This window comes from Kitasatospora purpeofusca (assembly GCF_036010405.1).
Classification (GTDB): domain Bacteria; phylum Actinomycetota; class Actinomycetes; order Streptomycetales; family Streptomycetaceae; genus Kitasatospora; species Kitasatospora purpeofusca.
Genome location: NZ_CP108561.1, coordinates 8015480 through 8072064, shown reverse-complemented (window position 1 = coordinate 8072064; position 56585 = coordinate 8015480). Strand labels below are relative to the sequence as shown.

Sequence of the window (56585 nt, the reverse complement as noted above, 5' to 3'; positions counted from 1 at the left end):
GACTGCCCGGGCCGCGCCGGTGGGTGGCGGCCTCGGTGGGCCCGTACGGGGCGGTGCTGGCGGACGGCTCGGAGTACCGGGGCCGGTACGGGCTGACGTCGGCCGAGCTGGAGGCGTTCCACCGGCCCCGGCTGGAGGTGCTGGCGGCGGCCGGTCCCGACGTGCTGGCGCTGGAGACGGTGCCGGACGTCGACGAGGCAAGGGTGCTGCTGCGGGCGGTGCGCGGGCTGGGGGTGCCGGTCTGGCTGTCGTTCGCCGCGACGGGCGGGCGGACCCGCGCCGGGCAGCCGCTGGCGGAGGCGTTCGCGCTGACGGCCGGGGTGGACGAGGTGGTGGCGGTGGGGGTGAACTGCTGCGCGCCGGAGGAGGCGGACCGGGCGGTGGCGCTCGCGGCGCGGGTGTCGGGGAAGCCGGTGGTGGTGTACCCGAACAGCGGCGAGGGCTGGGACGCGGCGGCCGGGGCGTGGTGCGGGGAGCCGACCTTCAGGGCGGCCGGGGTTCTGCGGGCCGACGGCCTGGCGAGGGTGGCGGGCTGGCTGGCGGACGGGGCGCGGCTGGTGGGCGGCTGCTGCCGGGTCGGCCCGGCCGGGATCCGGGCGGTGGCCGCCGGGGTGGCCGCCGCGACCGGGGAGCGGGACACCGGGGAGTACGGTGCGGACGAACACGGCGCGGACGAGCAGGTCGCGGGTGGGGAGAGCGGCCGCCGGTAGCCGACCGGGGCCGGACGGGCGGCGGTGCGCGGGCGCACGACCGGGCCGGCCGACGCAGGTTACCGAGGGGGAAGGTGCACGGAACGGCGACGGCCTGGCAGACTCGTGCCGTTACCACTGCGGTCGACAATGTCGACCGCCTGTCCGCGCGGAGGTACCAATGCCCGGCCCGATCCAGTCGCTCTCCCGGGCCGCCGCGATCATGCGTCTGCTGGCCGGCGGCGAGCGCCGCCTGGGTTTGTCGGAGGTCGCGACGGCGCTGGACCTGGCGAAGGGCACCGCCCACGGGATCCTGCGCACCCTCCAGCAGGAGGGTTTCGTCGAGCAGGACCCGGAGAGCGGCAAGTACCAGCTGGGCGCCGAGCTGCTGCGGCTGGGCCAGAGCTACCTGGACGTGCACGAGCTGCGCGCCCGGGCCCTGGTCTGGGCGGACGACCTCGCCAGGGCGTCCGGGGAGACCGTCTACCTGGGTGTGCTGCACCAGCGCGGGGTGCTGATCGTGCACCACGTCTTCCGGCCGGACGACACCCGGCAGGTGCTGGAGGTCGGCTCGATGCAGCCGCTGCACTCGACCGCGCTGGGCAAGGTGCTGCTGGCCTACGACCCGGTGGCACGCGGCGAGCTGGGCGAGGGCCCGTTCGAGTCGTACACCGCGCGGACGCTGACCGAGGCCGCGGACGTGGACGCCGAGGCGGCGCTGACCCGCGAGCGCGGCTGGGCCGACGCGGTGGAGGAGACCTGGGAGGGCGTGGCCTCGATCGGCGGGCTGATCCAGGACCGGCGCCGCAATCCGGTGGGCGCGGTCTGCATCAGCGGCGCGGTCGAGCGGGTCTGCGAGGACGGCTTCGTGAAGCCCTCGCTGGTCGCCTCGGTGCGCAGCGCGGCCAGGGCGATCTCCCGGGACCTGGGCGCCGGGCGGTTCTGACCGCCCCGGACCATCCGGTTCGTACCGCTTCCGACCACTCCCGGCCGCTGCCGGCCGCCCGGCCGCAGGCCCGCGGTAGCACGGAAAAACGTTCACGCTGAGGCGCGGACGGGCGAAATGCCCGTTCGCGCCTTACCGTTTTGTCCAAAATTGCGACGATCCGTTCGGTGACTACGGGTAGCGCGGCGAGCGAAGGGTCACAGCTGCGTAACCCGGCCTTGACGAGAGGGCGACCCGGGGAGGAAGCTTCCGCATGACGGTCGACATTGTCGAACGATGGCCGTGCGAATCCATCCCACAGAGCGCTCACCCGCCCAGCGATCCGCCCGGCCCCTGCCCCCACCCGCACCTCCGGGCCATATGGACAAGGGAGTCTTTGTGTCCGCGTTCTCCAACGGCGACATCTTCGTCGGCGAAACCCTCGGCACCGCCGCCCTGATACTTCTCGGCGGTGGCGTCTGTGCCGCCGTGACGCTCAAGAAGTCGAAGGCCCTGAACGCCGGCTGGCTGGCGATCACCTTCGGCTGGGGCTTCGCGGTGATGATCGCCGCCTACATGTCGGCTCCGAAGTCCGGCGCCCACCTGAACCCGGCCGTCACCCTGGCCCTCGCCGTCGACAGCGGCGACTGGAGCCAGGTTCCGGTCTACCTCGGCTCCCAGCTGCTCGGCGCGATGATCGGCGCCGTCTTCGTGTGGCTCACCTACCTCGGCCAGTTCCAGGCCAACCAGGAGCCCACCCTCGGCATCTTCTCGACCGGCCCCGAGATCCGGAACCCGGTCCAGAACCTGCTCACCGAGATCATCGGCACCTTCGTGCTCTGCCTGGCCATCCTCACCCAGGGCCTGACCAAGGGCCTCGGCCTCTCCGGCACCGGCATCCTGATCGTCGCCTTCACCGTGGTCGGCATCGGCCTCTCGCTCGGCGGCCCGACCGGCTACGCCATCAACCCGGTCCGCGACCTGGGTCCGCGCATCGTCCACTCGCTGCTGCCGATCCCCAACAAGGGCGGCTCCGACTGGTCCTACGCCTGGATCCCGGTGGCCGGTCCGATCATCGGCGGCCTGCTGGCCGGCGGCCTGTACCACGTCGCGTTCTGATCCCCCGGGTTTCCACCCCACCCGAGCACGGGGACTGACCTGAGAGTCAGGCCCACCGCCCCCCGCCAACCTCTTGAGCCGAGGACCCTCATGACCTCCACTGGCAACTACATCGCCGCGATCGACCAGGGCACCACCTCCAGCCGCTGCATCATCTTCGGCGCCGACGGCCGGATCGTCTCCGTCGACCAGCAGGAGCACCGGCAGATCTTCCCCCAGCCCGGCTACGTCGAGCACGACGCCGCCGAGATCTGGACCCGGGTGCAGTCGGTCGTCCGCGGCGCGCTGGAGAAGGCCGGCCTGACCAAGGACGACATCCGCGCGGTCGGTATCACCAACCAGCGCGAGACCACCGTCCTGTGGGACAAGCACACCGGCGAGCCGGTGCACAACGCGCTGGTGTGGCAGGACACCCGCACCGAGGCGCTCTGCCGCGAGCTGGGCCGCAACGTCGGCCAGGACCGCTTCCGCCGCGAGACCGGCCTCCCGCTGGCCAGCTACTTCGCCGGCCCGAAGATCCGCTGGCTGCTGGACAACGTCGAGGGCCTGCGCGAGCGCGCCGAGGCCGGCGACATCCTCTTCGGCACCATGGACACCTGGGTCATCTGGAACCTCACCGGTGGTGTCGACGGCGGCAAGCACGTGACCGACGTGACCAACGCCAGCCGCACCATGCTGATGAACCTCAAGAGCCTGGCCTGGGACGAGGAGATCGCCGAGTCGATGGGCGTGCCGATGGCCGTCCTGCCGGAGATCCGCTCCTCCGCCGAGGTCTACGGCGAGGCCGTCGGCGACCTGGCGGGCGTCCCGGTCGCCGCCGCGCTCGGCGACCAGCAGGCCGCGCTGTTCGGCCAGACCTGCTTCAACGAGGGCGAGGCCAAGTCCACCTACGGCACCGGCACCTTCCTGCTGCTGAACACCGGCGAGAAGATCGTCAACTCGTACCACGGCCTGCTGACCACGGTCGGCTACCGGATCGGCGACCAGGCCCCGGTGTACGCCCTGGAAGGCTCGATCGCCGTCACCGGCTCGCTGGTCCAGTGGCTGCGCGACCAGCTCGGCATCATCTCCACCGCCGCCGAGATCGAGACCCTCGCCAACACCGTCGAGGACAACGGCGGCGCCTACTTCGTCCCGGCCTTCTCCGGCCTGTTCGCCCCGTACTGGCGCTCCGACGCCCGCGGTGTGATCGCCGGACTCACCCGGTACGTCACCAAGGGCCACCTGGCCCGGGCCGTCCTGGAGGCCACCGCCTGGCAGACCCGCGAGGTCGTCGACGCCATGCAGAAGGACTCCGGGGTCGAGCTCACCGCCCTCAAGGTCGACGGCGGCATGACCAGCAACAACCTGCTCATGCAGAACATCGCCGACGTCCTGGACGCCCCGGTCGAGCGCCCGTACGTGGCCGAGACCACCGCCCTCGGCGCCGCCTACGCGGCGGGCCTGGCGGTCGGCTTCTGGAACGACCTCGACACCCTGCGGGCCAACTGGCACCGCGCCGCCGAGTGGACGCCCCGCATGGACGAGGCCACCCGGGACCGCGAGTACAAGAAGTGGCTCAAGGCCGTCGAGCGCACCATGGGCTGGGTGGAGGAGGAAGAGAACAACTGATCGCGAAGCCGGTCGGGGCCCCGTGCCCCGGCCGGCCCGCTCCCGTTCCACCGGCCCGCCGCACCGGGCCGACCCGGTCTCTCCGCACAGAGACCGTACGCACACCGAGAGGAGTAACGGCGCCGCCCGACCCGCGCGCCGTACACACACCATGGCAACCATCCCGACCCTGGGCGCCGAGCGCACCGCCGGCCGCACCGCCTCCCGCGCCGAGACCCGCGAGCTGCTCGGCAAGGCCACCTACGACCTGCTGGTGATCGGGGGCGGCATCCTCGGCACCGCAGTCGCCTGGACCGCGTCCCAGGCCGGCCTGAAGGTCGCCATGGTCGACGCCGGCGACTTCGCCGGTGCCACCTCCAGTGCCTCCTCCAAGCTCGTCCACGGCGGTCTGCGCTACCTGCAGACCGGCGCGGTCAAGCTGGTCGCGGAGAACCACAAGGAGCGCCGGGTGCTCTCCACCGACGTGGCCCCGCACCTGGTCAACCCGCTGACCTTCTTCGTCCCGGTCTACAAGGGCGGCCCGCACAGCGCGCCCAAGCTCGGCGCCGGTGTCTTCCTCTACTCGGCGCTCTCCGCCTTCCGCGACGGCATGGGCCGGGTCTCCACCGCCGCGCACGCCGCCCAGCAGGTGCCCGCGCTGCGCACCGAGGGCCTGCGCTCGGTGGCCGTCTACGGCGACCACCAGATGAACGACTCGCGGGTCGCCGTGATGACCGTGCGCGCCGCGGTCGAGGCCGGCGCCGTGGTGCTCAACCACGCCGAGGTCACCGGCCTGCGCTTCACCGGCGGCCGGGTCACCGGCGCCGAGCTCAAGGACCGCCTGGACGGCACCGAGTTCGGCGTCGACGCCCGCCTGGTGCTGAACGCCACCGGCCCCTGGGTGGACCACCTGCGCCGGATGGAGGACACCGGCGCCGCGCCGTCGATCCGGCTGTCCAAGGGCGCCCACGTGGTGGTCAAGCGCCGCTCGCCGTGGCGCGCCGCGCTGACCATCCCGATCGACAAGTACCGCGTCTCCTTCGCCATCCCGTGGGAGGACCACGTCCTGCTCGGCACCACCGACGAGGAGTTCACCGGCGACCCGAAGGACGTCCGGGCCACCGACGCGGACGTCGACCAGATCCTCGGCGAGGCCGCGCACGCGATCCGTGACGAGCACATCGACCGCGACCTGATCACCTACAAGTTCGCCGGCCTGCGGGTGCTGCCCGGCGGCCCGGGCGACACCGCCGCCGCCAAGCGCGAGACGGTCGTCACCGAGGGCAAGGGCGGCATGCTGTCGGTCGCCGGCGGCAAGTGGACCACCTACCGCCACATCGGCCGCACCGTGCTGGAGAAGCTGGCCCACGTGCCCGGCACCTCCCTCGGCGAGGACATGTCCCCGATCGCCCCGACCGTGCCGCTGCCGGGCGTCGGCGCGCCGAACGCCGTCGCGCACCGCCTGCTGATCGACCGGGACCCGGGCTCGCGGATGGAGCCGCTGGTCGCCAAGCACCTGGCCAGCCACTACGGCACGCTGTCCTTCGACATCGCCCGGATGATCGACGAGAACCCGGAGCTGGGCCGGCCGATCCACGAGGACGGCCCGGACGTCTGGGCGCAGGTCGCCTACGCGGCCGCCAACGAGTGGGCGTACACCGCCGACGACGTGCTGCGCCGCCGCACCACGATGACCGTCCGCGGTCTGGACACCCCGGAGATCCGGGCCGAGGTCGAGGCCTTCCTGGCGAAGCGCGACACCAAGTAGGACGGAGCGGGTGGCCGGCACGGTCACCCGCTCCCGAAGGGCGGGCACCCCGGAGCGGGGGTGCCCGCCCTTCGTCGTTGTCGACGACGTCGTTCTCGACGATCTCGTTCTCGACCACGTCGTTGTCGATAACGTACGGCGTGTCTCGATCGGATCACCATTCTCAGGAAATCTTCAGAAATTGGGCTGCTTTGCCCCCTTTGTCATGATCATCTTGTCTTTTGATCTTTCCTATGCTCCGCGCATCGCCCATGTTCAAGGGCGAGTCAAGGAGCCCCCATGCATGTCTCAAGAAGGACCCTGAGCGGTCCTCCGGCCGCCGCGCTGGCCCTGACCCTGGTGCTGAGCGCCTGGTCACCGGTCGCGTTCGCGGCCAAGCCACAGGCCAGGCCCACCCCCGGCAAGCCCCCCACGGCCGCGCCGCTCGACCCAGGGCTGAGCATCGGCACCGCCCGGGCCGCCGCCCAGAAGACCGGCAAGCGGATCGAGGCCGTCTCCGAGCGCGACGAGACCTCCACCACCTGGGCCAACCCCGACGGCACCCTCACCACCGAACTGTCGGCCGGCCCGGTGCGCTTCCTGCGCGACGGCAAGTGGGCCGATGTCGACCTCACCCTGAAGACGGCCGCCGACGGCTCGGTGGCACCCGCCGCCCACCCCAACGGCCTCAAGCTGGCCGGCGCCGGCGGCAAGCGCCCCCGCTCGCTGGCCGAGTCCAAGGCCCTGCAGGCGGCGCCGGCCGGCACGGAGGCGGCCGGCACCGACGCGGCCCGCACCCTCGTCTCGCTCGGCTCCGGTGACGACCAGCTCGCCCTGGAGTGGCGCGGCGGCCTGCCCAAGCCCGAGCTGAACGGCACCCGCGCCACCTACCAGGACGCCATCGGCGACGGCGCCGGTGACCTCGTCGTCGAGGCCACCCGCACCGGCTTCGAGCAGTTCGTGACGCTCAAGCAGCGCCCCGCGACCGGCGGCTACACCTACACCATGCCGCTGCGCGCCAAGGGCACCGAGGCCGAGGCACAGCCGGACGGCAGCGTGCTGTTCACCGACCGGAAGAACGGCCAGAAGCGCGCCGTGCTGCCCGCCCCGGTGATGTGGGACGCCACCACGGCGCCCGGCTCCAGCGAGCACCCCCGGCAGGCCCGGGTCGGCCTGGAGGTCGTCCAGCGCGGCGACACCGTCGACCTGGTCTTCACGCCGGACGCGGCCTTCCTCGCCGACCCGGCCACCGTCTACCCGGTGACCGTCGACCCGGCCACCGCCGGTCTCGGCAACGCCTTCGACACCCGGGTGCAGAAGGGCGAGACGGTCGACTGGTCGGCCGACACCGAGATCTACTGGGGCAACTCCGGCACCAAGAACGCCGACGGCAGCTCCCGCGAGGCCCGCGCCTTCGTCAACTGGAACACCGCCGGCATCGCCGACGCGCTGGTCTCCAGCGCGACCCTGTCGCTGTACAACTTCCACTCCGGCAACAGCGACTGCCAGCCCTACACCTGGGAGGTCTGGGACACCGGACTGGCGTCCACCGCCTCCCGCTGGACCGCCCAGCCGGCCTGGAAGGCCAAGAAGGGCAGCTCCACCGAGACCAAGGGCCGCGACGCCTGCGGCGGCGACGGCTGGATCAACGCCAACGTCACCGACCTCGTGCAGACCTGGGCCTCGGCCAAGAACAGCACCTCCGGCATGGGCCTGCGCGCGCCCGACGAGGTGTCGACGAAGTACTGGAAGGAGGTGAACTCCGCCAACGCCGCGACCAACGTGCCCAAGCTGACGGTGAACTACAACTACCGCCCGCGCACCGGCACCAAGCAGCAGGCCGGCCCGCCGTTCCTCCAGGACGGCACCGGCACCTGGCGGGTCGAGACCACCACCCCGGTGCTCCGCGACACCTTCGTCGACCCCGACGGCGACAAGGTCACCGGCACCTTCCAGCTGGTCGACGCCATCTCCGGGGCCCAGGTGGGCGCCGTCAACGTCTCCGGCTACGTGCCCAGCGGCACCCCCTCCGAGGTCACCGTCCCGGCCGGGCTGCTGGAGTACGGGCACACCTACCGCTTCCGCAGCTCGCCCTACGACGGACTGCACTACAACCTGAGCTGGTCGCCCTGGGTGACCTTCAGCGTCAGCCCGCTGCCGGACGTGCCCACCGCGCTCCAGACCGGCGCCGACAAGACCCTGACGCCGGTGCTCTCCGCCCTGGCGACCAACCCCAACCAGGGCCGGGTCCGCACCGAGTTCGTGGTCAAGGGCTCGAACGGGCAGCCGCTGCCCACCTCGCTCGCCCCCGCCTTCACCGAGAGCGGCAGCCGCGCCACCGTCCAGGTGCCGACCGGCGCGCTGACGGACGGCGCCGACTACACCTGGGCCGCCCGGGCCTGCACCGCCGTCGGCTGCTCCGCCTGGAGCGCCGACCAGCCGCTGGCCGTCCGGGTCCAGGCCCCGCCGGTCCCGCCGACCGCGACAGCGGTCCCGTTCACCGGCACCGCCCTCACCGACGCCTCGGTGGCCACCGCCGGTGGCGGCTGCGACACCGGCGCCTGCCCGGCGGCCGACCCGGCCGAGCTGCGGATCGGCACCACCCCTGACGGCAGCAGCTGGACCTCCTGGCTCAAGCCCGACCTGTCGGCCGTCCCGGCCGGCTCGCGAGTGGTCGGCGGCAAGCTGGCGCTGACCCGTTCGGACTGCGCCGCCGGCACGCCCGGCTGCGAGGAGACCCCGGTCGACGTGTTCCAGCTCGGCTCGGCCTGGGCCCCCGCCCAGGGCGGCGCCGCGCTGATCGCCGCCGCGGGAGTCGACAGCTACGCCTCCGCGGCGAAGCTGTCCGAGACCGACCTGGCCGCGCTGGCCGGCTCCTGGATCGAGAAGGGCGAGGCCTACGGGCTGGCCCTGCGCCCGGCCGCCGGCTCGACCGGCGTGGCCCGGTACTTCTCCGCCACCGCCGCCGACCCGGCGCAGCGCCCGAAGCTGACGCTCGACTACCTGGTGCCGACCGCACCCGGCGCCGCCGAGCTGGTCACCGCCACCGGTGGGGACACCGGTCTCGTGGTCGCCTGGAACGCCCCGACCGACCGGGGTTCGGTCGGCGAGGTCGGTTACACCGTCCGGGTCGAGACCTCGGCCGGCGTGCTCGTCCAGGAGATCGCCACCGCCGACATCCGGGCCGCGTTCACCGGCCTGGACAACACCAAGTCGTACCGCGCGGTGGTGACCGCCCGGAACAGCTACGGCGCCGCGGCGCCGGTCGCCTCGGCCGTGGTGCAGGGCACGCCGACCGCCGGCGGCCCGGACCAGTACCGCGGTTATGTGCAGGAGTACCTCGACGCCCGCAACAAGGTCAAGATGCGGGCGGGCCTGACCGTGCCGGACGCCGCCGCCGAGGCCGCGCACGGCAGTGTCTTCGTCGATCTGCTGGCCACGCAGGACGCCTCGCTGGTCGCCAACCGCGAGGCGCTGGCCACCCAGGGCCAGCAGTACGCGGCTGCGGCGGTCTCGCTCACCGACGTCGTGGTCGACCAGCAGACGGCCGGCAAGGTCGTGGTGCGGGCCACCGTCAAGGACACGGTGATGGTCCGGGCCAACGGCGTGGACTCGCCCAGCGAGAGCGCCGGCCCGAAGCGGTTCGAGTTCAGCGTCGGCACCCGCGCGGTGCTGGTCTCCGAGGCCGACGACCTCGCCGCCCAGCAGAAGCTGTCCTCCTCCGCAGCCGCGCAGGGCCAGGTCGAGGTCGCCGACTCGACGCCGGCCGACCCGGCGGACGCGCAGAAGGCCGTCCCGCTGGACGCCAACGGCTTCCCGGTCCAGCCCGCGCAGCCCGCGGCCGCCGCCGTCCAGGCCGGCTACAACTACAACGGCACCGCCAACTGGGCCAGCCGCAACGTCGGGATCAAGTGGGACTACGGCCAGGACTGCACCAACTTCGTCTCCAAGGCGCTGTACTACGGTGGCAGCATGCGCTTCCGGTACGGGTACAAGAGCTGGGACAGCGCCTGGTGGACGAACGACTTCTGGATGTTCGGCTGGCGGATCAACCGCAGCTACACCTGGGCCGGCGCGGCCAACCTGCACCGGCACCTGATGTACAACCGGTACTCCACCTGGCTCCGCTGGACCTCCGACGCCCGTCCCGGTGACATCATCTTCTTCAAGTGGAAGAACGAGTCCCGGATCAACCACGCCGCCGTCGTGGTCAGCTGGGGTGCCCGGATGGAGCTGCGCCAGCACGGCCAGCGGAACTCCACCACCCTGAACGAGGTGCTGGCGCACTACCGGCAGAAGAACGACCCGATCGAGTGGTTCGTCGTCGTGCGCCCGCTCGGGACCAACTGATGGCGGCGGGGCGGCCGGTGACGGCCGCGCTGACGGCTCTGCTCTCGGCCGCCCTGCTGGCCGGTTGTTCGAGCGACGCCGGGAACGCCCGGCTGGAGCACGCGGCCGACTACGCCGCTCGTCCGCACCTCCGGGTCACCGGCTACCCGGTGCCGGAGACGCTGGGCCTGGTCCAGCAGGTGGTGTGGCGGCTGGCCGACGGGTCGGCGGACCGCCTGGTGGAACTGGCCGCCGCCGAGGGCCCGGCCGCCGCCCGCCGGACGGCGGCCGAGGAGTGGATCCGGACGTACGGGGCCGACGCCGCCGGGGAGGTCAGCGCCGAATTCGGCGACGACCCGGCGAGCCGGCAGACCGTGCTGCTGACCTTCCACGGCAGCGGCCGGGTGAAGGAGCTGACGCTCCGCCCCGAGGACGCCGGCGGCTCCGACATCGGGACGTGGCGGGTCCTGCTGCGCTGACGCGGCAGTGGACGACGGAAAGGGCGGGCGCTCCCTCGGGAGCGCCCGCCCTTTCCGTCGTCCAGGGGTCAGACGATCAGGCTGAGCGGCATGATCAGGGCGATCGCGACCACCGAGATCACCGTCTCCATCACCGACCAGGACTTCAGGGTCTGGCCGACGCTCATCCCGAAGTACTCCTTCACCAGCCAGAAGCCGGCGTCGTTGACGTGCGACAGGAACAGCGAGCCGGCGCCGATGGCGAGCACCAGCAGGGCCGCGTGGGTGGACGACATGTCCGCCGCCAGCGGCGCGACGATGCCGGCCGCGGTGATGGTGGCGACCGTCGCCGAACCGGTGGCGAGCCGGATCAGCACCGCGATCAGCCAGCCCAGCAGCAGCGCCGGGATGTGCCACTTCGACGACCAGTCGCTGACCGCGGTGCCCACGCCCACGTCGATCAGGGTCTGCTTGAAGCCGCCGCCCGCACCGACGATGAAGACGATGCCGGCGATCGGGCCGAGCGAGGAACCGACGGTCTCCGAGATCCGGGCCTTGTCGAAGCCCGCCGCCCGGCCCAGCGTCAGCATCCCGAGCAGGGTCGCGGCGAGCAGCGCGATCAGCGGGGAGCCGACGAAGTCGAGCACCCGCTGCGGCAGCGCCTTCGGGTCGTCGATCACGACGTCCGCCAGCGCCTTGCCGAGCATCAGCACCACCGGCAGCAGGATGGTGGCCAGCACGGCGCCGAAGGAGGGGGTGTGCTCGCGCTTCGCGGGTTCCACCGGGGTGTCGCTCTCCGGTATCTCCAGCGGGCCGACCCAGCGCTCGGCCACCCGGGCGAACAGCGGACCGGCGACGATCAGCGTCGGGACGGCGATCAGCAGGCCGAGCGCCAGGGTGACGCCGAGGTCGGCCTTGAGCGCGTCGACCGCGACCAGCGGACCGGGGTGCGGGGGCACCAGGCCGTGCAGCACGGAGAGGCCGGCCAGCGCCGGGATGCCGATCCGGATCAGCGGGACGTTGCCGCGCCGGGCCACCAGCAGCACGATCGGGACCAGCAGCACCACGCCGACCTCGAAGAACAGCGGCAGGCCGAGCACGGCCGCGATCAGCGCCATCGCCCAGGGCAGCGCCTTCGTCCGGGACCGGGACAGCACGGTGTCCGCGATGATGTTCGCCCCGCCCGAGTCGGCGAGCAGCTTGCCCAGCATCGCGCCCAGGCCGATCAGCAGGCCGACGCCCGCCACGGTGGCGCCGAAACCGGTGGAGAAGCTGCTGAGCAGCTTGTCGAACGGCGCGCCCGCGACGGCGGCCAGCAACCCGGAGCCGAGGGTCAGGGCGAGGAAGGGGTGCAGCTTGAGCTTGGTGATCAGCAGCACGATGGCGCCGATGGCGAGCAGCACGGCGACCAGCAGCCGGCCGTCGCTGTCGGTGTGCGGGAGGACCGGTGGGGCGGCCGCGAGCACGGTGAGGGTGGGGATCACGCGAGGTCTCCATTGACGGGCCGCAGCAGGGCGGCGGCCTTCTCGACGAGTTCTTCGGGGCTCGGCCCGATGTCCAGGACGGCGCCGCGCTCGTCCGGACCGAGGGGTTCCAGGGCGGCGTACTGCGAGCCGAGCAGGGACGGCGGCATGAAGTGGTCGGTGCGCCGGGCGAGCCGGTCCTCGACCAGTCCGGTCCGGCCGCTGAGGTGCAGGAACCAGGCGTCCGGGCAGGCCGCGCGCAGGATGTCGCGGTAGCCGTGCTTCAGCGCCGAGCAGGTGACGACGCCGCCGGTGCCGGCCTCGGCGCGCTCCCCCAGCCAGGCGCCGACGGCGCGCAGCCAGGGCGCGCGGTCGTCGTCGTCCAGCGGGATGCCGGCCGACATCTTGGCGATGTTGGCGGGCGGGTGGAAGTCGTCCGCCTCGGCGAAGGGGAGGCCGAGGCGTTCGGCCAGCAGACGGGCCAGGGTGGTCTTGCCGACACCGGAGACGCCCATCACCACGACGGTGAGGGGCGCGCGGGGGGTGTCCTGGTTCTCGACGCTGAGAGCCATGAGGTGGTGCTCCTTCGTTGCCTGGCCGCCACTATCACCTCAAAGGTATGACGTATTCAAGTGCCGGAAACCAAATCGTCATACTTTTGCCGGACGGGTGGAGGTGGCCGGGCCGGGGGGCACGGCGGTGGGGGCAGGCTGCGGCGACTAGGCTGGCGGGATGGAGATCCAGGGGCTGCCCGGCCGACTGCTCGCCGAACTGGGGCCGGCCATCGCGTCCGGGGAGCTCCCCGAAGGCACCGTGCTGCGCGCCGAGGAGCTGGAGGAGCGGTTCGGCGTCTCCCGGACGGTGGTCCGCGAGGCGGTCCGGATCCTGGAGGGGATGCGGTTGGTGGCCTCGCGCCGCCGGGTCGGTATCACCGTGCAGCCCCGTTCGGGCTGGGACGTCTTCGATCCGCTGGTGATCCGCTGGCGGCTGGCCGGTGCCGACCGCTCCGCGCAGCTGCGTTCGCTCGGCTCGCTGCGGCTGGCCGTGGAGCCGGCCGCGGCGGCGCTCGCCGCGCGGCACGCCACCGACGACGAGCGGCGCCGACTCAGCGCGCTGGCGGTCGAGTTGACCATGACGGCGCGCGCCGCCGACCTCGCCACCTTCCTCCGGCACGACATCGAGTTCCACTCCACCGTGCTGCAGGCCTCGCGCAACGAGATGTTCGCCCATCTCGGGGACACCGTCGGTGCGGTGCTGACCGGCCGGACCGAGTACCATCTGATGCCCCATCAGCCGGAGCCGTACGCGATCCGGCTGCACCGCGAGGTCGCCGAGGCGGTCTGCGCGGGGGACGCCGAACGGGCCGAGCAGGCGATGCGGACCATCGTCGAGGGTGCGCTGACCGAGCTGAACCACCAACTCGGCTGAGCGCGCCGGGGATTCGGCGAGCCGTTCGGTACGGTCCGATCCGGATCATACGATTTGGCAGCAGTTCGGGGGATTCGTGCGCATAGTCCGGGTACGACTGGGCAGAGTGGAGCGCGGGGGCGTGTTCGCGGCGCGCGCCCCGCTCGTGGCCCGCCGTACCGTCCGCCGTTCGTCCGCCGCCGCTCCGTGCCTGGGGGTCGCCCGATGCCAACCGCCCGCCGTCGCCGCCGACTTCCCGACGAGGTGCGGACCGCCGTCGTCCGCGCGGTGCTCTGTCTGGCGTTAACCCTGGTCGGCATCGTGCTGGCGGTGCTGTCCTCGTACGCCGACAGCTGGCTGATGACGCCGGCGCTGATGGCGATGGGGCTCGGGGTGTTCGGCACGATGTGGTGCCTGCTGGAGATCCTGATTTCCCGTCAGGTCGCCGCGCAGCGGGTGCGCGCGCCGAACTCCGCCTCCCCGATGGGTGACAGCCGCACTCCGGCCGGCCCGCCGCAGCCGCAGACCCGTTCCCAGCCCCAGCCCCAGCCGCGCCCCCGGGTGCCGCAGCCACCGCCGCAGGCCCGACCGCCGTACGCACAGCCGCCGTACACACAGCCGCCGCAGGCCCAGCCGCCCTACCCGCAGCCGCCGTACGCCCAGCCGTCGCAGCGCCCGGGGACACCGCCGCCCTACCCGGGCGGCCCCGGGCCGCGTCAGGCGGGAGCGACCACCCGGTAGTGGGTGGTAAGCCGGCCGTCGTCGTCCAGCAGGTGGAAGGCGATCACCGGCGGCTGCTCGAAGACGATCTCCGCCCGGCCCTCGCAGGGCAGCGGCACGGTGGAGACCACGCCCGGCGCGACCAGCAGCGGCAGCCCGGCGAAGACGGTGGCCGCCGCGGTGTGCGCGTGGCCGCAGAGCAGTGCCCGCACCCGGGGGTGACGTCCCAGCACCTCGGCCAGCCGCTCCTCGCCGAACTGCCGGATCGGGTCCACGTACGGCAGGTGCAGGGTGACCGGCGGGTGGTGGAAGGCGACCAGCGCCGGGCGGTCCGCCGGGCCCTCGGCCAGCGTGCGGTCCAGCCAGCCGAGGGTCTCCTCGTCGAGCAGGCCGTCGTGCCGGCCGGGGATCGAGGAGTCGAGCATCAGCACATCGGCACCGGGCAGCGCGTGCAGCCGGTTCACCGGGCCGCCGGACGGCTCCTCGCCGAGCAGCACCTCGCGGTAGGGCTCGCGGATGTCGTGGTTGCCGGGGCAGAGCAGCACCGGGTACCGGGAGGTCAGCACCTTGGCGACCTCCCGGTACTCGGCCGGCAGTCCGTTGTCGGCGAGATCGCCGGTGACCAGCACGGCGTCCACCGGGCCGGGCAGGGCGTCGACGTACGCCACCACCTGCTCGGCCCGCCGGCGGGCCCGCTCCCCCGCGTCGCCGTGGTGGTCCTGGCCCAGGTGGATGTCACTGAAGTGAACGATCGTCAGCATGCCGTCCACCGTAGGCCGATCAGGACGTGGCGGGAACCTCCGCCGGGCGCTTGAACATCCGGGTGGCGGTGATCTCGCCGTGGACGGCCGGGCCGTCCGGGTCCTGCGGCGCCGGGAGCCCCGGCCGCAGGTGCTCCTCCACCGAGATGTACTTGAGGCCGGCCCGCAGGTCGGCGTCGTTGCGCAGCCGGATCACCAGCGGGAACTCGGCCAGCGCCGTGGTGTCGAACAGACCGGTGGTGTAGATCAGCTGGACGCCGAGGGCGTCGGCCACCGCGCGCTGGAGCTCCAGCAGGTAGGTGGCGTTGGCCCGGCCGATCGGGTTGTCCAGGAACAGCGTGCCCGCGTGCCGCAGCTGCGACTGGCCCCGGTCGTTGGCGCGCAGCGCGGCCATCGTGCAGTAGAGCGCGATGGCGGCGGTGAGCAGCTGCCCGCCGGAGAACACATCGGACATCTGGCCGACGCCGACCCGCTCGGCGCGCAGCACCGCGTCCGGCTTGAGGATCTCCACCGAGACGCCCTTGGGGCCCATCGCGGCGGCCACCCCGCGCAGCAGCAGCGACATGCCGTCCCGGCGCAGGTCGCTGTTCTTGCGGACGGCCGCGCGGGTGGCCTCGTCGATGACCTCGCCGAGGCGCTCGACCAGGGTCGCGTGGTCCGGGTCCTCGAAGCGGATCCGGAGGAACTCCTGGCCGGACCACTCCCCCAGCCCCTCGGGGAGGCGGGAGAGCCGCTGGGCGGCGCGCAGGGTGGTCAGCGAGGACTCCACCAGTCCGCGCAGCCGGTCGACGATCGAGCCCCGGTTGCGCTCCAGCTGGGCGAGTTCGTCGGTCAGCACCCGCAGCCGGGGGGCGAAGGCCACCGCCCAGTTGGCGGCGTGGTCGGGCAGCGCGGAGGCGGGCAGTTCGCGGATCTGCTGCCGGGCCGGGGTGCGGACCGCCTCGTAGCGGGCCGCGTTGGCGTGCCGGACCAGCGCGTCCGAGGCGTCGCGGACGGCGAGTTCGGCGGCGGACAGCTCGCCGGCGGCGGTGCGCAGGGCGCGGCGGGCCTCCGCGGCGGCGGTGCGGGCGTCGGCGAGCGGGCCGAGGTAGGGCTCGACGGCCGGGCCGTCCTCCTCCTGCTCGCGCAGGCCGTCCCGGAGCTGCCCGGCGTGCTCGTCGAAGTCGGCGGCCGCGGACTGGGCGGTGTCGAAGGTGCGCTGGAGGTCGGCGGCCGCGGTGCGGGCGGTGTCGACGGCCTCGCGGCGCTCGGCGAGCCGGCCGGTGGCCGTGCGCAGCAGCGTCTGGGCGTGCTCGGGGTCGGTGGGGACGAGCTCCTCGGGCAGCTCGGTGTGCGCCTCGCCGTCGGCGGGGGCGGAGCGCTCGGCGTCGCCGCGGAGCCGGCCGAGCTGCTCGCTGGCCGAGGCGGCCCGGGTCTCGATGGTGGCGACGAGTTCCTCGGCGCGGGCGGCGGCGGCCTGGCGGGCCGGGCCGTCGGCGCCGTCCGGGCTGCCGAGCAGCTCCTCGGCGCGGGTGCGGACCTTGTTGGTGAGGCGGTCGAGTTCGATCGCGGCGGCGGCCTCGTCGCCCTCGGCGCGGGCCTGCTCGGCGCGCAGGTCGGCACCGACGCCGACCTTCTCGTAGAGCTGGGAGGCGGCGCGGTAGGCCTCGCGCAGCGCGGGCAGCGCGGCGGGGGCGGTGTCGGCGGGCTCGTCGGACTGCTCGGCGGCGGCGATCTCGGCCCGCTCGGCGCGCAGGGTGCGCGCGGTGCGGCGGGCGTCGTCGGCGGCGCGCTGGGCGGCCCGGCGGTCCTCGTCGCAGGTGCGGGCGCGCTCGGCGCAGAGCGTCCGGCGGCGGTCGCACTCGGCGGTGTCCTCGGCGAGTTCGCGTCGGCGGCGGCTCCAGTTGGCGCGCTCGCGCAGGCGGAAGGCGAGGCCGGAGAGGGCGTCGGCGCGGCGGCGGGCGCGCTGGGCGCCCTCCCGGTGCTCCTCGTGGGCGGCGGCCGCGGTGGCGTGGTCGGCCTCGGCCTCGTCGTGGTCGGCGCGCAGGGTGGCGAGGGCGGCGGCGGCCTGCTCGGCGTGCTCGCGGGCGGCCTCGGCGGCGGCGGCGCGTTCGGCGAGGGTGCCGGGCGGGCAGCTGGCGTGCCAGGAGGCGAGCCGGGCCGCGAGCGCGCGGTCGCCGCCGAGGCGGGCGGCGAGTTCGCGGATGTGCTCCTCGCGGGCGGTGGCGCGGGCGCGCAGTTCGCGGCGCTCGTCGTCGGCGGCGGACTCGTCGTGCATGGCCGGGTTCGGCGGTACGACGAAGAAGGGGCAGAAGGCCGGCCCCTCGTCCGCAGTGATCGGGGCGATCAGCGAGGCGGCGGCGCCGACGGCGACGGTGGAGCGGGGCAGCAGGGCGGCGGAGCCGAGCGCCTCGCGGGCCCGCTCCAGCGAGCTCGGGTCGGTGACGACGACGCCGTCGACGAGTTCGGGGCGGGCGGCGAGGATCGCCTCGTGGTCGGCCGGGTCGACGGACTGCGCCAGGTAGCGCCAGCCGGGCAGGGCGGGGATGCCGTGCTCGGCGAGGTACTCGACGGTGGCGAGCACGTCCGGTCCGGGCGGCAGCAGGCCGCCGTCGCCGAGCGCGGCGAGGATCCGGGAGTCGTCGGCGGCGGCGGTGCGCAGGTCGAACAGGGTGCGTTCGGCGGTCGCGACGGACTCGTCGAGCAGTTCGCGCAGGTACTCGGCGTTGCGGTCGAGGACGGCGGGGGTGAGGAAGCCGGCGGCCTCCTCCGCGTCTTCCTGGTAGGGGGTCAGGGAGAGCAGGTCGGCGAGCCGGGGCTCGGTGGCGAGCAGGGCGGCGGTGCGCTGCTCGGTGGCGAGGGACTGGTCGGCGGCCTTGCGGGCGTCGGTGGCGCGGGCGGCGGCGAGTTCGGCGCGACCGGTCGCGGCGGCGGCCTCGCGCAGCCGGGCGGCGGCGGTCTCGGCCGCGGTGCGGGCCTGGGCCAGGGCGGCGCCGGCGGCCTTCTCCACGTCGGCGGCGTGCAGGGCGGCCCTGGCCGGGTCGACGTCGCCGTCGGCGTCGATGAAGCCGGCCTCGACGGCGGCGGCGGTCTCCTGCTCGACCTCGGCGAGGCGCTGGCGCAGGTGCTCGGCCTCGCTGCGGGCCTTCTGGGCGGCGGTGGCGGCCTCGGTGGCGTCGGTCTGGGCCCGGCTGCCGTCGGCCTGGAGTTCGGCGGCGCGCTGCTCCTCGGTGTCGGCGCGGTCCTCGGCGGCCCCGGCGGCGGCTTCCAGGGCGCGGGCCAGGGCGGTGGCGGCGCGGGCGCGGGCGGCGAGCGCGGGGGCGGCGTCCAGCTCGGCCTCGCGGATCGCGGCGGCGACCCTGGTCACCCGGTCGGCGGAGGCGCGGTGCCTCAGCACGGCCTCGGCGGCCTGCCAGGCGGAGTGCAGGGTGCGGGCCTCGGTGAGTTCGCGGCGCAGCCCGGCAGCCTCCGCGGTGGCGGCGGCGAGGGCCAGGGTGGCGTGCCGGTGGGTGAGTTCGGCGGCGATCAGGGTGTGCCGGGTGCGGTCGGTCTCGGCGGCGGTGACGGCGCCCGCGGCGGCGGCGACCTCGATCGCGAGGTCCTCGGCCCGGTCGCGTTCGGCGGCGGCGCGCGAGGCGAGGGCGTGGGCGAGCCGGCGGGTGCGGCGTTCGGCGGTGCGGTGGGACTCGCGGACGCTCTCGCGGGCGGCGGTGGCCTCGGTGATGCGCTCCAGGAGTTCCAGCGAGCCGGCGGTGAAGTCGCGTTCGGCGGTGAGCTCGGAGCGCAGGCCGAGCTTGGCGGCGAAGCCGTGGACGAGGTCGGCGAGGCCGTCGGTGTCCCGGGTGTCGGTGACGGCGCGCAGCAGCAGGTCGGTGAAGTCCTTGTCCTGCTTGACCGCGAACAGGCCGGCCGCCTCGCCCTCGTCGGCGTTCATCTCGCGCTGGTAGCGGAAGAGCTCGGGGTCGAGGCCGAGTTCGCCGAGGTGCTCGGTCCAGCGGTCGTGGCCGTCCTCGAAGACCAGGTCGAGGTGCGGGTGGGCCTTGCCGGCCTCGGTGAGGGCGTCGCGGAAGCCCTTCATGGTGCGGCGGCGGCCCCGGGCCTTCTGGTCCCCGGCGAGGCTGATCCGCTCGGCGACCGGGAGGGAGTCGAGGGTGAGGCCGGGACCGGGGCGGAAGGAGTACCAGGTCTCGGCGAACTTGCGAGGGTCGGAGGAGACCTGGCGGCCGCGCCACTCGCTGACCTTGCCGACCACGATCGGCTCGCCGGTGACGGTGTGCTGCCACTCCAGGGCGACGTGGCCGCAGTCGTCGGCGAGCAGGAACTTGCGGAGCACGCCGGAGCTGGCGCCGCCGAGGGTGTTGCGGTGGCCGGGGAGCATGACCGAGAAGATCAGCTTGAGCAGGACGGACTTGCCGCCGCCGTTCTCCAGGAAGAGCACGCCGGCCGGGGCGGGGCGGCGGACCGGGCCGTCGGGCTCCTCGCCGAACAGGCCGATCTGCTGGGGTGCCGGGTCGGCGACGGGCTCGCCGACGCCGCGCAGGTCGAGCACCGTGTCGGCGTAGCGGGCGCCGGCCGGTCCGATCGAGTAGAGGCGGACCCGGTTGAGCTCGTACATGTGCGGCGGTTCTCCAGGAGGCGGGTGGATGGGTCGGCTGGGGCGGTCCGGTGGGGGCCGGGTCGGAGGGCTGGGGGCTGGGCCGGGACGTCGGGGCTAGAGCGAGTGGAACGGCAGTCCGGCGTCGGCGACCAGGTCGTCCCCGGTGTCCGGGGGCAGCAGGGAGGCGCTGCCGTCGGACACCGGCACGATGCCGAGGTCCAGCAGTTCGGCCATGGCGGCGCCGCCGGCCAGGTCGCGGACCTGGAGCTGGTAGCGGGCGGTGGTGCGGTAGGTGCCGCCGGCGTCGTCGGAGACCTTCTGCAGGAAGCCCGAGTCGACCAGGAACAGCACGGCCTTGGCGACGATGCCGATGGTCGAGCCGGAGAGCCGGCGGGCGTCCTTGGTGGCGCCGGTGGCGGTGCGCCGGGCCCAGACCCGCCAGGCGGCCTCCAGGCCGGGGGCGTCGCTCTGCGGGTCGGTGTTGTCGCCGTCGGCGGCGGCCTGCTCCTCCAGGCGGCGGCAGGCCTGGCGGACGAAGGCGTCGACGCCGTTGACGGTGATCCGGCCGAGGTAGCCGTCGTCGGAGAGGTCCTCGGGGCGGGGGAAGGCCATCGCGGCAACGGCCAGGTGGGCCAGGCCGTGGAGGAAGCGGTCGGTGGACTCGGAGGCGGCGCGGCGCGAGTAGTCGCCCATCCGGACGGCGAAGAGGGAGTCCTCGGCGGCGGCGACGGCCATGCCGGCGCGCGGGGAGACCTCCAGGACGACCAGGCCCATGCCGGTGGCGACGGCGTCGGCGAGCCGGGCGAACGGCGGGTCCTCGCGGTGGCGGCGGACGAGTTCGGCGTACTCGGTGTCGCGGGCGGGGAGCAGCTTGGCCTGGAGGCCGAAGGAGACCAGTCGGGCGGCGTCCGCGACGTCGGCCGGGGTGATCGGCGCGGGGGCGGCCGGTTCGGTCTCGGGCGCCCAGGACGTGTCGTGGTGGGTCGTCACGGGCGGTGCTCCTCGGGGGCGTTGCGGGTGTTCACGAGCGGGTGCTTCACGGGCGGGTGCTTCACAGGCGGCTTCACGGCCGGCAGTACGGGGCGGCTGCGGCCCGGGCCGGCGGTCAGCCGGCGTCCTTGCGGTCGGCGGCCATCCCGACCGCGTCGAGCAGGGCGCTGCCGACGACGAGGTCGGCGCCGCCGAACTCCGGGTCGTTCAGCGGGGTGCCGTCGTCGACCGCGAAGAGCAGCCGCTCCTCGCCCTGCCGGTAGGCGGTGCCGACCGGCGGGCTGGCCGCGTGCACGGCCAGCAGGGCGACCAGGTACGGGAGCTCCGGGTCCTGCCGGCGGGCCTCGGCGAGCAGTCCGGAGAGCCGCCGGGGCGCGTCGGCGGGCAGGTCGAGCAGGACGAGCGCGGCCTCCAACTGGGCCTCGGAGAACCGGCTGTCGTCCGGGGTGGCGACGAGGTCGGGGTCGGGCAGCTCGGCGCCGAGGTGCTCGCGCTCGACGGGCGGGGTGAGCAGCAGGTCGACGAGGTCCGCGACGCGCACCGAGACGGGGGTGCGCAGGCCGGTGCCCCGGGCGAAGAAGGCGCCGGTGGGCCGGACGGCCTGCGCTATCGGCAGCCGGAGCACCGGGGCGAGCAGCTGGCCGTAGAGGTCGATGCCGGTGCGGGCGCCGGGGGTGGCGAAGGCCTGCCGGTCCTGCTCGGCGCGGAACAGCGGGCCCGCCTCCAGCAGCCTGGTCTGCAGCTGGGTGTGGCGGCGGATGCAGTCCTTGACGATGTCGACCAGCTCGGCGGCGCGGCGCTTGTGCTCCGGGTCCTCGGCCTCGTCGCGGGCCTTGCGGATGTTGGTGAGAATCGCGTTCTCGTGCCGGTAGCGGTCGGCGATGTGGTCGAGCGCCTCGTCGATGAGGTCCGGGATCGCCTGCATCCAGTCGACGGCGCGGACGTTGCGGCGGGTGGCCTCCAGGGCGCGGCGCAGCGTCTCGGCGTACTGGACGGTGCGGTAGCGGGCCTGCTCGGCGGCGAGCTGGGCGTCGGCCAGCCGGCCGCGCCGGATCAGCACCTCCAGCTTGACCTCGGCGGCGATCTGGGCGGAGGTGACGTCGGTGTCCAGCGCGCCGACCAGGACGTTGACCGCCTCGTCGGTGGTGCGCAGGTAGACGCCGCCGTCGGGGCCCGGGACCTCCTCGATCAGCTTGAAGTCGTAGTCGCGGCGGACGTACTCGCCGTCCGCGCCGAAGGTGCCGTAGACGGCGCGGAAGCCCCGGTCGACGCTGCCGACGTTGATCAGGGACTCCAGCACCCAGCGGCCGACCCGCTGGTGCTCGGCGACGGTGCGGCCGGGTGCCTGGGCGGCGACCCGGGGCAGCAGCCGGGCGAGCACTATCTCCCGGTCGGCGCCGGTGTCGAAGTCCATGTTGAGGGTGACGAGGTCGATCGCGGCGAGCCCGACCTCGGCCATCGCGTAGCCGCCGTACTCGCCGGCCAGCATCACCTTGCGGTTGTCCAGGTCGTGCAGGGGCGCGGTGCAGGCCAGCGCCTTGAGCCGGCGCGCCAGGCCCTCGTCGGCGGCGGGGCCGGGCGCGGGCCGCGCGGCGGCGACGGCGGGCCCGGCGGGCGGCCGGGGGCCGTGCTCGGTGGGCTGGTCGGCGATGACGGTCACGGTGGACAAGAGTAGAGGCAGGCCCCGACATCGACCGAAACGGACCTTCCGGACAGACCCGCGGACGGGGCCCCTCGGGGCCACCGATCAATAGAACTCGCTTTCGAGAAAAGCTTCCCGATGATCCCCGGGCTCGGCCATGATGCTTCGTATGATCACCAGACTGGTTCGAGGCGGCCTCGCCGCCGCACTGGCCGTGACCACGCTCACCGTCGCCGCCGCTGTCGCCACCGCCGCGCCCACCGCCGTCGCGACCGCCGTGAGCGGCCCGAACGTCACCGTGACGCAGGCCGGCAACTACCCGATCTTCCCGGTCGACAACACCAGCTTCAGCGTGACCTGGAAGTCCACCGGCACCGCCGACGTCACCGGGGTGACCCGGCTGACCGTCGACCTGCCGCCCGGCCTCACCACCACCGGCGCGCTGATGTACTCCACCCCGTACGACTACACCTTCACCCAGACCGTCTCCCCCGACGGCCGCCGCCTGGAGGCCGTGTTCACCGGCACCCGGGCACCCGGGCGCAGCGACTTCATGAAGGTCCAGGTCAGCTCGCACGGCACCCGGCCGTCCGGGGTGATCACCGTCACGGCGGCCAACAAGAACGACGCCGACCCGTCCGACAACGTCTCCCGCTACCTGCTGGGCAGCGGGCTCCAGGCGCCGGTGACCCCGGCCGTGCCCGCCGTCACCGCGCTCGCGCCGAGCACCGGCCCGGCCGCCGGCGGCACCGCGGTGACGATCACCGGCACCGGTCTGACCAACGGCTTCGCGCTGTTCGGGAGCACCCCGGCGAGCGGCAGCTGCACCGACACCGCGTGCGTGGTCACCGCCCCGGCCGGCTCGGGCACCGTCCCGGTCACCCTGGCCACCCCGGGCGGCTCGGCCGCGACGCCGACGGCCTTCACCTACACGCCCTGACCCCGGCCCCTTCCGGGCGTCCACTCGGGCCCGGTACCCGCCACGGGTACCGGGCCCGAGTGCGTCCGGCCGCCGCCAGGGCCGCCGGGGCACCGCCGGGGCACCGCCGCCAGAGCAAGTTGAACATGTTCAATTACGAGGTCTAGAGTCACTCCCGTGCAGGCGGGAGCAGCCCGACCTGCCTCCTCGGCATGGGGTGGACGCAGATGAACGACGCGACCGACAACGACCGGACGGCCCTGCGAAGGGTCCGGCGCCTGCTCTGGGCATTCGTGGTCTGCCTGGTCCTGAGCGGGCTGACCGCCTTCCCGCTGGAGAGCGAGACCCGCTGGCTCGCCGACCTGGCCGTCGGCCCCGGCGCCCCGGTGACCGAGCGCTTCCCCGCCCTGCTGGAGTGGATCCTCCGGGTCCGGGACGGCATCGCCGAGACCAACGACCGCTACCCCTTCCTCGCCTACGGCACCGACTGGCTCGCCTTCGCCCACCTGGTGATCGCGGCGGCGTTCGTGGGGCCGCTCAAGGACCCGGTGCGCAATGTCTGGGTGATCCGGTGGGCGGTGCTGGCCTGCGCCGGGATCATCCCGCTCGCGCTGATCTGCGGGCCGCTCCGGGGCATCCCGCTGTACTGGCGCTTCATCGACATGTCGTTCGGAGTGGTCGGCGTCGTACCGCTGCTGATGGTGCTGCGGGCGCTGCGACCGCTGGTCGAACGGGCCGAGGCGGCCGCGCGGGTGGCCCGGCTCCCCGAAGGTCCGCGGCCGACCGACCCGGCCGGGCCCGGGCACGGAACGGCCCCGGCGGCGGGCTGACCGTCACCCGGGGGCGGGCCGACCGTTGCCGGAGGGCCGACCGACCGTCACCGGGGGCGGGACGATCGGGCGCAGGCCCTACCATCTGCCTCAACAGCTGCTGGGAGGCGGACGGGCGTGACCGAAGCGGTGATCGATCTCAATGCGGACCTCGGTGAGGGGTTCGGACGCTGGACGCTGACCGACGACGAGGCCCTGCTGTCCGTCGTCACCAGCGCCAACGTCGCCTGCGGCTTCCACGCCGGAGACCCGTCCACCATGCGCCGGGTCTGCTCACTGGCCGCCGAACGCGGGGTCAGGATCGGCGCCCAGGTCTCCTACCGGGACCTCGCGGGATTCGGCCGCCGGGCCATGGACGTGCCGCCGGAGGAGCTCGCCGACGAGATCGCCTACCAGATCGGCGCCCTCCAGGTCTTCGCCCGCGCCGCCGGCTCCCGGGTCTCCTACGTCAAGCCGCACGGCGCGCTCTACAACCGGGTGGTCGCCGACTCCGAGCAGGCCGAGGCCGTCGTCGCCGGGATCCTGCGGGCCGGGGCGGTCTGCGACGGACCGCTGCCGGTGCTGGGCCTGCCCGGCTCCCGGCTGCTGGCGGTCGCCGGGGACGTCGGACTGCCGGTGGTCACCGAGGCGTTCGCCGACCGCGCCTACACCTGGGCCGGCACCCTCGTCCCGCGCCGCGAGCCGGACGCCGTGGTGCACGACCCCGGGACGGTCATCACCCGCGCGGTCGGCATCGCCCGCGACGGCGCCGTGGACGCGGTCGGCGGCGAGCGGATCGCCGTCGAGGCGCGCTCGCTCTGCGTCCACGGCGACACCCCCGGGGCGGCCCAGCTCGCCTGGCGGATCCGGGGCGCGCTCGCCTCGGCGGGGGTCCGGGTGGAGGCCTTCGCTTGACGGCGGGCGGCGTTCAAGACCCGGCTGACGACCCGGCCGCCGACGGCCCCGGTCCGGTGCTGCGCCCCGTCGGGGAGCGCGCGCTGCTGGTCGAGCTGCCCGGCGCCGCCGAGGTCACCGCCCTGTACGGCTGGCTGCGCGAACGGCAGTCGGCCGGCGAGCTGCCGCCGGTGGAGGAGATCGTGCCCGCCGCGCACACCGTGCTGCTGGACGGCGTCGCCGACGTCCCCGCGCTCGCCCGGCTGCTGCGCACCGTCCGCCCGGACCGGGCGGCCACCGCCGCCGGCCCGCTGATCGAGGTGCCCACCGTCTACGACGGCGCCGACCTCGCCGAGGTGGCCGCGCTGTGGGGCGTCCCGCCCGAGGAGGCCGTCCGGATCCACACCGCACCCGAGTACGTGGTGGCGTTCTGCGGCTTCGCCCCCGGCTTCGGCTACCTCACCGGTCTGCCGGCGCGGTACGAGGTGCCGCGCCGGGCCACCCCGCGCAGCGCCGTCCCGGCCGGTTCGGTCGCCCTGGCCGGGCCCTACACCGGTGTCTACCCGCGCTCCTCCCCCGGCGGCTGGCAGCTACTGGGCCGCACCGCCCTCCCCCTCTGGGACACCGGCCGCACCCCGGCCGCGCTCCTCGCCCCGGGCACCCGGGTGCGCTTCGCCCCGGTCCGGGCGGGCGCCCGATGACACCCGGGACGGCGGCGGTGCACGGGGTGACCGGGACGGACGGGGTGGCGGACGGGCTGGTCGTGGTGCGGCCGGGACCGCTGACCACGGTGCAGGACCTGGGACGGCGCGGCGTCGCGCACCTCGGGGTGCCGAGGGCCGGGGCGGTGGACGAACCGGCACTGCGGGCGGCCAACCGCCTGCTCGGCAACGGACCCGGGGCCGCGGCCCTGGAGACCACCCTGGGCGGCGTCGCCGTGCGGGCCCTGCGGCCGCTGCTGGTCGCCGTGACCGGGGCCCCCTGCCCGGTCCGGGTGGACGGCCGGCCCGCCGCCTGGGGCGCGCCGGTCCCGGTGCCCGCGGGCGCGGTGCTCGACGTCGGCGCCGCGACCGCCGGGGTGCGCGCCTACCTGGCCGTCGCCGGCGGGATCGCCGTCCCGCCGGTGCTCGGCAGCCGCTCGGCCGACCTGCTCTCCGGGCTCGGCCCGGCCCCGCTGTCCGCCGGTGACCGCCTGCCGGTCGGCCCCCGGCCGCCCCACCGGGCGAGGCCGGAACTGGTCCCGCTGCCCGCTCCCCCTCGGGAACTGGTGCTGCGACTGCGGCTCGGCCCCCGGGCGGACTGGTTCACCCCGGACGCCCTCGCCCGGCTCGCCCGCGACACCTACCGGGTCTCCCCGGCCGCCAACCGGATCGCGCTGCGCACCGAGGGCCCGCCGCTGGTCCGCGCCCGGGACGGCGAACTCCCCAGTGAGGGCATGGTGCTGGGCGCCGTACAGGTCCCGCCGGACGGGCTCCCGGTGGTCTTCCTGGCCGACCACCCGACCACCGGCGGCTATCCCGTCGTCGGCGTGGTGCCCGCCGCCGACCTCGCGGCGGCCGCGCAGTCCCGCCCGGGCACCCCGCTGCGCTTCACCGTCCTGCCCGGGTGATCAGCGAGCCTCCCGACAGTGCCTCGGCGATCGTCCGCTGCGTCCCGTCGATCACCGATTCGCCGTCCGCGATGTCCCAGAGGACGTTCTGCAGGACGCGGGCGAGGGTCCAGCGGACGGCCCGGGGGCGGTCCAGGGCGAGGCGGTCGGTCAGCAGGTCGAAGCGATGGCGCAGGGCGCGCGGGAGGTCGCCGGTGGCGGTGAGGTCGGACCAGCGGTTCCCCAGGGCGGGGAGGAGTTCGAAGCCGGGGTCGCCGGCCAGGGGCTTGGGGTCGATGGCGAGCCAGGGCGCCCGGGGGTCGGGGGCCGTCGGGGCGAGCACATTGCCGTAGTGCAGGTCCCAGTGCAGCAGGCGGTCGCCCGGCTCGGGCCGGACCTCGCGGAGGGCGGCCGCAAGATCCGCCAGCAGTCGGCGGTCGGCCTCCCCCGCCAGCCGCTCCTGCGCGGCCGGGACCTCCGCCAGCATGCCGTCCGCGACCTCGGCCAAGGTCCTCAGCCCGGGCGGGGCCTGATGTGCCGTCAGCTCCGCCAGCAGATCGGCGAGGACGAGGGTGGCGGCCCGGTCGTCGGGGACGGCGAGCAGGGAACGGGCCGGGTCGAGGCGCTCCAGCAGCATCGACCCGGTCGCCGGGTCGTGGTCGAGCAGCCGGACGGCGCCCCGGCCGTTCCAGGCCCGCAGGGCGAGCGGCTCGCCCGCCGTCTCCTCGTCCACGCGCTGGAGTTTGAGCACGGCGCGGGAGCCGTCGGCCCGCCGGACGGGCAGGACCAGGCCGACCACACCGTGCGCGGGCGGGCCGTCGAGGCGCAGCCCCCAGCGGTCCGCCGAGGCCGCCGCGAGCGCGAGCAGTCCGTCGGCCCAGTCGCGGCCGTCAGCGCCGTGGCACTCGACGAGGGAGGCGACCAGCGCCTCGGGGACCTGGATCGGCACGGCGGACACGCTCCTCGTGGAGATCGGGCGACGGAAGACCGACAGGCGGGCAGGCGGGCAGGCGGGACGACCCTACGCCAGGGCGGCGGCGGTGGCCTCGGCGAAGCCGTCCGGATTGTCGATCATGATGTTGTGCCCGCAGTCCGGCACCGCCACCAGGGCCACCCCCGACTCCCGGAGCGACTCCGCGCCCTCGGGCTCGCCGTCGGCCCCGGGGTGGAGGAAGGTACGCGGCACGTCCAGACCCCGCAGCTGCTCGCGCAGGGTCGGGACCGTGCCCCGGCAGCGGTGCACGGCGGTGCGGTGCAGAGCCTCGGGCCCGGCGAGCCGCATGGTGGCCCACCAGAACGGACCGGCCCACTGCTCCACCTGCCGCCACCCGCCGGCCAGGTACTCCTCCTCGGTGAAGGTGGCGAGCCCGCTGCCGCCCGGGGTCCGGGCCGGGGCGACCGGGTCGAGGACGGAGTCGACCAGGACCAGCCGGTCGACCAGCCCGGGGTGCCGGTGGGCGAGCAGGATCGCGACCGCGCCGCCCAGGCTGTGGCCGATCACCTCGACCCGCTCCGCCCCCGCCGCCCGGACGGCGACCGCGACGGCGTCGGCGTGCGCCTCCAGGGTGTACGGGAAATCGGTGGGCCGGTCGCTGATGCCGAAGCCGAGCAGGTCGAGCAGCAGCGCGCGGTGGCCGGTGAGCAGCGGGTGCGCGGCGGCCGCGGCGTAGTAGACGGGCGAACTGGAGCCGAGGCCGTGCAGATAGAGGCGGACGGGCTCCTTTCCGGGGACCTCCACCCAGCGGATCCGGTCGCCGTTCGGGGTGACGGTGGCATCGCGCACGGTCGTACTCCTTCTGCTGTCGACAAGGGGACCCCGACAGGCGCTCCCGGGGCCGCCGCCGCCCGGCTCCTTCCGGGGCGGCGGAGCGACCATACCTCGAAGCCGAGGTACAGCAACACCGATATATCTCGCCCGGTCTGGCAGAGTGGGCCCATGCTGAAGCTCGCGATCCTCGGGTTCCTCCACGACCGGCCCCTGCACGGCTACGAACTGCGCCGCCACCTCGCCGCACTCACCGGCCACGTGCGGCCGATCAGCGACGGCACGCTCTACCCGGCGATCAAGCGCCTGGAGACCGACGGGCTCCTGGTCCGCTCGACCGAGCCCGGCGCGGCGGCCGCCCCCCGGCACACCCTGCGGCTCACCGACGCCGGCCGGTCCACCCTGCTGGACCGGCTGCGCACCCCGGACGAGCTGGACGTCAGCGACGAGAACCGCTGGTTCACCGTGCTCGCCTTCCTCCGCCACCTCGACGGCGAGCCCGCCGCACAGGCGACCGTGCTGCGGCGCCGCCTGGCGTTCCTCGACGAGCCGGCCAGCTTCTTCTACGACGGGGACCGCCCGATCGGCGCCGAGGAGACCACCGACCCGTTCCGCCGGGGGATCCTGCTGATCGCCCGCGCGACCACGGCCGCCGAGCGGGACTGGCTGCGCACGACCCTCGCGGAACTCGACCGCCCGGCCTGAGCGGGGACCCGGCCTCCGGGTACACGAAAACGCCGCGGCCCGCGCCGACCCCCAAGGAGGGGTCGGCGCGGGCCGCGGCGTCCGGTGCGGCGGGCAGCGCCGGTGGACCGGTCGGTACCGGCGGAGCGATCAGTGCTGGTGGTAGGCGTGGACCACGGCGTGGCCGCGCCCCTTGCCGATCATCCACCTGTTGACCGGGACGGTCAGGACGAAGGCCAGGACCAGCGAACCGGCCAGCGCGAGCCAGAACCGGGCGTCGCCGAGACCCGCGTCCATGGCGCCGGGCACGGTCACCATCACGGTGTTGTCGATGATCTCCATGACGATGATCGAGACGGTGTCGGCGGCCAGCGCGACCTTCACCGCGGTGCGGACGTCCAGACCCGCCTTGAGCACGCCGCGCATGGTCAGCGCGTAGCCGAAGACGAAGGCCAGCAGGACCGAGAGCACCACGGTCCCGCCGTTGTGCAGGCCGAGGGCGGTGCCGAGCACCATACCGAGGATCTCGCCGATGGCGCAGCCGGTGAGGCAGTGCAGCGTCGCCTGCGCGGCGGCCGCCCAGGTCACACCCCCGCCGCCGTGCCCGTGATGCGCGTGGTGCGCATGTTCCGAATGGTGCTGATGCTGTTCGTGGCTCATGTGCTGCCCATGGTCCTCGTGCCGCTCGTGGCCCGCATCGTGTCCGTGCTGCCCGCGGTGGTCGTGACCGCTGTGCTGCCGCTCGTGCTGGGCGGGGTGCGCCATGTCGTCCTCCAGTTGCTCGTTCCTTCGCCGTGCTGCCCGGCTCGTCGATGACTGTATACCCCCTGGGGGTATATTCCAAGCCTCGTTCGCCCCGCCTTCTTCCCACCGCGCACCGGCCGTGCTCGGATGGTTCGCATGACCGACGAGCGACGCGAGGGATACGACGGCACCGGCCCCGGGGCGATCACCCCGGACGGATGCGCGGTCGAGATGTACGAACGGCTGCCGATCCGCGACGAGGTCGAGGTGATCGCCGGCGCCGTGCCGCCCGGCGCGAGCCTGCTGGAACTCGGCTGCGGTGTCGGCCGGATGACCCACCCGCTGGTGGAACAGGGCTTCCGGGTGACGGCGGTGGACGAGTCGGCGCCGATGCTGGAGCGGATCCGCGGGGCCCGTACGGCGCTCTCCCCGATCGAACGGCTGGACCTCGGCGAACGCTTCGACGTGGTCCTGCTCGCCTCCTTCCTGGTGCACGCCGGCAGCCTCGCCGTCCGCCGGGGCCTGCTGGAGACCTGCCGCCGGCACGTCGCCCCGGACGGCTGCGTGCTCGTCCAGCGCGAGGGCGAGGACTGGCACACGGACGTCCCCCGCGAGCGGACGCTCGGGGAGAACGGCCTGGTCAGGGTGGAATCGGCCACACCCCTCGGCGACGGGGTGAACCGGGTCCACGTGGTGTACGAGTTCCCGGACGCCCGGTGGACCCAGACCTTCCTGTCCCGTCCGATGGACCGGCCCGAGTTCGAACGCTCGCTCGCCGAGGCCGGGCTGACGGTCGACAGCTATCTGACCGCGGACCGGACCTGGGTGCGGGCCCGACCGACCGGCGCCTGAGCGGCGCCCGGGCCGCACCCGGGCGAAAGCGGCGGAAGCGGGGAGGAACGGGGCGACGGACGGTGCGCCGGAGGTGGGGCGGGCGAAAAGCTGTCACCCGAACGGCGTAGCATCAGGCGGACGCCGGGCCCGCGCGCGGCCCGAGCGCCGGGCGGGACCGGTCGTTCGCCTGCCATCGGACCGCGCCGCTGGACCGCGCCGACCGGTTCGCAGGGCCGTTCCCGCACCGACCAACAAGGAACGCTTCATGCGCATCGACCGACGGATACCCCGAGCGGGTGTCCGGTGATCGACTGGTTCCACGGGGCCGTCCTCGGCCTGATCCAGGGGCTCACCGAGTTCCTCCCGATCTCCTCCAGCGCCCACCTCCGGGTCTTCCCCGCCCTGTTCGGCTGGCAGGACCCGGGAGCGGCGTTCACCGCGGTGACGCAGCTCGGCACCGAGACCGCCGTGCTGATCTACTTCCGCCGCGACATCGCCTCGATCATCAAGACCTGGACGCTCTCGCTGTTCCGGCCCGCGCTGCGCTCGCACCAGGACGCGCGGATGGGCTGGTTCGTGATCATGGGCACGCTGCCGATCGGCATCCTGGGCAAGCTGTTCCAGGACACCATCGAGCAGGACCTGCGCGACCTGCGGATCATCGGCAGCACGCTGATCCTGTTCGGCGTGGTGCTCGCGATCGCCGACCGCACCCGGGCGGTCCGCCACGCCAAGCCGATCTCCGACCTGACCCTGCCGCACGCGGCGATGTACGGCATGGCCCAGGCGCTCGCCCTGATCCCCGGCGTCTCCCGCTCCGGCGGCACGATCAGCGCCGGTCTGCTGCTCGGCTACAGCCGCGAGGCGGCGGCCCGGTACTCGTTCCTGCTGGCGATCCCGGCCGTGCTGGCCTCCGGACTGCTGGAGCTGTTCAAGATCGGCGAGGGCCCGGCACCGGCCTGGGGGCCGACCATCCTGGCCACCGGGATCGCCTTCGTGGTCGGCTACGCGGCGATCTCCTGGTTCCTGAAGTACATCTCGAACAACAGCTTCATGCCGTTCGTGGTCTACCGGATCGCGCTCGGCATCCTGATCATCGTCCTGGTGTCCGTGGGCACCCTGGCACCGGACGCCGGCGTGGTCGCGAAGTAGAACCGCGTTGCATTCCATCCGCCCGGACCCCGGGAACGACGGAGCGGGCCGGTCCACCCTCGTGGTGGACCGGCCCGCTCCGTCGTTCCGCGGCTCGGTTCGCCTACCGGCTCCGCTCGCGGGCCGAGGTCAGCCGGCCGCGGACGGCGGCGTGGACCTCGGCCTCCTCGGCCGGGTCGGCGGCGAGGCGGCGCAGGCGCTCCAGCACACGGGCGTCGCCGGTGGTGGCGACATGCCTCGCGGCGAGCTCCCGGGTGGACTCCTCGCAGTCCCAGAGGCACTCGACGGCCGGCCCCTCCGGGAAGTGCACGTCGGTGGCGGCGAGCGCCCGGGCCGCGCGGCCGCGCAGCTCCGAGGAGACGGCTTCACCGTAGATGTGGCGCAGGACCGGGACAGCCTCGGTGGCGGTCAGCCGCCCCGCGCCGTCGACCAGCGTCCCCAGCCCGGCGTCGGCGCCGGACACCCCGTGCAGCAGGACCCAGCGGCGCAGCCCGCCCACCACCAGCGGGGCGTCGGTGGGCTCGCCCGCGTCGGCCAGCAGCCGGACGGCGGCCTCGCCGAGGGCGCTGTCGGCGCCCCCGGTGGCCGGATCGGCCCAGCGGCGGGCGTGGGCCAGCGCCTCCGGGCCGCGCATCCGCCCGAGGAGTTCCAGGGCGAACCGGACCAGCCGGTCGTCGACCTCCGCCGCGGCGGCCTCGATCAGCCCGGCCGCGGCCGGGTCCTGCCGGTCGACGAGGTGGCGAAGGGCCGCCCGGCGGGCACCGGGCAGGCCGGCGCCGGCCGCCTCCAGTACCTCGGGCCGGTCCTCCGGCCGGACCACGGCGGCCAGGCAGCGGGCGGCGGCGGCGGCGCGGCGGTCCACCGCGTCCGGACCGGGGCCGCCGTCGTGCGGGGCCCCGGAACGGACCGGGCCGCCGGCGAAGGCCGCGGCACCGAGACCGCCGAGCTCACCCTGGTCGGCCCAGGCCAGGACATCGGCGGTGGACCAGCCCGGGGTCACACCGCTGCGGTTCAGCTGGCGCTGCCACACGTCGAAGGGGGCCTGCTCGCTGGCGGCCGCGACCCTCGGGTGGTAGGCGGCCCAGAGCCGCCAGGGCCTGGGCTCGTACGCGCTCCGGACGGTCTCGCGCAGCTCGGCGTCGCCCTCGGGGCCCGGGGCGAAGCGGTCCAGTACGGCCGTCCCGAGCAGCAGCAGGCCCCGGTCGTCGTCGCGCAGCGCGAGCTCGTCCAGCGCCCAGGCCCAGCTGGTGCCGGTGGCGGCGTACTCGCGGAGCATGAGCAGCGCGTCCCGCCGGCCGTACGCGGCGAGGTGGCCCAGGACGGAGAGCGCGAGGCCGGTGCGGGCCTCGTCCTCGTCGAGGAGGTCCTCCGGTGAGTGGAGGTGGTCCTCGATCCCGTCGAGCGGCGCCTCCAGCTCCATGTAGAGGCGCGCGTAGTAGAGGGAACGGTTCTCGACCTGCCAGTCGGCCCGCGGGTCCCTGGTGACGCACTCCTCCAGCGCGGCGATGGCCTCGGTGCGGTCGGCGGCCAGCGCATGGAGCTGCCCGTCACCGCGACCTCGCTGCAGGAGGCCGAGGAGGCTGGCACTGGGTGCTATCACTGGCTCGAACATGAGGTCAGCATCCGTTGCGGCGGTCGTAGTGGCAACGGGATTTCCGTCGCCGGGGTCTGTGGTGGGTACTGCGGTGGGCGCCCGGGCGCCGGAATCACCGAAGGTTACCGCCTCGGGCAGCCCGTCGCACACAGGGCGACCGGCCCTTTGTGCGCACTGGCATATGCCGGGGGAACTTTGACGGCGATCTGTCCAAATCGCCCACAAGGGTGAGACCGCTGTGCGACAGTCGATGCCACCACGCACCGGCCGCTCTCCACGAACGGACCACTGGACTCACCATGCAGAAGTCGCCCACGACCGGCCCCCCCGTCGCGCCCCCGAACGAGGGCGCGACGGACGGCGAGGGGCCGGTGGGCGAAAGAGTGGACAGCGCCATCCGTACCTCGACCGGCGCGGCCGTCATCGGCTCCGCCGAGTGGGACCTCCTCACCGACGACGTCCGCTGGTCCGCCGAGGCCTACCGTCTGCTCGGCTGCGACCCCGGACACGGACCGCTCAGCCTCGACCGGCTGCCCGACCGCCTGAGCGAGGCGGACCGGCCGCAGCTGCGCCGGATGATGACCGACGCGCTGGTGCACGGCCGGTACGCCTTCGGCACCCTCCAGGTCCGGCGGCCCGACGGCGGGCTCGGCATGATCGAGTGCACCGGCGAACCCGTACTGGGTATCGACGGCACCGTCACCGCACTGCGCATGCTGCTGCGCCCCGCGAACCCCTCCTGACCCACCGGTCCGCACGACCCTTCCCGTCCGCCGAGCCCTTCTGGGCCCGGTCAGGCCCGCACGGGCCGCTTCTTCGCGTCCGCCGCCCGCAGCTCCCGCCCCAGCTGCTCCCGCAGCTCGTCCACCACCGACACCCCCCGGTAGCGCGCGGTCAGCCGGTACATCTCCCGCAGCCGGTCCCAGGTGCGGTGCGAGGAGTTCTGGCCGATCAGGTTCAGCACCAGCTTGCACTGGGTGTCCGCCGCGTCGGGCTCCCCGGTGAGCCAGTGCACCGAGGCCAGCGTGATCCGGTCGAACAGCGCCGACCGCAGCTGCCCCGTCCCCTCCCGCAGCCGGATCACCCGCTCGGCGTGCCGACGGGCCTGCTCGGCGGCCGCCAGGTCGTGCTCGGCGAGCGTCCGCAGCACCAGCGCCTGCATCCCGCGCAGCTCCGCCTCGTCGAAGACCTGCATCCAGGACGGCGGCGGACCGTCCGGGTCCTCGGCGAAGAGCTCCTCCGCCTCGCCCAGCAGCCGCCAGGTCGCCTGCGACTGCCCGATCGAGGCGTGCGCCCAGGCCTCGACGGTGTTCAGCATGGCGCGCGTCCTCGGCAGCATCCGGCCGCCGCTCGCCTTGGCCGCCGCCATCAGGCCGATCGCCTCGTCCGCCCGCCCCAGGTGCACCATCTGGCGCGCCGCCCGGGAGATCGCCTCCCCGGCCCGGGGCCGGTCGCCGGCCTCCCTGGCCGAGTCCGCCGCCAGCATGAAGTACTTCTGCGCGGTCGGCTCCAGGCCCACGTCGTGCGACATCCAGCCCGCCAGCACCGCCAGGTTGGCCGCGACCAGCCACAACCGCTGGGTCACGGCCGGACTGTGCCGGTGCGTCAGCAGACCGCCCACCTCGTTGAGCTGGCCGACCACCGCCTTGCGCTGCAGACCGCCGCCGCGGGCCGCGTCCCAGGCCCGGAACACGTGCACCGAGCGCTCCAGCGCCGCCACCTCGTCGAGCCCGACCGGGCCCGGGTCGTACAGGTCCACCACCGGGCGGGCACCGCCCTGGGCGAGCACCGGGCGCGGGCCGGGCGCCGAGGCCGCGTAGGCGACCTCGGCCCCTCCCAACCAGCCCTTCAGCGAGTCGGCGACGACCGCCCCCGCCGTGAGCGCGGCACCCGCGCCCACCAATCCACGTCGGTTCAGCATGAGGTCCATTCCCGTGAACTCGGTGAGGACCGCGGCCGTTCGATCCGGCTCCCATGGTGACGAGGTGGCGGACTGCGCCGCTCCGGTCCTGGTGGGCCGGTGTCGTTCCAGACCGAGGTCCTCAGTGGTGACGACACGGCCGAGCCGCTCCGTGAACACGGCTGCCAGTACCCTCGGCACCGGATCGCGCGGGATCTCCCCCTGCTCGATCCACCGCCGCACCCGCGAGGTGTCGGTGGACAGCTGCTGCTGTCCCATCGCGGCACCGCGCCTGTTGACCAGCCGTGCGAGCTCGCCCTTCGACCATCCGGTCAGGACGAACAGATCGGCGAGTCGGGTGTTGGGTCCCCTGCTCACGTGAAGCCCCCAGGTTCCTCGGCTGGTTCGAGGCTAGAGGCTCCGTCATGTGCCGGGCGAGCATTCGCCAGGCTTCGCCAGGGTCCGCCACATTACCAACCACCGGCATCCGGGTGTGATGTAGAGGTGCGCCACCTCGACCCCCGGGTCGGGCGGTGTCCCAGGCCGGTACGGGGTTCCCCCGCACGGGTCACGGGGCGCCCCCGGTCCTCACCCGAGGGGGTGGCGCGGCCGGGTGGCGCGGGAGCGCCGGGCACGGCCGCGGCAGTACCGGCCGACCGCATTCCCCAGGGTGCGGACGGCCGGTCCACCGCCGCAGCACGGGGCTCCGGCCCCGGCGTCCGTGCCCGGCGCCCGCACACCACCCGACCGACCGAGCCAGGGCCGCCGTCACGCCAGGAAGCACGCGGCACCGGCCCTCCCCGCAACCCCCTGCGGGGCCGCACCCGCAGACGGACAGGAAGGGACCACCCTCACCCCATGTACTCCTCAGCGACCTCCCCGACGCCGACCACGACCCGCACCGCGCTGCGCCCCCCCACCGCAGCCGTCGGCCGTCCCGGCCCGAAGCAGGTCCCGCCGCCGTCCCGGCCCGCCGCCCCGCGCGCCGCCGACGGCCGGCCCGGGGACGCGCGGGGCCAGGCCGCCCGGACCGCGCTGGGACTCCGCCCGGCCGAGACCGCCGGCCCCCGCGTGCCCGGCGCCCGGATCCCCGCCGTCCGCCCCGGCGACGGCCGGCTGCTGCGCCCGCCGACCCGCCCGGGCCAGCCCATGACGCAGGAGCGGATCGATCCCTCCGCGCTCCAGACCCCGGCCGTCCGGGCCGCCCTCGCCGGGGTCGCGCGGATATGCCCCGCCTTCACCCCGCGCCAGGTGCTGCGCGAGGGGAGCCGCCACATCCTGGTGGCGGGCACCATCGGCCGGGCGCCGGTGGTGGCCAAGTGCCTCGCCCCGCAGGCCGTGCGGAGCGAGTACTTCGAACAGCTGGTCGCCGACTTCCACCACGAGGTCGCGGTCTACCGGGCCTTCGTGCGGCACCGTCCGCCGGTGCGGCTGCCCCGGCTGGTGGCCGCCGACCACGACCGCTGCGTGCTGGTCATGGAGCGCGTCCCCGGCCGGCCGGCGGCCCGTGAGCGCCACCCGGTGAACGCCCCGACGCCCGGCGAGGTGCGCGCGCTGCTCACCGCCGTCCGCACGCTCAACCTGTGGCGCCCGCCGACCGACGTCTTCCAGCCGCGGCTGGACTACCAGTTGGAGATCGCCCGCTACCACTCGGTGGGCCAGCTCACCGACCGGGACGCCGGCGACCTGCGCGGCCTGCTGCACGGGCGCGGCCACGGTCCGCTCCAGCTCTGCCACGGCGACGCGCTGCTCAGCAACATGCTGCTGGCGCCGTCCGGGCCGGTGCTGGTCGACTGGGAGCAGGCCGGCTGGTACCTGCCCGGCTACGACCTCGCGGTGCTCTGGAGCGTCCTCTCCGGCGACACCGCGGCCCGTCGGCAGATCAGCCAACTCGCCCAGAGCGGCGGCACGATGGCCCGGGACGCGTTCCTGGTGAACCTGGTGCTGGTACTGATGCGGGAGATCCGGCTCTACGACGTGCCGGGGGCCGGCGAGGAGCAGCGGATCATGATCCGCCGGCTCTACGACGACGCCGCCCTGGCCCGCCGGGCCGTCCGGGCCGCCGTCGGGACGCGGTGAGGCCCGCCCGGCCCGCCGCCGTCCGGCACTTCTCCGGACGGCGCCCCGGCCCGCCGGTCAGTGCCGCGCGCCGCGCTCCAGGGCGGCCCGACCGGCGGCCTCCAGGACGGCCTCGTCCGGGGCCAGATGGACCCGGCTGCTGAGGACGTCGCGCAGGTACCGCTCCAACGGGTGACGCCGGCTCAGCCCCGGGTTCCCGGTGAGCGAGACGGCCTGCTGGACGGCGGCCGTCGCCGCCCGGGTGGCCAGCAGGTGCGCCGGCCCCGTCCGGGCCACCGCCTCCGGCTCGGCCCGGTCCACCCGCGCGGCCAGACCGTGGACGAGTTCCTCGGCGCCGATCAGCTGGGCCTCGATCTCGCCCAGCGCACTGCGGTAGCGGGGCAGGCTGCCGAGCGGCTCGGTCAGATTGGCCGGGGTTCGCTGGTGCAGGAAGCGCACCAGCCAGTCCTGGGCCGAGCGGGCCACCCCGACGGCCACCGCGGAGAGCGCCAGATCGTGCCAGGCCCGTGCCAGTTCGGCCGCCGGGACGGCAGCGGCGGCGGAAGCGGCCGCTCCCTTTCCGGCGCCGCCGGCCGGGTTCAGGCCGAGGGCCAGTTCGGCCGGTACCCGCACCTCGTCGAGGACCACGTCGTGGCTGGCGCTGGCCCGCAGTCCGAGCTGGTCCCAGGTCGGATCGACCTCCAGGCCCTCGCTCTCGCCGCGCACCAGGAAGGTGCCGGTCCGGGGCACCGGCTCGTCGGTGCGGGCGGTCACCGCCATCCAGGCGAGCGCCTCGGCGCCGGTGCAGTACGTCTTGCGGCCCGTCAGCAGCCAGGCCTCGCCGTCCCATTTCGCCACCGTGGCCGGGGGCTCGCCCTCGCGGCTCCCGGGCTCCGCCCGCAGGGTGTTGACCAGGGCCGGACCGCGCCGGGACTCGGTGAGCAGCCGCCGGTAGCCGGCGGTCGGCCAGCCCGCCGTTCTGGCCTGTTCGGCGTGCTGGAGCAGGGTGAAGGCGGTGACCACGGCCACCGAGGCGTCCCCGCGCCCGAGTTGGGCCAGCACCTGGACGGTGTCGGCGAGGGTGCCGCCGGGCCCGCCGTAGCGGGCGTCGACGGTCAGGGTCAGCAGTCCGGCCTCGTGCACCGCCTCTATGCCCTGGTACGGGAAGGTCGCGTCGCGGTCGTGCTCCTCGGCCCGAGCGGCCAGCAGGTCGACGACCCGGGGCAGCCCGGCGAGGGCGGCCTCGACGGCGGAGGGAACGGGGCCGGGGGACGGGACGGCAGCGACGGTACTCATGGGGCTGGGGCCTCCGGGGCGGCAGCGTGGGCTCGGGGTCCGCACCCGCCGGCGGGGCTCGGGCCCGGTGCCGACGGTCGGCGCGGCCACGCCTCCGCTGTCGTCGGGGGCTCGGCCGTTCCACTGTCGGCGCCGGCACCCCCGTCGACTGGTGCGGGGAATGGCGGGCGGCACGCCGGGACGGGCGCGCGGTACCTGGTGGCGGCCCGGGACTCCGGCTCGATGCCCACCCCGGGATCCGGGGTCCGGCACAGGGGCCGCCCCCGGATCGGCGCCGGCCGCTCGGCCGGACACCCGCTGCCTCGGGGACGAATCCCCCTCAGTGACCCGGACACGCCGCGCTGGCGGTGCGCCGCAGGTCGAGGTAGCTGCGACGGGTCAGCAGCGGGAGAGGGCACGGCATGTTCGCGACTTTACGAAGCCGTGATCGAAGCCGTCAAGCAGCGCCCGAGGCCCGGACGGGGCGGAGCCGCCCAGGTCGGGGCGGAAATCGCGACGGGCGCCCCCGCGGACACCCCCGCGGGCGCCCCCGCGGAGCTCGCGGCCGGCGTCCCGATGAACATCTCGGTGAACATCTGGGTCGGCCTCATGCCCGTACGCGTGGCGCACGCCTCGACGGACGGCCCGACGGACCCCCCGGAGGGTGGCCGAACGGGAAACGGAACGCCGCCCTCCGGGCCGTCGGCCCGACTCGTTCAGCCCTGCTGGAACATGTCCGCGGGCAGCGGCTTGAGCAACTGGTAGAGATCGTCCGAAATCGGTCGGTCCCAGGAGGCGATGGTGACCTGCACGCCGTCACTCCGGCCGAACTGGGCACAGAAGACCCGGCCCTCGCTGACCTTGACCTTCTTCACGATCAGCAGATCGTCCCCGAGCATGACGGGGAAGTCCTCCGCCGAGACGAAGTCGACCGGTTCCTCGTTCTCCAGGGCCGCCAGCAACTGGCGCACCTCGAAGGGCACGCTGTCGCCGGTCTCGCGGGCCGGCGAGCCCTCGGGGAGGTTGCCGATGAACATCGCCGGGCCTCTGCCGCCGAACAGGTCGTAGCGCAGGAAAATCCCCTGGCAGGCGCCGTCCGGGCCGGTCATCATGGCTGCACCGAAGTCACCGGGCCAGTCGCCCGGGTCCATGGCGAGCACGTCGAAGTCCGGGCCGGTGGGCTGACCGGAGCGACGGCGGAGAAAAGACATGGGAACATCGTACGTGCCCGCCACACCGTGCTCGCGGGGTGGGTGGGGCGCCGGACGGAGATCCACGCTCAGAGACCAATGTTGACTCTGAGCAACCGTCCGGGCTACGTTCGGTTCAGCACGGCAGCCGTTCTGGGTTTCACCCTCCGGGGGGACGGCCTGTCGCAACGCGGCCCTACACGCGTTTCCCTCACTGTGCACACCGTCGTGCCGAGCACCCAGCTCCGCCGTCGCGCCGCACAGCACACAAGCCAACAGTTCCATGTTTCACAGGCAAGGTCTGCGGGGCCCCGGCCCGTCGCTCCCGCAGACCTGCTCGGGACGCCGCCGCGTGGGGGCGTGCGGGTCCCGAGCACGGTGCCGCCCCTGAGTCGCTCTCGGGGAACGGCGCCATCCTCCCGGCGACTGCCGGCCCCTTGTGGGCCGGGACCGGCCGACGCACCCCCGGTGCGCAGAGGGATGACTGGGAGGAGGCTCGGCAGCGCTGCCGGGTCGCACAGCAGGCGCCGTGTCTGGCCGCGTGGGGGCGGTGGGCACGGCGTCTGCCTGTGCTCATACTCTGAGCTGCCTTTGTCCAGCAGTCAACAGAAATTATGACGGGGCACGTTCAAATGTGATCGGAATGATGACCGCCGGAGACCTTCGGGGGCATACGACCGTCTCCGGACACCCCCGAGGGGTATCAGCCCGCCGGTCCGGCCGCCCGGGCCGGCGCCCCGCGAGGAGCCCCGGCCCCGGGTCCGGTCAGCCGAGGTCGAACTCGCCGTCCCGCGCGCCGAGCACGAAGGCCCGCCACTCCCCCGGCGTGAACACCAGGATCGGGCCGTCCTCCTGACGGCCGTCCCGCATGCCGATGTACCCGTCCACGAAGGCGATCTGGACGTCCCCGACGCCCTGGCTGCTGAAGAGCCAGGTCGCCCCGGTGAAGTCCACCTTCGGCTTCCCGCTCGCGGCGAGCTCCACCGCCTCGGTCGCCTCCACCCCGGTCCCGCTGTTGGCTGCCACTGCTGCTCTCTCCTCCCGACGGCCTGAACGCGCCCAGCCTAGTCACCGCCGCAGCCCCGGTCAGCGGGATCACCAGGTCTCCACCGGCCGGCGGAGGGCGGACCACCGACGGCGCCCCGCGCGCCCCGGCGCACCCCTCGGGGGGCGCGTGTCGCGGAGGGGGGCGCGTGTCCCGCGCTCGCGCGCGGTGGGCGAACTGCCAGAGTGTGGGGAGCCCCCGACCGAACGCCCCGAGGAGCAACCGATGAGCCGCCGGGACGGCACCCGCGCCGATGTCATCCCCATCTCCGAGGCCGCCTCGGCGCACCCGCCGGCGCCCCGTGCCCCGTCCGTACCCTCCCCGCTGCCCCGGCCCACGCCCGGCCGGCCGGCCGTCCACGGCCGGGTCGGGGTCGTGCTCGTCTCGCACAGCCAGGAACTCGCCAACGCCGTCCGCGCCCTGGCGCTGGCGCTGACCGCCGACGCCGCCCCGGCCCCGGTGGCCGGCACCGGCGGGGACCTCGTCGCCGGACCCGGCATCAGCGCGGTGCTCGTCGCCGCCGCCACCCGCCGGGTCGACCAGGGGCACGGCGTGGTCGTCCTGGCCGATCTCGGCGGCGCGGTGACCACCGTCCGGGCGCTGCTCGCCGAGGCCGACGAGCACGGTCTGCCGTTCCCGGTGCGGTTCGCCAACGCCCCGTTCGTCGAGGGCGCGGTGGCCGCGGTGGCCACCGCCACGGCCGGCGGCGACCTCGCGGCGGTGCTGGACGCCGCCGAGGAGGCGTACCGCCAGCCCAAGGGCTGACCGGTCAGCCCAAGGGCTGACCGGTCCGGGGCGCCGCCGGAACGGGGCCGCCGACGGCACCCGGCAGCCCCCGACGGCCGCTTCCGGCCTCCTCCGGCCGTTCTCGGGCGTTCCGGCACACGGCGGGTGACCGCGCGGCTACCATCGGCGCGGGGCCGGCCGAGCGGGCCGGGTCGTCGCGAGGGGGGAACCTCAGCCATGCGTGTGGTCGTCACCGGCGGAGCCGGATTCATCGGGGCCAACCTGGTCCGGGCCCTGCTGGCCCGGCCCGAGGTGGACCAGGTCCGGGTCGTGGACAACCTCTCCACCGGACAGAAGGCCAACCTGGAGGGCACCGGGGCCGTGCTCCACGAGGGCACGATCCTCGACCCGGAGCTGCTCGACGAGGCCTTCGCCGGGGCCGACGCGGTGGTCCACCTCGCCGCGCTGCCCTCCGTGCCGCGCTCGGTGGCCGATCCGCTGGCCAGTCACCACGCCAACGCCACCGGCACCCTGGAGGTCCTGGAGGCCGCCCGCCGCGCCGGGGGCCTCTACGTGGCCGCCGCGTCCTCCTCCTCGGTCTACGGCGCCAACCGGGAGCTGCCCAAGCGGGAGACCATGCGCACCGCGCCGATGAGCCCGTACGCGGTCAGCAAGCTCGCCACCGAGGCCTATCTGGCGGCCTACCACCACTGCTACGGGCTGGGCGTGCTGCCGCTGCGGTTCTTCAACGTCTTCGGCCCGCTGCAGCCCGCCGGGCACGCCTACGCGGCGGTCGTCCCGGCCTTCCTGGACGCCGCCCTCGCCGGGCGGCCGCTGACCGTGCACGGGGACGGCGGGCAGAGCCGGGACTTCACCTTCGTCGGCACCGTCACCCAGGTGATCACCGACGCGGTACTGCGCCGGGTCGTGAGCCCGGACCCGGTGAACCTCGCCTTCGGCACCCGCACCTCGCTGCTGGAACTGGTCGGCGAGCTGGAGTCGGTGCTCGGCCACCCCGTCGAGGTCGCGCACACCGAGCCCCGGCCGGGCGACGTCCGGGACTCGCAGGCCGACAACGCGCGGCTGCGCGAGCTGTTCCCGGACGTCCGCCCGGTCCCGCTGCGCGAGGGCCTGGAGCGGACGACGGCCTGGTTCCGCACCCTCTAGACCCCGGTGCGTCAGAAGCGCTGCGCGCCGTCCCACTGGAAGGCGGTCTCGGCGGGGCCGGACACCGCCCGCCGGATCCAGCCGAGTTCCCGCTCGCCCATCGGCGGCAGCGCGTCCAGCGGGTACCAGCCGACCGCGAGGGTCTCGTCCTCGTCCGCCACGATCTCCCCGCCCAGCGGGCGGCAGCGGAAGACGACCTCCAGGTACTGCGTCACATCGCCGTTGGGGTAGGTGATGTCCGGCGAGACGGTGAGCGCGACGAGCCGTTCGGCCACGGTGGCGATGCCGGTCTCCTCCAGGCACTCCCGGACCGCTCCGTCGGCCGGCTGCTCGCCCGGGTCGAGGATGCCGCCCGGGGGCGCCCAGTTGCCGTCGTCGGCGCGCTGGACGAGCAGCACACGGCCCTCCTCGTCCAGGACGACCGCGGCGGCGGCGCTGAGCCAGAGCTTGCGGGGGCCGACCACCGCGCGGAGATCGGCCAGGAACTTCGGAATCGCCATGTCCCGAAGCCTATCCGGGCGCCGGGCCCACCCGTTCGGCGCCTGCGGAACGGGCGGGCCCGGCGGAGCGGGTGGCCCCGGCGGGGCGTTCAGGCCCGGCGGAGCGGGCGGGCCGGGGAGCCGACCACCACCTCGCCGGGGGCCACGTCCCTGGTCACCACCGCGGCCGCGCCGACGAAGGCCCCGGCGCCGACCTTGCGGCCCTGGAGCACCACGGCGTTGGAGCCCACGGTGGCGCCGTCGGCCAGCAGTACCGCGCCGGAGACATTGCCGCCCGGGTAGACCGTCACCCGCTCGCCGAACACCGTGTCGTGGCCGACCGTCGCGTTGTAGTGGACCTGGCTGTGCGCGCCGAGCCGCACACTGCTGGACACGTACGCGCCGCCCATCACCAGGCAGCCCGGGCCGAGCAGGGTGTCCGGGGCGATCAGCGCCCGGGGGTGGACCAGGGTGAACGGCTCCGCCCCCCGGCCGTCCAGCAGGGCGGACAGCCGCTGCCGGACGGCCGGGTCGGCGATGCCGACCAGGTAGCGGGCGCCGGGTCCGAGGTCCGCGGGCCTGCGGACGGGCAGGCCCCGGACGGTGGCGCCGTGCTGACGGTCGTCGAGGAACCCCGCGACCGGGACGCCGGCCGCGAGCGCGGTGTCCAGCGCCTCGCGGCCGACGCCGCCGGCGCCGGCGATCCAGAGTGCGGGCGGGTCGGTGGCGGAGGGCATGGGGATCATCCTGCCGGGTCCGATGGTCAGGACGCCTCCTCGACGGCGGCGCCGACCGGTGCCGGGCGGGACGGGCGGGTGCGGAGCGGCGGGACCGCCCTCGGCCCGGTGGCCTGCCGGGGCAGGCCGATCACGGCGGGCACCGGCTCGGCGGCCGCAGCCACGGGCACCGCGGCCACCGGGGCAGCGGCGGTCACAGCGGCGGCAGTGGTGGTGGCGACAGTGGTGGTGGCAGCGGTCTCGGCGGGCTCCGCCGGCTCGGTCGGCGCCGGGAAGCCCGGGTTGACCCCGCCGGCGGCGGTGATCCCGGCCGGGTTCAGCAGCACCTTGACGGTCAGCAGCAGGATCCGCAGGTCCAGGCCGAGCGAGCGGTTCCCGACGTACCAGAGGTCGAGCTCGATCCGCTCCGGCCAGGTGATGGAGTTGCGGCCCTGGACCTGGGCCCAGCCGGTGAGGCCGGGCCGCACGTCGAGCCGGCCGCGCTGGCGGCGGGAGTAGTGGACGACCTGCTCGGGCAGCGTGGGCCGGGGCCCGATCACGCCCATCTCGCCGCGTGCGACGTTCCACAGCTGCGGCAGTTCGTCCAGGCTGGTCCGGCGGAGCAGGTCCCCGAGCCGGGTGATCCGGGGAGCGTCCGGCTCCTCCGGGAAACGTTTGTCCCGCATGGTGCGGAACTTGAGGATCTCGAACTCCTTGCCCCGCAGCCCTGTCCGGGTCTGCCGGAAGAGCACCGGTCCGCCCATGGTGCAGCGGATCAGCAGAGCGATCACCAGACCCAGCGGAATCGCGACGATCCCGGTCAGGACGGTGATCGCGAGGTCCCCCCCTCGCTTCATGACGGTCCTTCCCCTGATGCGGTGGTGTGGTCGTCGGCGGGCTCAGCCGACCGTCCAGGGCAGCCCCTTCACGCGGGCGACGGCCGCGTAGGTGGCCAGCGAGACGGCGGCGACCGCCCGTTGGTCGAACGCCGCCCCGGCCCGGCGGCGGGCCGCCGCGCCGAGGCGTTCGCGCAGGCCGGGCTCGGTGAGGAGCCGGTCCAGCGCACTGGTGAGGGCCCGGGCGTCCCCGGGCGGGGCGAGGAGCAGGTGCTCGTCGTGGGTGCCGACCTCGCGGCAGCCCCGGATGTCGCTGAGCACCATCGGCAGGCCGCCGGCGGCGGCCTCCATGGCGGAACGGGAGAACCCCTCCCGGTAGGAGGGGAGGACGAAGACGTCCAGCGCGGCGTAGACGGCGGGCATGTCGGCGCGCGGACCGAGGAAGGCGACCCCGGACTCGGCGCCGTGGGCGTCCGGCTTGTCCGGGTCGTCGGGGCCGATCCAGACGAACCTGGCCTTGCCGGCCAGGGCGCGGGCGGCCTCGGCGTACTCCCCGATGCCCTTCTCGGCGACCCGGCGGCCGACCCCGCCGACCAGCAGCTCGTCCGGTCCGACGCCCAGCTCGGCGCGCAGCCGGGCCCGGGCGCGGGCGCGTTCGCCTGGATCGGTGGCGAAGCGGGTGAGGTCCACGCCGTTGCCGACCACCCGCGAGCGGCGGGCCGGGACGGCGCGGGCCAGGGTCCGGCGGTCCTCGCCGTTCTGGTACAGCTCGGCGTGCGAGAAGCGGGCGGCGAAGGCCTCCGCGCCGAGCACGAAGGCGCGCTTGGCGAACGGGTCGTGCGCCTGCGCCCACAGCCCGTGGCAGGTGTTGACCACCACCGGGACGCCGGCCAGCCGGCCCAGGACCCGGCCGAGCACGCCGGTCTTCGGGTTGTGGGTGTGCAGCACGTCCGGGCGGATCCGGCGGAGCACGGCCAGGAGTTCGCGGGCCGCGGCGGCGTCGGCCCTCGGCTCCCAGGCCCGGGTCAGCGCGTGCAGCGGCTCGTGCCGCACCCCGATCGCCGCCAGATCGGGCACGTACGGGCCCGGGGCACTGATCCCGTACGTCTCGAAGCCGGACTCCAGGTCCACCCTGAGCTCGGTGGCGAGGAGCAGTTGGAGGCTCATGTCGACGGTGGTGAGGTGGGCGACGCGCAGCGGGCGGCCGCCGGGGCCGCGCAGGCGCGGGGGTGTCCGGTCCTCAGGCACGGGCGCCCACCGCCTTCGCGGTGGCGACGATCCTGGCGTAGGCGCGCTCGGGGATCAGCCGGCCGTGCAGCTTGGCGCGGAAGAAGTCGATCGGGTCGGTGCGGCGGACCGGCACCCGGCGCAGCCGTACCGGGTCGACGCCGGGGGTGTTGCGGCCGACCTCGCCGGTGGCGGCGGTCCGGAAGCGGGCGCGCAGCGCGGGCTCCATGTGCGGGACCGGCACGCCCCAGGTGTAGGCGTAGTGGCTGGGGCGGACGCCCAGGTGCTCCTCGACCTCGTCGTTGCAGGCGTCCAGCTCGGCGGTGGTGAGCAGCTCGGGGCGGGCGTGGGTGCGGGTGTGGTTGGCGACCGTGCACAGCCCGGAGGCGGTCATCTCACGCAGCTGCTCCCAGCTGAGCGCGGGGGCGCCGGCGGCCTTGGCGGTCGAGCCCTCCCAGCGCATCTCGCCGCCGACGTGGCCGCTGGCCAGGTAGACGGTGAACGGCAGCCGGCGCTCGCGCAGCAGCGGCCAGGCGTTCTCGAACACGTCCGCGAAGCCGTCGTCGAAGGTGAGGACGACGCCCGGAGTGCGGCGGCCGGCCTCGATCCGGTCGGTGGCCTCGTCCAGGGAGACCACCCGGCCGGGCGGCAGGGCGGCGAGCAGGTCGGCCTGGGCGGCGAAGTCGGCGGTGGAGACGTCCAGCTCGTCCGGGCTCCCGCCACCGACCCGGTGGTAGATCAGCACGGTGGCGCCCTCGCCGGGACTGCTCCCGACCCGGCGCGCCAGCTGGCGCTTCACCTGGGCCCGGATCCCCCCGGTGGCCGGGGCTGTTCCGGGCACGGCGGTGCCGCTCATTGCTCCCCCCTCTGCGGCACCCTCCCCGGCGCCGGCAAGTGGCCTCGCATCCGGCGCAGTTGGCGCCCCGGACCGACATCACAGTAGGGGGAACTGTGGGGCTGGTGCCCTGGAATTGTGAAAGAAGCGAGAAGGAGTTGGCAGTTGGGCCGAAAACCGGCCGATCCGACCGGATGGATCCGATCGGGAGTTCGGTGCGCAAGCGGTTCCGGCGGAATTCGACAAAACCCCGGTCCGGGAGGCGGGAGGCCGCTCCGGGGCGCCGGGGCGCACGCGTCCGGCAGGCCGGGGCGGGCCGCCGTCCGGTCGGCTCAGGCGGCCGCGCGGCGGTGCCGGCGGAACACCGCGACACCGATCCGGCCGAGCAGCAGCACGCCGGCCGCGAGACAGCCCGCGACCGCCATCGCCCAGGCCGGTCCGTCACTGTCCGGAACCACGACCGCGACCACGATGCCCAGCGCGAGGCAGGCCAGACCGACCAGCGCCAGCGGCACCTGGTGGGTGACCAGGGCACCACCGTGCCAGAACCGCGTCATCCGGGTCGCGCCGTGCGGGTGGTGGTGATCACGTTCCGCGTCTGCCATGAGCCCAAGGTACCTCGGGGCCGCCGCAGGAGCAGCCCGCAGGGCGTGACCTTTCGGCCACACCGGGTCACCGTCGACGCCCGTCGGCCGGGGCGCGCGCACGCACTCCCCCGGTGCGCCCCGGCGCGCGCCGGGTGTCCGTCCGGGCGCCCGGTCCGGCCTCCGTTCGGGCGGTGTCCCGGGTTCGTTCCGGGGTCGTCCCGGGATTGTTCCCGCGCTGCGAAAAAACCTTGCCGGTCCGGTACAACCATCAACGGGGCGTAGCTGTCTCCATTACATTGAGCGATCCAGGAGCCGTCCGCGGTGCGGGTTGGGAGTCCCCGCCGCGGACCGGAGATACCCAGGGGGCGGAGCCGCCGTGCCCTGGAGTCGGAGGCCGGGCTCTGTCCTCCGGCGGTACCGCCACGCCGCATCGGCGACCGAGGGGGAACCGTGCCGCAGTCCCGTTCCACGACGACGACCTCCGGCCTCACCGCGTTCAACAGGGCCGTGGTGACCGCCCTGTCGGACCTGCGGCCGCCACCGACCGCCGCCCCACCGACCGCACCCGGCCCCGCGCGCCCGGCGGCCGCGTCCCCCGCCACTGCGGTGCCGACCGACGGGCAGCCGGTCGCCACCCAGCCCGGCGGCCGGAAGCGGCAGGCCCCGGCCGCCACCCGGTCCGCCTCGGCCGCCCGCACCTGCTCCCGGCCCGCCCGGGCCCTGGCGCCCGCACCGGCGGCGACGCCCTCGGCCGCGCCCGGGCGGCGGAAGCCCGGGCGCACCGAGGGCCCGGCCGTCGGTACCTCCGTCGGTCCCGTCGGCGCTCCTGCCGGCAGCCCGGCCGACGCGCGGGGCGAGTGGTTGCGGTTCGTGCCCGTCCAGCCGCTGTTCCGGGCCCGGGCGGCGCAGCGGCTCGCCGTGCTCGCCTACCACGGGGTCACCGACCCCCGATCGTTCGGCGCGCAGCTCGACCGGCTGCGAAGACTCGCGACACCCGTTTCGCTCGCAGCCGTGCAGGAAGCCGTCGCCGAACGACGTCCGCTGCCCGCCCGCAGTGTGCTGGTGACCTTCGACGACGCCGACCGCAGCGTCCTGACGCACGCGCTGCCCGCGCTGATCGAACGCGGCATCCCGGCCGCCGCCTTCGTCATCTCCGAGCTGATCGGGACGGAGCGGCCGTTCTGGTGGCACGAGGCCGACTTCCTCGCCCGGAACGGCGGGCGGGCCCGTTCGCTCGACTGCGGCCACCCCTCGCAGCTGCTCCGCCGGCTCAAGGCGATGCCCGACCCGGACCGCCGGCGCAGCCTCCAGGAGCTGCGGGTGAGCGCGGACCGGCGCCCGCCCGGCCAGGAGCAGCTCACCCCCGCCGACCTGCTGGCGCTCCGCGAGGGCGGCGTCGCCATCGGCAACCACACCCAGGGGCACCCGTGCCTCGGCCGCTGCGACGACGCCACCGTCCGGGCCGAGATCACCGGCGCCCACGAGGCCCTCACCCGTTGGCTCGGCGAGCCCCCCGTCGCCTTCGCCTACCCGGACGGCGGCCACGACGTCCGGGCCGAGGGCGTGCTCCAGGAGCTGGGCTACCGGCTCGGCTTCCTCTCCGACCACCGCCTCGGCCCCCGGCTCCCCTCCCACCCGCTCCAGATCAGCCGGCTCCAGGTCGACTCGACCACCAGCACCCGCCGCTTCGACACCATCCTGTCCGGCCTCGAACCCGCCTACCGCCGCTGGCGCGGCCAGGCCGCCTGACCCCGCGCAGGAAGTCGGCCGGGCCGACTTCTCGCGCTCGGCCCCCACTCGCGCCCGTCAGAAGGCCGGGGCCGCGCGAGAGCAACCGGCCGGCGGCCTCGGCAGGCCGGCGCGGCGAACGGGGTGGCTCGAAGCGCCTCAGGCCGCCGGGGCCGTCAGCGGGGCGGCTCCGAGGAGGGCGGTGCCGGGGTAGGCCAGGGCGACGGTGGGGAGGGTGGTCGGGACGCCGGCGTGGAGGACGGTGAGGGTGGCGTTGCCGCGGCGGGTGGGGTCGGCGACGCGGCGGAGGGCCTGGGCGACGACCGGTTCGGCGGAGCCGTGCAGGGTGAGCGTGGGCAGGGCGGTCGGTGCGACGGCGGCGCGGATGCGGTCGGCGACCAGTTCGTAGTGGGTGCAGCCGAGGACGAGGGCTGCCGTCCCGGCCGGGGTCCGGGCGGCGGCGTCGGCGATGGCCGCGTCGATCGCCGCCCGGTCGCCGTGGTCCACGGCGTCGGCGAGGCCGGGGCAGGCCACCTCGGTGACGGCGGCGGTTCCGGCGAAGTCGCGGATCAGTCCGCGCTGGTACGTGCTGCCGGTGGTGGCCGGGGTGGCCCAGATGGCGACCGGGCCGCCGAGCGCGGCAGCCGGCTTGATCGCCGGGACGGTGGCGATGACCGGGAGCGCGGGCTCCAGTTCGGCGCGGAGGGCGGCGAGCGCGTGGACGGAGGCGGTGTTGCAGGCGATGATCAGCGCGTCCGGTTCGTGCGCGGCCGCGGCGCGGGCGCAGCCGAGGGCGAGTTCGGTGATCTCCTCGGGCGTCCGGGGCCCCCAGGGCATCGAGGCGGGGTTGGAGGAGAGCACCAGATCGACGTCCGGGCGCATGGTCCGGAGTACGCCGGCGGCGGCCAGCAGGCCGATTCCCGAGTCCATCAGTGCGATCTTCACGCTTCAAGACTTTAGTCGATGACCCGCCACGGGCCCTTGGTGCGGCAGACTGCCCGGGTGACCGTCCTGCTGTGGATCGCTGTGCTCTCCCTGCTGGTCTGGCTCTGGCTGGCGGGCTGCCACGGGTTGTTCTGGCGTACCGATGTCCGTCTGCCGCCGCGCCGTCCGCCCGGGCGGTGGCCGCAGGTGGCGGTGGTGGTGCCGGCCCGGGACGAGGCGGAGGTGCTGCCGCTGTCCCTGCCGAGCCTGCTGGCGCAGAAGTACCCGGGGCGGGCCCGGGTGGTGCTGGTGGACGACCACAGCACGGACGGCACCGGTGCGCTGGCGCGTTCGCTCGCCGCCCCGGGGGGCCTGGAGCTGACGGTGGCCTCCCCTCCCCCGCTGCCGCCGGGCTGGACGGGCAAGCTGTGGGCGGTGCGGCACGGGGTGGAGCTGGCGGGGGCGGACGCCGAGTACCTGCTGCTGACGGACGCGGACATCGCGCACGGGCCGGACTCGCTGGCCGAGCTGGTGGCGGCGGCGGAGGCGAACCGGCTGGACCTGGTGTCGCAGATGGCGCGGCTGCGGGTGGAGACGGGGTGGGAGCGGCTGATCGTGCCGGCCTTCGTGTACTTCTTCGCCCAGCTCTACCCGTTCCGGTGGAGCAACCGGCCGGGTTCGCGGACGGCGGCGGCGGCCGGCGGCTGCTCGCTGGTGCGGCGGGAGGCGCTGGAGCGGGCGGGCGGGGTGGCGGCGATCCGGGGCGCGGTCATCGACGACGTGTCCCTCGCCCGGGCGGTGAAGGCCACCGGGGGCCGGACCTGGCTGGGCCTGGCCGAGCAGGTGGACAGCGTGCGCCCGTACCCGCGGCTGGCGCAGCTGTGGCGGATGGTGTCGCGCAGCGCGTACGCCCAGCTGCGGCATTCGCCGGTGCTGCTGCTGGGGACGGTGCTGGGGCTGACGCTGGTGTACCTGGTGCCACCGGTGTCGGTGCTGGTGGGGGTGGCGGCGGGTGCCTGGCCGGCGGCGGTGGCGGGCGGGGCGGCCTGGGCGCTGATGACGGGCACTTTCGTCCCGATGCTGCGCTACTACCGGCAGCCGGCGCCGGCCGCGCTGCTGCTGCCGTTCACGGCGGCGCTGTACCTGCTGATGACGGTCGACTCGGCGGTGCAGCACTGGCGCGGCCGGGGTGCCGCCTGGAAGGGCCGGACGTACAAGTAGCGGGCGGACAGGTAAGGGGGTACGGCCGAACGGCGAACAGCCGAAGGCCGGGACGGGCGGGGCCCGGGTGGGCCACACTGTTCGAATGGACCGTCAGACGATCTCCCGGCTCGCCCACGCCCATCACCCGATCGCCGCGCCGCTCTCCGACGAGTCCGTGGCGACGCTGCTGGAGCGGGCGCTCGGCCCGGAGCAGGAGGGGCGGGTCCTCGACCTCGGCTGCGGGCAGGGCGGCTGGCTGCTGCGGGCGCTGGCGGCGCGGCCGCGCCGCCGGGCGGTCGGGGTGGACCTGGACCCGGGCGCGCTGACCCGGGCCCGGGAGTCGGCGGAGGCGGCGGGGGTGCAGCGGCGGTTGGGGCTGCACCATCTCGATGCCCGGGAGTTCACCGACCGCGAGCCCTTCGAGCTGGTCCTGAACGTCGGCGCGACGCACGCCTTCGGCGGGCTGCTGCCGACGCTGGCCGCCGCCCGGGAGCACCTGGCGCCGGGCGGCCGGGTGCTGGTGGGCGAGGGTTTCTGGGAGCGCGAGCCCTCGTCGGCGGCGCTGGGCGGCCTCGGCGCCGCGCGCGAGGAGTACGCGGACCTGGCCACCACCGTCGACCGGGTGGTGGCGGCCGGGTGGACGCCGGTGTTCGGCCATGTCAGCAGCCCGGCGGAGTGGGACGACTACGAGTTCTCCTGGACGGGCTCGCTGGCCGCCTGGGCGCTGGACCACCCGGGGCACCCGGACGCGGCGGACGCCCGGGCGGCGGCCGATCTGCACCGCGCCGAGTGGCTGCACGGCTACCGGGGCACGCTGGGCTTCGTCACCCTGGTGCTGCGCCGGGACTGACACGGCCGGACGGACGCCCCTCAGGGCTTGAGGCGGGCGAGGAAGTCGTCGATCAGCGGGGCGATCTCGGGCAGCTTCTCCTCCAGCGCGAAGTGCCCGGTGTCGAACACGTGGAGTTCGGCCTCGGGCAGGTCGCGCAGGTAGGCGCGGGCGCCGGGCTCGGTGAAGAACGGGTCGTTGCGGCCCCAGACCACCAGGGCCGGCGGCCGGTGGGTGCGCAGCCAGTCCTGCCAGACGGGGTAGAGCTCGACGTTGCTGTGGTAGTCGAGGGCGAGTTCGACCTGGATGTCCTTGCGGCCGGGCAGGTCGAGGTGGTGCTGGTCGAGGGTCCAGCCGTCGGGGGCGACCAGTGAGGGGTCGCCGGTGCCGCCCTCGTACTGGGCCCGGGTGATCTCTTCGACCAGGACGGCGCGGGCGCGTTCGGCGGCGCCCTCGACGCCGGGACGGTTGGCGATGAACTCCCGGGCCTGCGCGGAGAGTCCCTCCTCGTAGGCGTTGCCGTTCTGGACGATCAGGCCGGTGATCCACTCGGGGCGGCGGGTGGCGAGCCGCAGGCCGACGGGGGCGCCGAAGTCGAAGACGTAGAGGGCGAAGCGGTCGAGGCCGAGGGCGAGGCAGAAGCCCTCGACGACGTCGGCCAGGGTGTCGAAACGGTAGCGGAAGTCCTCGGGTGCGGGGCTGTCGCTGTGGCCGAAGCCGGGGTAGTCGGGGGCGATCAGCCGGTAGCGGGTGCCGAGCGCGTCGAAGAGCCGCCGGAACTGGTGGGACGCGGACGGGAATCCGTGCAGCAGCAGGAGCACGGGGGCGTCGGCCCGCCCGGTCTCCCGGTAGAAGACGCGCAGGCCGTCGACGTCGACGTGGCGGTGGTGGATGTGCGGGATCGTCAGCTCGCTCATGCTAACCATTAAACACCTGAGTAGCGGTTAGAGGAAGAGCTGATCAAGGGCGGAGTCGATCAGGGGCAGCGCCGGTGTCACCGCCCCAGCAACCGCAGCGCGGTCGGCTTGGTGAACTCGTACCTGGTCATCTGCTCCAGGTCCTTCAGCCAGCCGACCGCGCGGCCCGGCCGGGCGAGCACCCGGGCGTAGAGCTCCTCGAAGGCGCCGGTGACGCTCTCCAGCGAGAACCGGCCGACCACCCATTCCCGCCCCCAGGCGCCCAGTTCGGCCCGGCGCACCGGATCGTCGAGCAGTCCCCGCAACTGGGCGGCCAGCGCCTCGGGCGCGCGCGAGCCGTCCCCGAAGCCGTACATGCAGCGCGAGGCGTGCGGTTCGACCAGCGGTCCCGGCTCGTGCACGGCGGCGTACCCGGCCGCGCCGTGCACCACCACCGGCTTGCCGAAGGCGAGTCCGCGCAGCGCGGAGCCGCCCATGCCGAGGACGATGTCGGCGCCCTGGTAGGCGGGGCGCGGATCGGCGAGCTGGCCCGGGACCAGGACCGCCGGGCGGCCGAGGGCCTGGTTGACGGCGGCCGCGCGGGCACGCAGCGACTCCAGACTGGGACCGGTGCCGACGATCACCAGCCGGACCCGGGGGTCGTCCAGGTGCCGGACGGCGTCCACCGTGAGCTCCGCACCGGCGTCCTTCTCCAGCGCGGGGACCAGCCGGGTGACGATGGCCAGCAGCAACTCATCTTCCTGGATGCCGTGTTGACGGCGGAACGCGGCGCCGTCGACCAGGCCGGGGGCGTCCGTGGCGGTGTTCACCGGCGGTTCGATCAGGCTGACGTCCCGGTGGCCGAAGGCCCGGCCGTCGCCCAGCAGCGCGCCGAGACCCAGCACCAGCGGCTGGTGCCGAGGCAGGCCGCGCAGCATCCGGATCCCGTAGAAGGTGGTCACCACCGGGATCCGGCCGTAACGGCCGGGCCCGAAGTAGGAGTTGCGGGCCGCTCGGACCTCCCAGGCGTGCAGCAGCTGGCTGCCGTGCTCGGCGGCCAGCCGGCCCAGCCGGCGCCGGACCTCGGAGTGCGGGGTGTCGGGTCCGCCCGCCACCACCACGTCCAGGCCGTGGCCGGCCGCGACCTCGACCAACGGGGCCGGGCCGTCGACCCCTTGGGCGAACAGCACCGGGTCGTGCCCCCGGTCGCGCAGGGTGCGGGCGATGTCGACGGCGTTCAACTGGGCGCCGCCCAGGGCCAGGTTGTTGAGATGGACAAGCACCCGGACCGATCTCACGCCTCACTCCTCCCAGTGATGCGGGACGAACACCGGCGCGGCCAGCACGACGGCACGCGGCGGCGAGTCCAGCATCGGCCCGAACACGTCGAACTGGCCCACCGAGTGCCAGCTCATCAGCGTGCCGCCGTCGGTCCTGCCGATGCTGTAGACGCCGGCCCAGAGCGTGTACCGGCCGCGCGGCAGCGGCAGCCGGGGGACCACGCAGGAGACCTGGCGGTCCCCGCCGGTGAGCCGGATCTCGTGGCTGATCTGGAAGATCGGGCTGGAGGTGCCCTCACTGACGCCCAGGTGCAGGGTCGCGTCGCCCCGGTACTCGCCGCCGAGGGTGAGCTCGACGGTCATCGGCTCGTCGGTGGTCAGACTGTCCCGGTCCTCGCCGCGCACCTCGTGCTTGAGCAGCTGGATCGGCTCGCCGGTGCGCCCGCCGGCCTCGGACTGCGCCTCGATCGAGTCGCGGTAGCCGGCCATCGCGTCCTTGATCCCGGCGTCCACCCGGATCGAGCCCTGCTCCAGCCAGATGCCGCGCCGGCAGATGGACTCCACCGCGGGCAGGTCGTGCGAGACGAAGACGATGGTGGTGCCCTGCTCGGCGACCTCGCGCATCCGGTCCAGGCAGCGCTGCTGGAACACCGCGTCGCCGACCGCCAGCACCTCGTCCACCAGCAGCACGTGCGGCTCCAGGTAGGCGGCGACGGCGAAGCCGAGGCGCATCTGCATGCCCGAGGAGTAGAACTTCACCTGCCGGTCGATGGCGCCGCCGAGCCTGGCGAACTCCACGATGTCGTCGAAGCGGGTGGCCACCTCGCGCCGGCGCAGACCGAGCAGCGCGCCGAACAGGTAGATGTTCTCCCGGCCGGTCAGGTCCGGGTGGATGCCGGCCCGGATCTCGATCAGCGCGCCGATCCGGCCCCGTACGTCGATCACCCCGCCGTACGGGTACATCACCCGGGTCAGCATCTTCAGCAGGGTGGACTTGCCGGAGCCGTTGGAGCCGATCAGGCCGACCGACTCGCCCGGCTCGATGTGCATCGAGATGTCGCGCAGCGCCCAGCGCCAGTCCTCGCCCTTCTCGCCGCGCAGCCGGCGGGCCAGCGAGTCGACCTTGTCCCGCAGCAGCATCCGCTGCTGGTCGGCCTTGAAGCGCTTCCACACCTGGTCGGTGCGGATGGTCCCGAGCGGCAGGGTCTGGCTAGGCGACATCGGCGATCCCCGTCTCCAGCTTCTTGAACAGCAGGTAGCCGCCGACCAGGAACACCACCGAGGAGACCGCGGCGATGGTGGTGAGCGCGGCGTCCGGCGCCTGCCCGTACAGCAGGGCGTTGCGGTAGCCCTCGATCACGGCGCCGAGCGGGTTGACTCCGACGTACAGCTCCTGGAGGCGCTCCGGGATCTGGGCCAGCGGATAGGCGACGGGGGTGGCGAACACTCCCATCTGGGTGATGATCGGCAGCAGGTGGCGGACGTCGCGCAGGTACACCACGGCCACCGAGAGCACCAGGGCGATGCCGTAGGTGAAGGCGAACTGGATGCCCAGCAGCGGCACCACCCAGAGGAAGGTCACGGCCGGGGCGGTCCAGAACACCAGGAACAGCAGGCCGAGCACCGCGGTGCCGATCAGCATGTCGACGGTGGCGACCAGCATCGTGGCGAGCGGGAACACCTCGCGCGGGCAGTACACCTTGTTCAGCAGGCTGAGGTTGTTGGCGAGGCTCAGCGCACCCTGGTTCATGGTGTTGCTGAAGAACTGCCAGACGATCAGGCCGACATAGGCGAACAGCGGGTACGCGGCGCCCTCGGTCTCGACGTGCACGGCACGGCGGAAGACCAGGGTGAAGATGGCGCACAGCGCGAGCGGGGTGAGCACCGCCCAGGCGAAGCCGAGCACCGCCTGCTTGTACCGGGCGCGCAGGTCGCGCTCGGCGAGCGCGCGGACGAGTTCGCGGGCGCCCCACAGTTCACGGGCCACCTGGGCCGGGCGGAGCCCCCGTTTGAAGATCAGCTCGGGCGGCGGCCCGTCGGCGGCCGACGGGCGTCGCCCCGGGGCCTGCGTTGTCTGGCTGTCGCGCTCGTCGACGAGCTGCGCGCGTTGTCCCCCCACGGACACCTGCCCTCTCCGGTACCGGCGGTATCGAGAAGTGGGCCCGTCACAACGGCTGTTGACGCCGTCGCGGTGCGGCCCGGCCCCACTCTGGCACAGAGTGTGGCCGCCGGGGGTCGGTTCGGTGAAGGTGATCGGCCCACCTCGGCCGACGACCGAGAAGGGG

At 74.6% G+C, this 56585-nt stretch carries 50 protein-coding genes (1 of these 50 cut by a window edge); 25 read left to right on the top strand and 25 right to left on the bottom strand.

Annotation, left to right across the window (positions count from 1 at the left end; translation table 11 throughout):
• The 7 genes from mmuM to OG715_RS35215 all read left to right on the top strand — a co-directional run.
• Nucleotides 1–710, top strand: partial view of a homocysteine S-methyltransferase gene (gene mmuM / locus OG715_RS35250; RefSeq protein ID WP_266273215.1) — the 3' portion only. The gene continues 367 nt to the left of window position 1, outside the view; the window shows 710 of its 1077 coding nt (coding positions 368–1077); the start codon falls outside the window, past its left edge; the stop codon is at nucleotides 708–710.
• 160 nt (nucleotides 711–870) lie between these two features.
• Complete coding sequence (locus OG715_RS35245) at nucleotides 871–1635, top strand: IclR family transcriptional regulator (RefSeq protein WP_266273216.1); 765 nt, start codon at nucleotides 871–873, stop codon at nucleotides 1633–1635.
• 360 nt (nucleotides 1636–1995) lie between these two features.
• Nucleotides 1996–2733: an MIP/aquaporin family protein gene (locus OG715_RS35240; protein ID WP_380516293.1), complete on the top strand. Its 738-nt coding sequence runs from the start codon at nucleotides 1996–1998 to the stop codon at nucleotides 2731–2733.
• A 90-nt stretch (nucleotides 2734–2823) separates the two neighbouring features.
• Entirely contained in the window at nucleotides 2824–4344 is a 1521-nt protein-coding gene (glpK, locus tag OG715_RS35235) for a glycerol kinase GlpK (RefSeq protein ID WP_266273218.1), read from the top strand.
• Nucleotides 4345–4495: 151 nt separating this feature from the next.
• A complete protein-coding gene (locus tag OG715_RS35230) occupies nucleotides 4496–6091 on the top strand; it encodes a glycerol-3-phosphate dehydrogenase/oxidase (RefSeq protein WP_266273220.1) in 1596 nt (531 codons plus the stop codon).
• 279 nt (nucleotides 6092–6370) lie between these two features.
• Complete coding sequence (locus OG715_RS42530) at nucleotides 6371–10420, top strand: DNRLRE domain-containing protein (RefSeq protein ID WP_407661054.1); 4050 nt, start codon at nucleotides 6371–6373, stop codon at nucleotides 10418–10420.
• The gene (locus OG715_RS35215) at nucleotides 10420–10878 is read left to right on the top strand and encodes a hypothetical protein (protein WP_266273221.1); all 459 of its coding nucleotides are present in this window, start codon (nucleotides 10420–10422) and stop codon (nucleotides 10876–10878) included. The genes OG715_RS42530 and OG715_RS35215 overlap by 1 nt, the downstream gene beginning before the upstream one ends.
• Nucleotides 10879–10946: 68 nt before the next feature.
• Here the strand turns inward: OG715_RS35215 and OG715_RS35210 are convergent, their stop codons facing one another.
• Together OG715_RS35210 and OG715_RS35205 are read right to left on the bottom strand one after the other, a co-directional pair.
• Complete coding sequence (locus OG715_RS35210; RefSeq protein WP_266274586.1) at nucleotides 10947–12338, bottom strand: GntP family permease; 1392 nt, start codon at nucleotides 12336–12338, stop codon at nucleotides 10947–10949.
• Nucleotides 12338–12892, bottom strand: coding sequence for a gluconokinase (locus OG715_RS35205; RefSeq protein WP_266273222.1), 555 nt, complete (start codon nucleotides 12890–12892; stop codon nucleotides 12338–12340). Before OG715_RS35205 ends, OG715_RS35210 begins: the two co-directional genes overlap by 1 nt.
• Nucleotides 12893–13052: 160 nt before the next feature.
• Between OG715_RS35205 and OG715_RS35200 the strand changes: the two genes are divergently transcribed.
• Nucleotides 13053–13748 (top strand): FadR/GntR family transcriptional regulator, encoded by a 696-nt coding sequence (locus tag OG715_RS35200; RefSeq protein WP_266273223.1) that lies wholly within the window; start codon nucleotides 13053–13055, stop codon nucleotides 13746–13748.
• 204 nt (nucleotides 13749–13952) lie between these two features.
• The gene (locus tag OG715_RS35195) at nucleotides 13953–14468 is read left to right on the top strand and encodes a hypothetical protein (protein WP_266273224.1); all 516 of its coding nucleotides are present in this window, start codon (nucleotides 13953–13955) and stop codon (nucleotides 14466–14468) included.
• Here OG715_RS35195 and OG715_RS35190 read toward each other — a convergent pair.
• The 4 genes from OG715_RS35190 to OG715_RS35175 all read right to left on the bottom strand — a co-directional run bounded on the left by OG715_RS35190 (nucleotide 14444) and on the right by OG715_RS35175 (nucleotide 22425).
• A complete protein-coding gene (locus OG715_RS35190) occupies nucleotides 14444–15208 on the bottom strand; it encodes a phosphodiesterase (RefSeq protein WP_266273225.1) in 765 nt (254 codons plus the stop codon). The two genes, OG715_RS35195 and OG715_RS35190, sit on opposite strands and share 25 nt — an antisense overlap.
• A gap of 19 nt (nucleotides 15209–15227) precedes the next feature.
• Entirely contained in the window at nucleotides 15228–19802 is a 4575-nt protein-coding gene (locus OG715_RS35185; protein ID WP_266273227.1) for a hypothetical protein, read from the bottom strand.
• A 96-nt stretch (nucleotides 19803–19898) separates the two neighbouring features.
• Nucleotides 19899–20774 (bottom strand): hypothetical protein, encoded by an 876-nt coding sequence (locus OG715_RS35180; RefSeq protein WP_266273228.1) that lies wholly within the window; start codon nucleotides 20772–20774, stop codon nucleotides 19899–19901.
• 115 nt (nucleotides 20775–20889) lie between these two features.
• Nucleotides 20890–22425 (bottom strand): hypothetical protein, encoded by a 1536-nt coding sequence (locus tag OG715_RS35175; RefSeq protein WP_407661148.1) that lies wholly within the window; start codon nucleotides 22423–22425, stop codon nucleotides 20890–20892.
• Between the two features lie 160 nt (nucleotides 22426–22585).
• On the opposite strand from OG715_RS35175, the gene OG715_RS35170 reads away from it, so the two are divergent.
• From OG715_RS35170 to OG715_RS35150, 5 genes are all read left to right on the top strand, one after another.
• Nucleotides 22586–23356, top strand: coding sequence for an IPT/TIG domain-containing protein (locus tag OG715_RS35170; RefSeq protein WP_266273229.1), 771 nt, complete (start codon nucleotides 22586–22588; stop codon nucleotides 23354–23356).
• A 206-nt stretch (nucleotides 23357–23562) separates the two neighbouring features.
• On the top strand, nucleotides 23563–24165 hold the full coding sequence (locus tag OG715_RS35165) for a hypothetical protein (protein ID WP_266273230.1): 603 nt from the start codon (nucleotides 23563–23565) through the stop codon (nucleotides 24163–24165).
• Between the two features lie 117 nt (nucleotides 24166–24282).
• Entirely contained in the window at nucleotides 24283–25059 is a 777-nt protein-coding gene (locus OG715_RS35160) for a LamB/YcsF family protein (RefSeq protein ID WP_266273231.1), read from the top strand.
• A gap of 56 nt (nucleotides 25060–25115) precedes the next feature.
• A complete protein-coding gene (gene pxpB, locus OG715_RS35155; protein ID WP_407661147.1) occupies nucleotides 25116–25739 on the top strand; it encodes a 5-oxoprolinase subunit PxpB in 624 nt (207 codons plus the stop codon).
• Nucleotides 25736–26647, top strand: coding sequence for a 5-oxoprolinase subunit C family protein (locus OG715_RS35150; protein ID WP_266273232.1), 912 nt, complete (start codon nucleotides 25736–25738; stop codon nucleotides 26645–26647). Before pxpB ends, OG715_RS35150 begins: the two co-directional genes overlap by 4 nt.
• Here the strand turns inward: OG715_RS35150 and OG715_RS35145 are convergent.
• Together OG715_RS35145 and OG715_RS35140 are read right to left on the bottom strand one after the other, a co-directional pair.
• Entirely contained in the window at nucleotides 26628–27584 is a 957-nt protein-coding gene (locus tag OG715_RS35145; protein WP_407661053.1) for an aminoglycoside phosphotransferase family protein, read from the bottom strand. The two genes, OG715_RS35150 and OG715_RS35145, sit on opposite strands and share 20 nt — an antisense overlap.
• A gap of 63 nt (nucleotides 27585–27647) precedes the next feature.
• Nucleotides 27648–28409: an alpha/beta fold hydrolase gene (locus tag OG715_RS35140; RefSeq protein WP_266273233.1), complete on the bottom strand. Its 762-nt coding sequence runs from the start codon at nucleotides 28407–28409 to the stop codon at nucleotides 27648–27650.
• A 153-nt stretch (nucleotides 28410–28562) separates the two neighbouring features.
• On the opposite strand from OG715_RS35140, the gene OG715_RS35135 reads away from it, so the two are divergent.
• Nucleotides 28563–29096, top strand: coding sequence for a PadR family transcriptional regulator (locus OG715_RS35135; protein WP_266273235.1), 534 nt, complete (start codon nucleotides 28563–28565; stop codon nucleotides 29094–29096).
• 129 nt (nucleotides 29097–29225) lie between these two features.
• On the opposite strand, the gene OG715_RS35130 is transcribed toward OG715_RS35135, so the two are convergent.
• A complete protein-coding gene (locus OG715_RS35130) occupies nucleotides 29226–29735 on the bottom strand; it encodes a DUF4396 domain-containing protein (RefSeq protein ID WP_266273236.1) in 510 nt (169 codons plus the stop codon).
• Between OG715_RS35130 and OG715_RS35125 the strand changes: the two genes are divergently transcribed.
• The 3 genes from OG715_RS35125 (at nucleotide 29676) to OG715_RS35115 (ending at nucleotide 31805) form a co-directional block, all read left to right on the top strand.
• The gene (locus tag OG715_RS35125) at nucleotides 29676–29891 is read left to right on the top strand and encodes a hypothetical protein (RefSeq protein WP_266274756.1); all 216 of its coding nucleotides are present in this window, start codon (nucleotides 29676–29678) and stop codon (nucleotides 29889–29891) included. The genes OG715_RS35130 and OG715_RS35125 overlap by 60 nt on opposite strands.
• Nucleotides 29892–29975: 84 nt before the next feature.
• The gene (locus tag OG715_RS35120; protein WP_266273237.1) at nucleotides 29976–30671 is read left to right on the top strand and encodes a class I SAM-dependent methyltransferase; all 696 of its coding nucleotides are present in this window, start codon (nucleotides 29976–29978) and stop codon (nucleotides 30669–30671) included.
• A 288-nt stretch (nucleotides 30672–30959) separates the two neighbouring features.
• A complete protein-coding gene (locus OG715_RS35115) occupies nucleotides 30960–31805 on the top strand; it encodes an undecaprenyl-diphosphate phosphatase (protein WP_266274590.1) in 846 nt (281 codons plus the stop codon).
• Nucleotides 31806–31908: 103 nt separating this feature from the next.
• On the opposite strand, the gene OG715_RS35110 is transcribed toward OG715_RS35115, so the two are convergent.
• Nucleotides 31909–33417 (bottom strand): HEAT repeat domain-containing protein, encoded by a 1509-nt coding sequence (locus OG715_RS35110; protein ID WP_266273239.1) that lies wholly within the window; start codon nucleotides 33415–33417, stop codon nucleotides 31909–31911.
• Nucleotides 33418–33698: 281 nt separating this feature from the next.
• On the opposite strand from OG715_RS35110, the gene OG715_RS35105 reads away from it, so the two are divergent.
• Nucleotides 33699–34142, top strand: a complete 444-nt coding sequence (locus tag OG715_RS35105) for a hypothetical protein (protein WP_266273240.1) — start codon at nucleotides 33699–33701, stop codon at nucleotides 34140–34142.
• A 50-nt stretch (nucleotides 34143–34192) separates the two neighbouring features.
• Here OG715_RS35105 and OG715_RS35100 read toward each other — a convergent pair whose 3' ends face one another.
• Nucleotides 34193–35677: a DNA-binding protein NsdB gene (locus OG715_RS35100; RefSeq protein ID WP_266273241.1), complete on the bottom strand. Its 1485-nt coding sequence runs from the start codon at nucleotides 35675–35677 to the stop codon at nucleotides 34193–34195.
• Between the two features lie 480 nt (nucleotides 35678–36157).
• Between OG715_RS35100 and OG715_RS35095 the strand changes: the two genes are divergently transcribed.
• Nucleotides 36158–37378 carry an aminoglycoside phosphotransferase family protein gene (locus tag OG715_RS35095; RefSeq protein ID WP_266273242.1) on the top strand — a complete coding sequence of 407 codons (1221 nt, stop codon included), beginning with the start codon at nucleotides 36158–36160 and terminating at the stop codon, nucleotides 37376–37378.
• 57 nt (nucleotides 37379–37435) lie between these two features.
• Here the strand turns inward: OG715_RS35095 and OG715_RS35090 are convergent, their stop codons facing one another.
• The 3 genes from OG715_RS35090 to OG715_RS35080 form a co-directional block, all read right to left on the bottom strand.
• Nucleotides 37436–38653 (bottom strand): acyl-CoA dehydrogenase family protein, encoded by a 1218-nt coding sequence (locus OG715_RS35090; RefSeq protein ID WP_266273243.1) that lies wholly within the window; start codon nucleotides 38651–38653, stop codon nucleotides 37436–37438.
• A gap of 695 nt (nucleotides 38654–39348) precedes the next feature.
• Nucleotides 39349–39843 (bottom strand): hypothetical protein, encoded by a 495-nt coding sequence (locus OG715_RS35085; RefSeq protein ID WP_030396879.1) that lies wholly within the window; start codon nucleotides 39841–39843, stop codon nucleotides 39349–39351.
• 744 nt (nucleotides 39844–40587) lie between these two features.
• Nucleotides 40588–40824 carry a DUF397 domain-containing protein gene (locus OG715_RS35080; RefSeq protein WP_266274591.1) on the bottom strand — a complete coding sequence of 79 codons (237 nt, stop codon included), beginning with the start codon at nucleotides 40822–40824 and terminating at the stop codon, nucleotides 40588–40590.
• A 268-nt stretch (nucleotides 40825–41092) separates the two neighbouring features.
• On the opposite strand from OG715_RS35080, the gene OG715_RS35075 reads away from it, so the two are divergent.
• Nucleotides 41093–41632 carry a PTS-dependent dihydroxyacetone kinase phosphotransferase subunit DhaM gene (locus OG715_RS35075; RefSeq protein ID WP_323182213.1) on the top strand — a complete coding sequence of 180 codons (540 nt, stop codon included), beginning with the start codon at nucleotides 41093–41095 and terminating at the stop codon, nucleotides 41630–41632.
• A 198-nt stretch (nucleotides 41633–41830) separates the two neighbouring features.
• Nucleotides 41831–42760, top strand: a complete 930-nt coding sequence (locus OG715_RS35070; RefSeq protein ID WP_266273244.1) for an NAD-dependent epimerase/dehydratase family protein — start codon at nucleotides 41831–41833, stop codon at nucleotides 42758–42760.
• Nucleotides 42761–42771: 11 nt separating this feature from the next.
• Here OG715_RS35070 and OG715_RS35065 read toward each other — a convergent pair whose 3' ends face one another.
• The 6 genes from OG715_RS35065 to OG715_RS35040 all read right to left on the bottom strand — a co-directional run bounded on the left by OG715_RS35065 (nucleotide 42772) and on the right by OG715_RS35040 (nucleotide 47458).
• A complete protein-coding gene (locus tag OG715_RS35065; protein ID WP_266273245.1) occupies nucleotides 42772–43260 on the bottom strand; it encodes an NUDIX hydrolase in 489 nt (162 codons plus the stop codon).
• A gap of 89 nt (nucleotides 43261–43349) precedes the next feature.
• The gene (locus OG715_RS35060; RefSeq protein ID WP_266273246.1) at nucleotides 43350–43976 is read right to left on the bottom strand and encodes a NeuD/PglB/VioB family sugar acetyltransferase; all 627 of its coding nucleotides are present in this window, start codon (nucleotides 43974–43976) and stop codon (nucleotides 43350–43352) included.
• A 26-nt stretch (nucleotides 43977–44002) separates the two neighbouring features.
• Entirely contained in the window at nucleotides 44003–44812 is an 810-nt protein-coding gene (locus OG715_RS35055) for a sugar transferase (protein WP_323182214.1), read from the bottom strand.
• Between the two features lie 42 nt (nucleotides 44813–44854).
• Nucleotides 44855–46039 (bottom strand): glycosyltransferase, encoded by a 1185-nt coding sequence (locus OG715_RS35050; protein ID WP_266273247.1) that lies wholly within the window; start codon nucleotides 46037–46039, stop codon nucleotides 44855–44857.
• The gene (locus tag OG715_RS35045) at nucleotides 46032–46874 is read right to left on the bottom strand and encodes a polysaccharide deacetylase family protein (protein ID WP_266273248.1); all 843 of its coding nucleotides are present in this window, start codon (nucleotides 46872–46874) and stop codon (nucleotides 46032–46034) included. Before OG715_RS35045 ends, OG715_RS35050 begins: the two co-directional genes overlap by 8 nt.
• 311 nt (nucleotides 46875–47185) lie before the next feature.
• On the bottom strand, nucleotides 47186–47458 hold the full coding sequence (locus OG715_RS35040; protein WP_266273249.1) for a hypothetical protein: 273 nt from the start codon (nucleotides 47456–47458) through the stop codon (nucleotides 47186–47188).
• A 432-nt stretch (nucleotides 47459–47890) separates the two neighbouring features.
• Between OG715_RS35040 and OG715_RS35035 the strand changes: the two genes are divergently transcribed.
• Complete coding sequence (locus OG715_RS35035) at nucleotides 47891–49189, top strand: polysaccharide deacetylase family protein (protein ID WP_266273250.1); 1299 nt, start codon at nucleotides 47891–47893, stop codon at nucleotides 49187–49189.
• 138 nt (nucleotides 49190–49327) lie between these two features.
• On the opposite strand, the gene OG715_RS35030 is transcribed toward OG715_RS35035, so the two are convergent.
• The gene (locus OG715_RS35030) at nucleotides 49328–50113 is read right to left on the bottom strand and encodes a glutamate racemase (protein ID WP_266273251.1); all 786 of its coding nucleotides are present in this window, start codon (nucleotides 50111–50113) and stop codon (nucleotides 49328–49330) included.
• An 18-nt stretch (nucleotides 50114–50131) separates the two neighbouring features.
• Here OG715_RS35030 and OG715_RS35025 point away from each other — a divergent pair, with 18 nt between their 5' ends.
• Nucleotides 50132–51313, top strand: a complete 1182-nt coding sequence (locus OG715_RS35025; RefSeq protein ID WP_327064181.1) for a glycosyltransferase — start codon at nucleotides 50132–50134, stop codon at nucleotides 51311–51313.
• Between the two features lie 85 nt (nucleotides 51314–51398).
• Nucleotides 51399–52145 (top strand): SAM-dependent methyltransferase, encoded by a 747-nt coding sequence (locus OG715_RS35020; RefSeq protein ID WP_266273253.1) that lies wholly within the window; start codon nucleotides 51399–51401, stop codon nucleotides 52143–52145.
• A 20-nt stretch (nucleotides 52146–52165) separates the two neighbouring features.
• Here OG715_RS35020 and OG715_RS35015 read toward each other — a convergent pair whose 3' ends face one another.
• From OG715_RS35015 to OG715_RS35000, 4 genes are all read right to left on the bottom strand, one after another.
• On the bottom strand, nucleotides 52166–53041 hold the full coding sequence (locus OG715_RS35015) for an alpha/beta fold hydrolase (RefSeq protein WP_266273254.1): 876 nt from the start codon (nucleotides 53039–53041) through the stop codon (nucleotides 52166–52168).
• Between the two features lie 77 nt (nucleotides 53042–53118).
• Nucleotides 53119–54318: a glycosyltransferase family 4 protein gene (locus OG715_RS35010; RefSeq protein WP_266273255.1), complete on the bottom strand. Its 1200-nt coding sequence runs from the start codon at nucleotides 54316–54318 to the stop codon at nucleotides 53119–53121.
• Nucleotides 54319–54321: 3 nt separating this feature from the next.
• Nucleotides 54322–55521 carry an ABC transporter ATP-binding protein gene (locus OG715_RS35005; protein ID WP_266273256.1) on the bottom strand — a complete coding sequence of 400 codons (1200 nt, stop codon included), beginning with the start codon at nucleotides 55519–55521 and terminating at the stop codon, nucleotides 54322–54324.
• Complete coding sequence (locus OG715_RS35000) at nucleotides 55511–56425, bottom strand: ABC transporter permease (RefSeq protein WP_266273257.1); 915 nt, start codon at nucleotides 56423–56425, stop codon at nucleotides 55511–55513. Before OG715_RS35000 ends, OG715_RS35005 begins: the two co-directional genes overlap by 11 nt.
• Between the last annotated feature and the right edge of the window lie 160 nt (nucleotides 56426–56585).

Excerpts from the sequence above, each read along its gene's own strand:
- OG715_RS35245 (WP_266273216.1), top strand. The coding sequence starts at position 871 with ATGCCCGGCCCGATCCAGTCGCTCTCCCGGGCCGCCGCGATCATGCGT.
- OG715_RS35240 (WP_380516293.1), top strand. The coding sequence starts at position 1,996 with ATGGACAAGGGAGTCTTTGTGTCCGCGTTCTCCAACGGCGACATCTTC.
- glpK (WP_266273218.1), top strand. The coding sequence starts at position 2,824 with ATGACCTCCACTGGCAACTACATCGCCGCGATCGACCAGGGCACCACC.
- OG715_RS35230 (WP_266273220.1), top strand. The coding sequence starts at position 4,496 with ATGGCAACCATCCCGACCCTGGGCGCCGAGCGCACCGCCGGCCGCACC.
- OG715_RS42530 (WP_407661054.1), top strand. The coding sequence starts at position 6,371 with ATGCATGTCTCAAGAAGGACCCTGAGCGGTCCTCCGGCCGCCGCGCTG.
- OG715_RS35215 (WP_266273221.1), top strand. The coding sequence starts at position 10,420 with ATGGCGGCGGGGCGGCCGGTGACGGCCGCGCTGACGGCTCTGCTCTCG.
- OG715_RS35205 (WP_266273222.1), bottom strand. The coding sequence starts at position 12,892 with ATGGCTCTCAGCGTCGAGAACCAGGACACCCCCCGCGCGCCCCTCACC.
- OG715_RS35200 (WP_266273223.1), top strand. The coding sequence starts at position 13,053 with ATGGAGATCCAGGGGCTGCCCGGCCGACTGCTCGCCGAACTGGGGCCG.
- OG715_RS35195 (WP_266273224.1), top strand. The coding sequence starts at position 13,953 with ATGCCAACCGCCCGCCGTCGCCGCCGACTTCCCGACGAGGTGCGGACC.
- OG715_RS35190 (WP_266273225.1), bottom strand. The coding sequence starts at position 15,208 with ATGCTGACGATCGTTCACTTCAGTGACATCCACCTGGGCCAGGACCAC.
- OG715_RS35185 (WP_266273227.1), bottom strand. The coding sequence starts at position 19,802 with ATGTACGAGCTCAACCGGGTCCGCCTCTACTCGATCGGACCGGCCGGC.
- OG715_RS35170 (WP_266273229.1), top strand. The coding sequence starts at position 22,586 with ATGATCACCAGACTGGTTCGAGGCGGCCTCGCCGCCGCACTGGCCGTG.
- OG715_RS35165 (WP_266273230.1), top strand. The coding sequence starts at position 23,563 with ATGAACGACGCGACCGACAACGACCGGACGGCCCTGCGAAGGGTCCGG.
- OG715_RS35150 (WP_266273232.1), top strand. The coding sequence starts at position 25,736 with ATGACACCCGGGACGGCGGCGGTGCACGGGGTGACCGGGACGGACGGG.
- OG715_RS35135 (WP_266273235.1), top strand. The coding sequence starts at position 28,563 with ATGCTGAAGCTCGCGATCCTCGGGTTCCTCCACGACCGGCCCCTGCAC.
- OG715_RS35130 (WP_266273236.1), bottom strand. The coding sequence starts at position 29,735 with ATGAGCCACGAACAGCATCAGCACCATTCGGAACATGCGCACCACGCG.
- OG715_RS35120 (WP_266273237.1), top strand. The coding sequence starts at position 29,976 with ATGACCGACGAGCGACGCGAGGGATACGACGGCACCGGCCCCGGGGCG.
- OG715_RS35110 (WP_266273239.1), bottom strand. The coding sequence starts at position 33,417 with ATGTTCGAGCCAGTGATAGCACCCAGTGCCAGCCTCCTCGGCCTCCTG.
- OG715_RS35105 (WP_266273240.1), top strand. The coding sequence starts at position 33,699 with ATGCAGAAGTCGCCCACGACCGGCCCCCCCGTCGCGCCCCCGAACGAG.
- OG715_RS35095 (WP_266273242.1), top strand. The coding sequence starts at position 36,158 with ATGTACTCCTCAGCGACCTCCCCGACGCCGACCACGACCCGCACCGCG.
- OG715_RS35090 (WP_266273243.1), bottom strand. The coding sequence starts at position 38,653 with ATGAGTACCGTCGCTGCCGTCCCGTCCCCCGGCCCCGTTCCCTCCGCC.
- OG715_RS35085 (WP_030396879.1), bottom strand. The coding sequence starts at position 39,843 with ATGTCTTTTCTCCGCCGTCGCTCCGGTCAGCCCACCGGCCCGGACTTC.
- OG715_RS35075 (WP_323182213.1), top strand. The coding sequence starts at position 41,093 with ATGAGCCGCCGGGACGGCACCCGCGCCGATGTCATCCCCATCTCCGAG.
- OG715_RS35070 (WP_266273244.1), top strand. The coding sequence starts at position 41,831 with ATGCGTGTGGTCGTCACCGGCGGAGCCGGATTCATCGGGGCCAACCTG.
- OG715_RS35065 (WP_266273245.1), bottom strand. The coding sequence starts at position 43,260 with ATGGCGATTCCGAAGTTCCTGGCCGATCTCCGCGCGGTGGTCGGCCCC.
- OG715_RS35060 (WP_266273246.1), bottom strand. The coding sequence starts at position 43,976 with ATGCCCTCCGCCACCGACCCGCCCGCACTCTGGATCGCCGGCGCCGGC.
- OG715_RS35055 (WP_323182214.1), bottom strand. The coding sequence starts at position 44,812 with ATGAAGCGAGGGGGGGACCTCGCGATCACCGTCCTGACCGGGATCGTC.
- OG715_RS35045 (WP_266273248.1), bottom strand. The coding sequence starts at position 46,874 with ATGAGCGGCACCGCCGTGCCCGGAACAGCCCCGGCCACCGGGGGGATC.
- OG715_RS35040 (WP_266273249.1), bottom strand. The coding sequence starts at position 47,458 with ATGGCAGACGCGGAACGTGATCACCACCACCCGCACGGCGCGACCCGG.
- OG715_RS35025 (WP_327064181.1), top strand. The coding sequence starts at position 50,132 with ATGACCCGCCACGGGCCCTTGGTGCGGCAGACTGCCCGGGTGACCGTC.
- OG715_RS35020 (WP_266273253.1), top strand. The coding sequence starts at position 51,399 with ATGGACCGTCAGACGATCTCCCGGCTCGCCCACGCCCATCACCCGATC.
- OG715_RS35015 (WP_266273254.1), bottom strand. The coding sequence starts at position 53,041 with ATGAGCGAGCTGACGATCCCGCACATCCACCACCGCCACGTCGACGTC.
- OG715_RS35005 (WP_266273256.1), bottom strand. The coding sequence starts at position 55,521 with ATGTCGCCTAGCCAGACCCTGCCGCTCGGGACCATCCGCACCGACCAG.